This is a genomic window from Pseudoneobacillus rhizolycopersici (assembly GCF_054786815.1).
The window spans coordinates 1-57,671 of sequence record NZ_JBTOOE010000002.1; the positions used below are offsets into that span (position 1 = coordinate 1).

Consider the following 57,671-nt stretch of genomic DNA (forward strand, 5'->3'; position numbering starts at 1 on the left):
TGCCAATGCAAGGTCAACCGTTTATGGGCGGTGGAATGCCAATGCAAGGTCAACCGTTTATGGGCGGTGGAATGCCAATGCAAGGTCAACCATTTATGGGCGGTCAAATGCCAATGCATGGCCAACCATTTGTAGGCGGTCAAATGCCAATGCAAGGTCAACCGTTTATGGGCGGTCAAATGCCAATGCATGGCCAACCATTTGTAGGCGGTCAAATGCCATATCAGGCTCAGCCATACGGGTACGGTCAAATGCCTATGCCACCTTTTGGGCGCCAAGATCAGAGCATGTCAAAAAGCGATGAAAGTGAATTTGGTACTACAGACCAAACTGGTATGCAACAACTGCAGCAAATGGGACAAATGCCATACCAAGCTCAACCTGGAGGAACAGCACCTTTCATACAACAAGGTCAGCATATGCCGTATCCAACAGGGACGCAATTTCAAGTCATGCCTCAAGGACCAGGGACAATGATGGAATCATCGGATATAGTGGGAATGCCATACCAAGGATCAGGAATGGGAATGCCATACCAAGCACCTGTTATGAGCCAACCGTTCCATGCTCCGCATATGGCTCCAGGAAATATGAATTATGATAGTGGTCATGGTGGACCGAAAATGCAGCCAAAACCACCAATCAACCCATTTGGACAGGGGACTCCGGGTATTTATTCACCGCCATTTAATCCTCAAATGGGGCAACCACCATTAATGAACCCTTATGGATATGGGTCAACGGTTGATTCCAACAGAGGATTTGACGAAAGTAGTGAATTTTATTAAGAGAAGACAAGGAGACGGTGAGCAAAATCGTCTCCTTGCCGCTTTGCAACTACAATTTCCGTATAGAATCAATCATATTTTTCCAATTCGCTCACATGTTTTTAAAATTGATACAACCAAAGGAAGCTATATATTAAAGGGGTATTCATCCTATAGTCGATTAAAACTGCAAGAAACATTTACATCCAGTTTATTGATGGAAGGTTTCACAAAAACCTATCAATTTATTCAGTTTAATCAGGAGCCGATTATTTATAACAATCAATATTTTGGTTGCTTACCTTATATTCAACCTCATCACCAGCCATTTACCTTTGAAAATGAAAAGGATCGAATACAGGGGATTGATCTTTTAGAGGAATATCATCATGTTACAACCCGATCGATCAATCGCTATCAAACGATTTTACCTGAATTTGATTTAATTAATAAATGGACAGAGCGATATCATCAGTTTTCTGAAAACATCCAAGCCGTTGCTACCTATGTACCAAAAGTAATGATTCACGAATGGTTAAGGTGGGCAGAGTGGTCATTAGCTGGAATGAAGGCTAATTATATCAAGGAACGAGATGTTATCCTCCATGGTGATGTGGCCCATCACAATTTTTTAAGAAAAATGGATGGAGATATTATATTAATCGATTTCGACCTTATTAGTATTGGCTCAAGGAATATTGATTTATTACAGTATGCCAACCGAATATTGCCTTTTGTTGATTGGGACCAATCCGCTCTGTTTAGATATCTTGGACTAAGGGCATTAATCGCTAATCCCTTTTATCTGTATGCTTTGGTGTATCCAACTGATTTATTTCGTGAATGGAATCGGCTACTAAAGGATACAAATGGTTTCAGTCAGCAAAAACTTCATTTATTAAAACATCAAAGCTTTAATAAGCTTCATTTGCGAAGGCAGTTTAATGAAAAGATAATCACCCAACTTACTTAGTAAAATTGGTCTCAACTAACAGTTATGAAACACTCTTTTCTCACAAAAGCTAATTTAGAGCATTCTTTTGAAATGCTCTAGCCTTGTGAAGGGGGTTTTTCATTTGAATAAACGCTACTTAGTTCTTCCAATTACAGCCGCATTGACATTTGGTTTAGCTGGCTGCGCTAACAATGATCAAGGTGCTAATCATACTGGAAATAGTAGGAATGCACAGCCGATGGGATATTACTCAAATGAAAACCATAAAGGCAATGCAAGAATAATGGATGACAATGATGGACCTGTTACGGAAATAATGGATCATACGGTAGGTTATGAAAGAAATCAAAATAACAATTTGTTAAGCGTTCGAAATGGGAATGGGACGAATACAGCACTTCCAACAAATGACAATAATCGCCAGAACGGGGTTTTTAGACGTACCGATGTTAACTATCATGGACATCTAGATCGTAATAATAGCCCTGCAAAAAGCTCTTATTACACTGCCTATGAAGGAAATATGGCTGAAAAAATTAGCCATGCTGCTGCAGATGTAGCCAATGTCAATGATGTACGTTCCGTAACGTTTGGCAATGATGTCGTAATCGCAGTTGATATAGCCGATAACGCCAATAAAAATCAAACGAAACAGGCGATTAGAAATGCTGTTCGTCCCTATGTCAAAGGTCGTGACATTACTGTTGTGACTGATAAAGGGATGTTCGGTCGGATTCGTCAAATCGATAATGATTTGCGTAATGGCGGGCCAAGAACTGATCTTGATACCGATATGAGGAACATCTTGAGTAATATACGTAACAATTTCACTAACAATAATAATCGTTAACCAAAACAAGGTCCTCTCATCAAAGGGGACCTTGTTTATTATTAAAAAGCATAAACCATGTAAATTTTGGCTAAGCTATAAATAGTAGTTTAACCAAAAAAGGGGTGAATCCTTATGTTCCGTTTTGTTAGAATTGGGATATTAATCTCTTTCTTATTAGTAAATTTTGTAGTAGCCATCCCTCAATTAGCAGAGGCGGCCGAATCTGAAAAAAAACCAATCCTAGTGGAAGTGATTTTACAGAGGACGTATTTAGATGGTGAAATTAGTGAAGAAAAAGTCATTGAAACGATTTGGTCGATGGAGAATTTCTGGGCAAAATATGAACAATGGGAACTCATTAATACTTATCATAATGGGCTAGTTTTCAGACGACAAATGGATGATATCTCTCCATTATTAAAAGCGAACGGTTATTTTGGCATAACCGAGGATGGGACTTTATCTATTTTTAACGGGAGACCACATCAAACCAATATCATTCAATCCTTTTTTCAACTCAATATTGAAAAATTGGAAAGTCGTAAGCATTTGGAACTGAAGAAAGGGATTCCAATCAAGACGAAGGACCGCTATGTCAATGTTTTGGAAACCTTCAAGCCCTACTATATGCCACTCAAAACTGAACAGTAACCAAAAAGCTGACTATCGATTTTCGACAGTCAGCTTTTTTATTACTTTTTAATACCGTTTACGATATACTTATCATCTTGAAGTTCAACATTGTAAACAACATTTTCGCTAGTTGTGATCGTTGCTTTATTTGCATCACCTTCAATTGTTACATCTTCTAGAGTAGTTTCAATTAGTGATGGGGAGAAGAATGGATCCGCCTTAACAATAACTTGTCCTTCAGCTGTTTGTTCCCCTGTTGCATAATAGGTAAAAATCTCATTTGCTACATCTTCGCTATAGTATTTTGAAAGGAAAGCAACAGCTGCAGCTTCATCCGGAAAACTTGCATTTAAGATTGGAGTAGTTCCATCTGCTGCAACATCGTGATGAAATAAATCATTTACTTTTCCCTCAGCAACACGAGCAGCATTATACATTTTCGATTTTATTTGTGGGGTTAATTCCGCTTTATTTTCCGTAGTTTGATTCTCCTCTTTGTCTGTAGAACAGCCAACAATAGCAAACATAAAAGTAAAAATAGCTAATAAAGATAATAGTTTTTTCATGTTGTAGTGCCTCCTAATTGTTATAAAAACCTAAATCATTATACAGAAAGTTCTAAAGAAAATGCAACATTTTTCTTATTGTACTGTTAAAAAGACAATGTGGTACAATAGAAATTTGAAGCACCCTTCAATAAAGAAAATAAGGGGAGAATGACTGTGCTTGATTTTATCCATGGTAAAATAAACTTTGTCAGTCCGGAGTATGTTGTCATTGAAAATTCCGGGATTGGCTATCAAATTAATACCCCCAATCCATTCATTTATTCTGATAAGATTGGCAAGGAATCTCTTATTTATACATACCAGTATGTTCGTGAAGATATCATTGCCCTCTACGGGTTTACGAGTAGGGAAGAAAAGTTGTTATTTACTAGCTTATTAAACGTTTCCGGAATTGGGCCAAAAGGGGCGTTAGCCATCCTAGCATCAGGTGAACCACACCAAGTTGTTCAGGCGATTGAAAACGAAGATGAGCAATTCCTAGTTAAATTCCCTGGGGTAGGGAAAAAGACAGCACGTCAGATGATTCTAGATTTAAAAGGGAAACTCCATAAGGTTGTTCCAGATCTATTTCCGAATTTATTTTCACAGGGACATTTCGAAATGGAAAACGATCGTGGTACTCCATACGAGTTAGAGGAGGCAATTTTGGCATTAAAAGCATTAGGATATGCGGAAAAGGAAATTAAAAAAATAGCCCCGGAATTAAAAAAGCAACAGCTTTCGACCGATCAATATATACGCTTAGCCTTACAAAAGCTATTAAAATAGGGTGATGTTATGGATGAACGAATTATTTCAACAGAAGCTGACCTGCAAGAAATATCTTTCGAGCAAAGCCTCAGGCCACAAAATTTACAACAATATATTGGGCAAACTAAGGTTAAGGAAAATCTAAAAGTATTTATCGAGGCAGCAAAGCTTCGCCAGGAAACATTGGATCATGTTCTACTATATGGCCCACCTGGTCTTGGTAAAACAACACTAGCCGCCATCATTGCCAATGAAATGGGGGTCAATATTCGGACTACAGCTGGACCCGCGATAGAGCGTCCGGGTGATTTGGCCGCGATACTGACATCTCTAGAGCCTGGGGATGTACTGTTTATTGATGAGATTCATCGCCTGCCTCGAACGATTGAAGAAGTACTATATCCAGCGATGGAGGACTTTTGTATTGATATCGTAATCGGAAAAGGACCAACCGCACGTTCGGTACGGCTGGATTTACCGCCGTTCACACTTGTAGGTGCCACGACTAGGGCCGGTTCGCTTTCAGCTCCTTTGCGCGATCGTTTCGGTGTTTTGGCAAGACTTGAATACTATAATGAAGAGCAATTGACTGATATTGTGGTTCGAACGGCCGATATATTAGAAACAAAGATTGACGGGCGGGCGGCTGTAGAAATAGCCCGTAGATCGCGGGGAACTCCTAGGATTGCCAATCGATTGCTACGCCGTGTTCGCGATTTTGCCCAAGTGCGAGGAAATGGCGATATTGATTGGGACCTATCTGCAATGGCATTAGAATTACTACAGGTTGACCGTTTAGGATTGGATCATATTGACCATAAATTGCTTAAAGGGATTATTGAAAAATTCCGCGGTGGTCCGGTTGGATTAGAAACGATAGCCGCTTCCATTGGGGAGGAATCCCAAACAATTGAAGATGTATACGAGCCTTATTTACTCCAAATTGGTTATCTGCAACGTACGCCACGGGGCCGGGTCGTTACAGCTGCTGTTTATCAACATTTTCAAATGGAGGTTCCATCGGAATGACCGGTATGGCAAAATTAGTAATGGTCGTAGGTGCGATCATTTTTATCGTCGGTTTTTTGCTACAGTTTATTAATATTGGGAAGCTTCCAGGTGATATCGTCATTAAAAGGGGCAATACGACTTTTTATTTTCCAATCGTTACCTCTATATTAATTAGTGTAATTTTGTCCGCGATTTTTTATTTTCTCGGAAAATTCCGTTAAACTTATTCAGAAGGTGAAATGATGAAAGTAGATTTATTTGATTTTGAGTTACCTGAAGAATTGATTGCTCAAGTGCCATTAGAAAATCGGACTGCGAGTAGATTGATGGTTTTACATAAAGAAACAGGTGAATTGGAGCATACAACTTTCGCTAATATTAAGCAATTCCTTAAAAAAGGCGATTGCCTTGTTCTAAATGACACAAGAGTGCTCCCGGCTAGACTATATGGAATAAAGGAAGAGACAGGGGCAAAGGTTGAAGTTTTATTATTAAAACAAATTGCTGGTGACCGGTGGGAAACACTTGTCAAACCGGCTAAACGGGTGAAAGAAGGTACCGTTTTAACGTTTGGCGATGGGGTTTTAACCGCTACTTGTGTAGGTTCTTCCGAGCATGGTGGGAGAGCGTTAGAATTTCATTACGAAGGAATTTTTTATGAGGTTCTCGAATCACTTGGCGAAATGCCGCTCCCACCCTATATTAAGGAACAGTTGGATGACCAAGAACGATACCAAACGGTTTATGCGCGCGAACGTGGGTCTGCTGCAGCTCCGACTGCTGGGCTACATTTTACCGAAAACCTTTTAACCGAAATTCGGGATTTAGGGGTGCATATTGCTTTCATTACTTTACATGTAGGGTTGGGGACCTTCCGCCCGGTCAGTGTTGACGATATTAATGAGCATGAAATGCATTCCGAATTTTATCAAATGTCCGCTGAAACAGCGAGGTTATTAAATGAAGTTCGGTCCCAGGGTGGACGCATCATTTCTGTGGGGACAACTTCTACTCGTACATTGGAAACCATCGCAAGAGACCATGATGGAGAATTCAAAGAAGCAAGTGGATGGACCGATATTTTCATCTATCCTGGCCATGAGTGGAAGGCGATTAACGGGATGATTACCAATTTTCATTTGCCTAAATCAACTTTGATTATGCTTGTAAGCGCACTAGCCGGAAGAGAGAACGTATTGCATGCCTACGAAACGGCTGTAAAGGAAGGCTACCGCTTCTTTAGTTTTGGCGATGCCATGCTAATTGTTTAAGCTTTAGCCAATAGAAAGGAGAATTTATTTTTGGCAGCTATTACATACGAACTAATTAAAACATGTAAACAAACAGGTGCCCGTCTTGGGCGAGTTCATACCCCACATGGATCATTTGATACACCCGCGTTTATGCCGGTCGGCACACTCGCAACCGTCAAGACGATGTCGCCGGAGGAATTAAAGGAGATGGGTGCTGGAATCATTTTGAGTAACACCTATCATCTGTGGTTAAGACCGGGTCATGAAATCATTCGCGAAGCCGGCGGGCTTCATAAATTTATGAATTGGGATCGCGCTATTTTAACTGATTCCGGTGGATTCCAAGTATTTAGTTTAAGTGAATTCCGAAAAATTGAAGAAGAAGGGGTTCATTTCCGAAATCATTTGAATGGTGACAAATTATTTTTATCACCGGAAAAGGCAATGGAAATTCAAAATGCTTTAGGTTCCGACATTATGATGGCCTTTGATGAATGCCCGCCATATCCTGCTAGTTTTGAGTATATGAAGAATTCGGTGGAGCGGACTTCTAGATGGGCAGAGCGATGTTTAAATGCCCATCAACGACCTCATGATCAAGGATTATTTGGAATTGTTCAAGGTGGAGAATATGAGGAACTACGGAAATTAAGTGCCAAAGACCTCACTTCATTAGATTTCCCTGGTTATGCCGTTGGTGGTTTGTCGGTTGGCGAACCAAAGGATGTCATGAACAGAGTTCTTGAATTTACAACACCTCTATTACCAACGAATAAGCCGCGTTATCTAATGGGCGTTGGTTCACCTGATTCCTTGATTGATGGGGCGATTCGTGGGATTGATATGTTTGATTGCGTTTTACCTAGCCGAATAGCTCGTAATGGTACGTTGATGACTAGCCAAGGTCGCTTAGTTGTAAAAAATGCTAAATATGCGAATGATTTTGGACCAATTGATGAAAAATGTGACTGTTATACTTGCCGGAATTATTCTCGTGCCTATATCCGTCATTTAATTCGTTGTGACGAAACTTTCGGAATTCGACTTACGACTTATCATAACTTATATTTTCTGTTAAAATTAATGGAACAAGTCAGACAAGCGATTCAAGAGGATCGATTAGCTGACTTTAAAGAAGAATTTTTTGAGCAATACGGCTTTAATTTACCGAATGCGAAAAACTTCTAATTATACATTTGAAAGGAGGGAATATAAATGGAAGGTTTATTAGGGACTGTTGGACCATTAATATTAATGTTTGCGTTATTTTACTTTTTATTAATTCGTCCACAACAAAAGCGTCAAAAGGCCGTTCAACAAATGCAAACAGACTTGAAAAAAGGTGACCGCGTGGTGACAATTGGTGGTTTACATGGATTTGTTGATTCCATTGACGAAACTACAGTAGTTATCAAGTGTGGAGATGGAAGTCGTCTTACATACGATCGTTCTGCAATTAGAGAGGTTCATGCAGGATAATAAAAAAAGGAAGCAGCTTATGCTTCCTTTTTTTATATTCTAATTTTTTGAGGTAGTCATATTAACCCCTAAAATACCACCCATCATGGCTACTAACATATAGCAAGTATGGTAAATTACTTGTTCCATGTTAAATAAATTATCATGTCCTAAATATTGAAATAGGAAAATGACTATAGAGTACAGTAAGCCCGTTCCTCCACCTAAAAGCCAGCCTTTGGCTTTTCCTTTTCCTCCGGAGATAAAGCCTCCTATGAATAACGAAATAAATGAGACAGCCGTGATGGCAAATTGCAATGAAGCCTCATTTGTTGAAGTAAACCGCAAAAATAATGAAAAAATGAGACTACTAATTATAGCCACTAAAAAAATACTTAAAAGCCCATACAAAATGGAAAAACCCATATTTTTTGATTCGATGGTTATTCTCCCCCTTCTTTTTTCCATAAAAGCTTGTTCCTTAGTACGAGCATATGCAGTGACTTGTAAAAGTAGAATAAAAAATATTTTCTTACGGACAATATGGAGGAAGGCTATCGAAGGGAGAAATCGTATGGGAGATTTTATGATTATCCTATTTCGTACCATTATTCTATATGGGCTGCTCTTAATCATTTTTAGGTTGATGGGAAAAAGAGAAATAGGTGAATTAAGTATTTTAGATTTAGTGGTATTTATTATGATTGGTGAATTAGCTGTGGTTGCCATTGATGAACCAAAATTTCCTTTATCACATGCCATTTTTCCAATGATTCTATTGATGGCCATCCAAATTACATTTGCGTTTATCTCATTAAAAAGTAAGAAATTTCGTGACTTGATCGAGGGAAAACCGATTATTATTATTAATCGAGGGAAAATCGATGAACATGAGATGAAACGCCAACGCTATAATTTTGATGATTTGTTAATGCAATTACGAGAAAAGGATATTCGCAATATTGCCGATGTAGAATTTGCGATTCTTGAACCGTCTGGAAAACTGTCGGTTTTTGAAAAGGAAAATAAAAAGCCAGGTGATATCACGATACCATTAGTCCTCGATGGATCCGTTCAAGAAGTCAATTTAGCTCGGATAAACAAAACTAATTTATGGCTAAGACAGGAACTTAAGAAAAGAGGCTATACGAATTTTAAATTAATATCATTTTGCAGCTATGCCAACGGAGAATTTTATATTGATGAAAAAGATGAAAAAAAATAAACACGTCCTGCTTCTTACTTGGCATGACGTGTTTTTAAATAGGCTATTTAAATGCAAACTTAGCAAGTGTTGATCCAATCAACGGGATCCGTTGTAGTTCATCTCGACTGACCAGTCCTAAAATAATTAGTAAAGAAATGTAGGTCACGCTAATAACACCAGTAGTTGTTAGTACGGCTAAAAGTTTTGTGTAGGATGTTGGTAAATGGTTATAGAGCCAATAACCCATCCAACCCGATGCACCCATGACCAATAGCGTTTTTAAATAATCTCTTATATAAAAGGTGAAAGCAATTTTTTTTAACACTGTTGCGAAATGAAGCATTGTGACTAAAACAAATCCGGCAATAATACCTAATGCTGCCCCTTTTATCCCAAAGTCAGGCTGTGAAGCAAGGGCAAATATGACACCGATTTTTACAATATTGCCAATCAAACTATTAATCATCGCCGCTCTTGCTAAATTTAAAGCCTGCAAGGAGGCTTGCAATGGTCCTTGATAATAATAAAATAAAAAAAAGGGTGCCATTAAACGAATAAAATAGGAACCATCCGAGGAGCCATACATTAATTCCATTAAAGGGTCTGCTAAAATATACAAAATAACCACAGCTAGCCCTCCTGTTGCAAAAGCGAAACGAAGTGCTTGCTGCAGGCGGTATTCAATCAACCTAGCATCGTTTTTGGAATTTGCCTCACTAATTGCTGGTACTAAGGAAGTTGCCAGCGAATAGGTGACGAAAGAAGGTAGCAGCAATAATGGCATAGCGTAGCCAGTTAGCGCCCCGTATTGTTTTGTGGCGATATTGGCGGCTACACCTGCAATCGCTAAGCTATTGGCAACGACAATGGGTTCAAAGAACCAAGCGATAGAGCCAATCATTCGGCTACCTAATGTTGGTAAACCAACCTCCATTAATTGGCTGAATGTGTTTTTACCCGAGCTGATTTGTTTAAAAAAATGGTTCCGCAATTTAAAACGTTTTTTCAACTTAAAAGTCGTTATTAAATAGATTAACGAGATTAGTTCACCCGCTAATGAAGCGACCATTGCTGCGGCGGCGGCGTACTCAATTCCATAAGGTAAAAACGCCTTCGTCATGATAGCAATTAAAAATATTCGCACAACCTGTTCCAAAACTTGGGAAATGGCGGCTGGTTTCATATTTTGTCTACCTTGGAAGTAGCCTCTCAAAACCGAAGAAACGGCAACAACCGGTACGATAGGGGCCATGGCGACCAATGGATAGTAAATCCTGTTATCGGTAAATAAATTTTCAGATAAAATCGGCGCCAATAGAATAAGGGCAGGGGTGAAAATGAGCGATAAGCCCAAAGTTGTTGATAATGATACGACAAGTATTTTTTTGATTTTTTTGAGATCCCTTTGTGCTTCGGCCTCCGCGATATTTTTCGAAATGGCGACCGGTAGTCCTAGCTGGATAATTGTGACGACAAGGATTAAGGTGGGGTAAGCCATCATATATAAGCCAACGCCCTCCACACCAATATACCTAGCAATGACAATCCGATTGATAAACCCTAAAATTCTTGTCACTAGTCCGGCTAATAATAAAATGAGTGTTCCTTTTAAAAACTTTGACATCCGACTCACTGCCTTCTCAAAATAGGTGTTATCGTTTACAATTAACTATATGCAAGAAGGTGGACAAAGCATGACAAGTCTTTTTGAGAGAAGTCTTAAGTAGGAAGAGGGATTCTAATGAATGTGAACCATCCGTACGAACAATTTCGAATAACGGTAGAGCCTGCTTTACGCAGCAAATCGGAGGAATTAAGACTTTTGGGTTATGGAACCTACCAACAATCACAAATATGGGAATATTTCGTATTAAAGAAATGGAGGAAACCAAAGACAGAAATACATCTCTATGAAGTTGTTGATGATATTTTAACGCTTAAGCCTGGGGATTTTATGAGCTTTCAAACCATTGAGGCTTTAAAGTTTTCTCAGAATTCATTACCTTCAGCGGAAGATTGGAAGGAATTACTAAAATAATTTTTTGAATTTATAAAAATAGTGAAATTGACACATGATTCATTCTATTTCATAATAATACTATTGTTGTCGAAGTTTGTTTATACATAGGAGGCAAGTACGAAATGGTCAAACGAAGTAGAATCGTTGCGTTTCTTCTCATCATTATCTTAGTTTTTAGCGGGATGGGACTCACAACGAAAGGCATCTTAAGTAATATTAAACTTGGCTTGGACTTGCAGGGGGGATTTGAAGTATTGTACAAGGTAACCCCTGTTAATAAAGGCGAAAAAGTGAATGAGGCTATGTTAGCAAGTACCGCAAAAGCGCTTGATCGTCGGATTAACGTTCTGGGTGTGAGTGAGCCAAACATTCAAATCGAAGGGAAAGACCGAATTCGTGTTCAGCTTGCGGGAGTAAAGGATCAAAATAAAGCACGTGAGATTCTTTCGACGGAAGCAAATTTATCTTTCCGAGATTACAAAGATGAGAAAATGATGGATGGCAGTGATTTAGCCGAAGGTGGAGCGAAGCAAACTTTTGATGAAAATAATAAACCAAGTGTTTCATTAAAATTAAAGTCTGCTGAAAAATTCCGCCAAGTTACCGAAAAAATTGTTTCAATGGCGCCAAATAATCAATTAGTTATTTGGATGGATTTTGAGGAAGGTAAGGATTCCTTCCAAAAGGATTATGGAAAACCTGATTCCAATATTATTTCTGCTCCATCCGTAAGCCAAGTTTTTAATCAAGATACGGTTTCGATTGTAGGGAATTTTACGATTGAAGAGGCTTCAACTTTAGCTTCATTACTAAATGCTGGCGCATTACCTGTAAAATTGGATGAGGTTTATTCTACATCTGTCGGTGCTAAATTTGGTGAACAAGCAATGCAGACAACCGTTCTTGCAGGTATTCTTGGTGTCTTAGCCATTTTTATATTTATGATACTCTATTATCGTTTCCCAGGATTTATTGCAACGATTACGTTAACAATCTTTATTTTTATGACGGTATTAATATTTGATTGGATGAATGTGGTTTTAACACTTCCAGGTATCGCCGCATTAATTTTAGGTGTGGGGATGGCGGTTGACGCCAATATCATCACCTATGAACGGATTAGGGAAGAAATAAAAATTGGTAGGTCCATTAAATCTGCCTACCATGCTGGTAATGAAAGCTCATTAGCAACCATCACCGATGCAAACCTAACGACATTATTGGCAGGAGCAGTTTTGTTCTTCTATGGGACAAGCTCTGTTAAAGGATTTGCAACAAGTTTAATTATCGGAATTTTAGTCAGCTTCTTTACGAACGTTTACTTGTCAAGATGGTTATTAAAGCTTTGGGTAGATAGCGGTGTTTTTAGTAAAAAGCCAGAATGGTTTGGTGTAAAAAAGCGAGATATTAAAGACATTGCTGAGGGCTTGGATGCGCTCGATTTACCGACAAGATTTGACCGTTTTGATTTTGTGAAAAATCGAAAGAAATACTTTATTTTTTCAGGTACCTTATTTTTAATTGGTTTAATCTTACTTCTAGTATTCCGTTTAAATCTAGGAATTGATTTTACAAGTGGAACTCGTGTTGAAATTTTAGCAAAAGAAGCACTAACAGCTGAACAAGTTAAAGCAGATTTTAAAAAGCTTAACCTAGAGACGGATGATATTGTCATTTCTGGTGAAGGTAAAAATATCGGAGTAGCTCGTTTTGTGGGAGCTTTCAGTAAAGATGAAATTTCTGAATTAAAGTCTCAATTTCACAAGAAATATGGGGCAGAGCCAAATGTAAGCAGTGTTTCGCCTACCGTTGGAAAAGAGTTAGCGAAAAATGCTCTGGTTGCTCTTTTAATTTCGTCTGTTGGAATTGTCTTATATGTGACAATCCGATTTGAAATGGCAATGGCCGTTTCGGCACTTGTTGCACTTCTTTATGCGGCATTCTTTATCTTCCCAATTTTTAGCTTAACACGTATTGAAGTTGATTTAAATTTCATCGCCGCACTCTTAACGATTGTCGGATATGCCATTAACGATACGATTGTTACCTTTGACCGTATGCGTGAAAATTTGCAAAAGAAAAGGAAAATAAAAACAGAAGAGGATATTGCATATATTGTTAATTCAAGTCTCCGCCAGACGCTTACCCGTTCTGTTAATACAGTGTTAATGGTGACATTGACCGTCATTTCCTTATTAATTTTTGGTAGTGAGTCAATCCGTGGTTTTAGTATTGCTTTATTAGTCGGTCTTGTTGTTGGGGTTTACTCATCCATTTTCATTGCTGCTCAGCTTTGGGTTGAGCTGAAAAATAGAGAACTAAAGAAAAAAGGTGTCCTTATTACTTATAAGGAAAAGAAGGTATATTCAGACGAACCACAAGTATAATCTATTGGCTAGTACTTTTTAGTACTAGCCTTTTTCATGTCATCTATTTTTTCTGGGAAAGCTAATACCCTACAACGATATCGGATAACAATCTACATAAACACTTTAGTACTTTAAAGCAAGTGGGGACAGTCCCCACTTGCTTTAAAGTGCTAAAGTGTTTTGTATTTTTTCATTGAAACAGTTGCTTGTGTTCTGTATAATTAGTAAGTCTGAAGGGGTGAACGTATGTTAAAGTCGAAGATGAGATGGAAGGTTCATCAGCCTGATCAAATAATGGTTGAGACCTTGAAAAAGGAATTAAACATTACACCTCTTGTTGCTAGTTTACTTGTCAACCGCGGAATTGTTAGCGTGGAAGAAGCGCGGTATTTTTTATTTGGAGCAGAACAATTCCATGATCCCTATTTATTGAAGGGAATGGACATTGCGGTGGAGAGAATAAAAGAGGCGATTAATAAGCATGAACCCATTTTAATTTATGGGGATTATGATGCCGATGGTGTTAGCAGTACAACAGTAATGATGAAAACCCTAATGGATTTAGGGGCAAAAGTTGACTTTTACATCCCAAACCGGTTTACAGAAGGATATGGACCGAACGAAATAGCCTTCCGTCAGGCTCATGAAAAAGGAATTAAACTGATTATCACCGTTGATACAGGAATATCAGCTTTAAAGGAAGCAGAGCTGGCAAAAGAACTTGGTGTTGATCTGATTATTACGGACCATCACGAACCAGGTCCACAACTTCCAGACTGTTTAGCGATTATTCATCCCAAACTTGAGGATAGCGGATATCCTTTTAAAGAATTGGCTGGAGTCGGCGTTGCTTTTAAATTAGCCCATGCTTTATATGGACAAGTTCCTGAACATTTATTAGAAATTGCTGTGATTGGTACAATTGCCGATTTAGTCCCACTAAAAGATGAGAATCGTGCAATTGCGAAAGCAGGTATTAAAAGACTAAGTAACACAAACAATATTGGACTAAAAGCCTTATTTAAAATTTGTAGTATCGATACGAACTCGTTAACCGAAGAAACAATCGGTTTTTCAATTGGACCAAGAATAAATGCGGCCGGTAGACTTGGGGATGCTGACCCTGCTGTGGAACTATTACTTACCAATGACCCAGTTAGAGCCAATCAATTAGCAGAAGAAATTGACAATTTAAACCGAAAGCGTCAGACAATCGTCAATGAAATTACCGAAGAGGCAATTGGAATGGTTGAGAAATCATTTTCACCAGATCAAAAAGTAATTGTCATTGGCAAAGAAAATTGGAATCCCGGCGTTGTTGGAATTGTAGCTTCAAGATTGGTTGACAAATATTATAGGCCCACTATTATTCTCAACTATGATCAGGAAAAAGGCTTGTCCAAAGGCTCAGCACGGAGTATTGAAGGTTTTGACCTTTTTCAAAATTTATCATTATGCCGTGATATTCTCCCTCATTTTGGCGGACATACAGCCGCTGCAGGGATGACCTTAAAAATTGATGATGTAGATGAATTAAGAAATCGGTTAAACCAATTGGCTGAAAATATACTTACGGAAAAAATGTTGGTGCCTGTCACCCAACTAGATGGTGAGTTTGAACTGGCGGATCTACAATTAGATTCCGTAAAGGAAATGTTAATGCTCTCGCCATATGGGATGGATAATCCCAAGCCGAAGGTGCTGTTAAGAGAAGCGGATATTATGAATCTCCGTAAAATTGGCAGCTCGCAAAATCATTTAAAATTAACTATTGGAAAAAATGGCTATACATTAGATAGTATTGGCTTCGGGTTTGGAGAATTAGCTGATGAAATTTCACCATCTTCTAAAGTTTCCGTTATTGGTGAACTTTCCATTAATGAATGGAATAATATTCAAAAGCCCCAATTGTTCCTTCAGGACATAGCGGTGACTCACTGGCAATTATTTGATTGGCGTGGCATGAATCGAGCAGGTCTTCTGTTTAAAAATCTAGCACTCACAAATACTAAGTTTGTCATTTTTAATCAAGAGTATGCCAAAGTTTTTCTAAATTGGCTGCCGCAAGAAGGTTTGTCCCATATAACAAATGTCTTTGAAGCCAAATCATTAGATTTGCATGAAAAAAATGTGGTCATTCTTGATTTTCCACCGACAAAGGAAATCATCACTCAACTGTTGGCAGGAAAAAAACCGGCAAGACTTTATCCATATTTTTATAAACAAGACAGTACGTTCTTTAATACGATGCCAACACGTGAACATTTTAAATGGTATTATGCATTTCTTGCCAAAAAGGGCCCGTTTGACATGAAACGTTTCGGAGACGATCTCGCTAAGTATCGCGGTTGGTCAAAAGAAACGATTGAATTTATGTCACAGGTGTTTTTTGAATTAAATTTTGCTACAATAAACAATGGATTTATTTCTTTGGAAAAAAATGCACCAAAACGTGATCTAACAGATTCAATAACTTATCAACAAAGGCAAGCACAATTTACTCTTGAAAACGAGCTGCTTTATTCTTCTTACCAGCAATTGAAGGATTGGTTTGACAACATTTTTCAAGAGTCTGTGAAAAATAGGGAGGAACAAGAAGAATGGATTTAAAACAATATATTACAATTGTGGAAGACTGGCCAAAACCGGGAATAAAGTTTAAGGATATTACGACGTTAATGGACAATGGCGATGCCTATAAGTATGCAACAGATCAAATTGTCGAGTATGCGAAGGAAAAGAAAATTGACCTCGTTGTAGGACCGGAAGCACGCGGCTTTATCATTGGTTGCCCAGTTGCTTACTCCTTGGGTGTTGGTTTTGCACCTGTCAGAAAAGAAGGAAAATTACCTCGTGAGACGATTAAAGTTCAATATGGTCTAGAATACGGTAAGGATGTTTTAACAATACACAAGGATGCGATTAAACCAGGCCAACGTGTTTTGATCACCGATGATTTACTAGCTACTGGTGGTACAATCGGTGCCACTATTCAATTGGTTGAAGAACTAGGTGGCGTTGTAGCTGGTATTGCTTTCTTAATCGAATTATCTTACCTGGATGGACGTAAAAATCTTGAAGGATACGATATCTTAACATTAATGAAATATTAATTAATAAGGCCGATTTCTTATTTAAAAAAAGAGTACTTCCGAAGAAGTGCTCTCTTTTTATATTTTTATCCAATATTTTTCGACAAAAACCGAAAAAATTTAATGCTTTCCCTTTACTTTCATTGATTTTTTTTTGATAATAGATACAATCATTTATTATTCATCATTTAAATGAGTATTTTTTGGAAAAATGAACAATAGATTAATCGCTTGCATTTACTATAAAATAATTCGAGTTAAAGGTGATTTTATGGCTAACGATAACGTGTTGACCGCGGAACAAGTTATCGACTTAACAAAAAAATATTTGAACGATGAAAATGTTGAAATAGTTCGAAAGGCCTATGATTTTGCTCAACATGCACATCGTGAACAATTTCGAAAATCAGGGGAGCCTTATATTATCCATCCGATTCAAGTTGCTGGAATACTAGCGGACCTTGAAATGGACCCAGCTACAGTAGCTGCTGGTTTTCTCCATGACGTTGTCGAGGATACCCATGTCTCCCTTAAGGACATAAAGGAAGCCTTTAATGACGAAGTGGCAATGTTAGTCGATGGTGTAACAAAATTAGGAAAAATTAAATATAAATCTCATGAGGAACAACAAGCCGAAAATCATCGGAAAATGTTTGTTGCCATGGCTCAGGATATTCGTGTCATTTTGATAAAGCTTGCTGACAGACTCCACAATATGCGGACCTTAAAGCATTTACCTACTGAAAAACAGCGGCGCATTGCTAACGAAACGTTAGAAATATTTGCACCGCTAGCACATCGCCTCGGAATCTCAAAAATTAAATGGGAATTAGAGGATACAGCCTTACGGTATTTAAATCCACAGCAGTATTATCGAATTGTCAATTTAATGAAGAAAAAACGAGCAGAACGTGAAGAGTACTTAAACGATGTCATTGATGAAGTTCGTCTTCGTTTACAGGAAGTAAACATTAAGGCCGATATATCCGGAAGACCGAAGCATATATATAGTATTTATCGAAAAATGGTTTTGCAAAACAAACAGTTCAGTGAAATTTATGATCTATTAGCTGTTCGAATTGTCGTAAATAGTATTAAAGATTGCTATGCCATTCTTGGTATTATTCATACCTGCTGGAAACCGATGCCAGGAAGATTTAAGGATTATATTGCCATGCCTAAGCCCAATATGTATCAATCGCTCCACACAACGGTGATTGGTCCAAAGGGCGACCCGTTAGAGGTGCAAATTCGTACCTTTGATATGCACCGGATAGCTGAATTTGGGGTAGCAGCACACTGGGCATATAAAGAAGGTAAGGGCATTGATGAAGCCTCATCATTTGAGGAAAAATTAAGCTGGTTCCGTGAAATCCTTGAATTCCAAAATGACACCGCTAATGCGGAAGAATTTATGGAGTCGCTAAAAATAGACCTATTTTCTGATATGGTATTTGTGTTTACCCCAAAAGGCGATGTCATTGAACTTCCAAATGGCTCTGTCCCAATTGACTTTTCCTATCGGATTCACTCGGAAATTGGCAACAAAACGATTGGTGCTAAGGTTAATGGTAAAATGGTCACCCTGGATTACAAATTGAAAACGGGGGACATTGTTGAAATTTTAACATCCAAGCATTCTTATGGTCCAAGCCAAGATTGGTTAAAGCTAGCGCAAACCTCCCAAGCGAAAAATAAAATCCGCGCCTTCTTTAAAAAGCAACGTAAGGATGAAAATGTTGACAAAGGGAAAGAACTTGTTGAAAAAGAAATCAAGGCTATGGGCTTCGAGCTTAAAGAAATTCTTGCGGCCGATAATATTAAACGTGTAGCTGAAAAGTTTAACTTTGCCAATGAAGAAGATATGTATGCGGCTATTGGCTATAATGGAATTACCGCATTGCAAGTTGCAAATCGTCTGACTGAAAAGCATCGAAAGAAACGTGACCAAGAGCAAATTGCCACCATTTCCGATGCTGTTTCAGAGCTAAAGAGTTTTCCTAATACGAAAAAGCGCGAATCAGGTGTCCGGGTTTCTGGAATTGATAATTTATTAATTAGATTGTCTCGTTGTTGTAATCCTGTCCCTGGTGATGAGATTGCCGGCTTTATTACAAAGGGAAGAGGCGTTTCCGTTCACCGCGCCGATTGTCCCAATATTGAAACAGAAGAAGCCCAATCACGTCTTATTCCAGTTGAGTGGGACTCTACACTTAATGAACGCAAGGAATATAATGTGGATATTGAAATCAGTGGATACGACCGACGAGGTTTGCTAAATGAAGTTTTACAGGCAGTAAATGAAACGAAAACAAATATATCTGCCGTTTCTGGGCGTTCTGATCGTAATAAAATGGCGACGATTATCATGTCGATTGCGATTCATAACGTCAGCCACCTTCAAAAGGTTGTCGAACGTATTAAACAAATTCCTGATATATATGCCGTAAGACGTATAATGAATTAACCAGGGGAGTAAGCGATGCGAGTTGTTGTACAAAGGAGCAAAAATGCTAGTGTCACTGTAAACGGTGAGATTACCGGACAAATCACAAAGGGCCTCGTTGTCTTGGTCGGTGTAACTCATGATGATACACCCGAAGATGCTGAATTTTTAGCTGATAAAGTCGTAAATTTACGAATTTTTGAAGATGAAAATGAAAAAATGAATCATTCGCTACTTGATGTTGGTGGTGAAATTTTGTCCGTTTCCCAATTCACTCTTTACGGCGATTGTCGTAAAGGAAGACGGCCAAATTTCATGGAGGCTGCGAGACCTGAACACGCCAATGCCATATATGAGTTATTTAATTACGCTATTCGTCAAAAGGGCATTACCGTTGAGACCGGAGTATTCGGGGCTATGATGGATGTTTCACTCATTAATGACGGCCCTGTTACCTTAATTATCGAAAGTAAGAAATAAAGCTGACCCATTGCGGGTCAGCTGTTTTTGGTTACTCAGACTTAAAATATTTCGCCAATCCATTAAAGATTCCGGTCGCTGCCATTTCTTGAAAAGCCGGGGAAGTAACGGTAGCTTCTTCTGCAGGATTGCTTAAATATCCAAGCTCAATCAATACCGCTTTTTGGCTATTTTCCCGAATAACATGGTAATCGCCAAAACGAGCTCCTCGATCTTTTAGATTTGTTTGGCTAAGAGTTGCCCCATGTATTGCCTCGGCCAATGGACGTTGGAATCCGTGATAATAGTATGTTGTCATCCCTCTTACACTTCGATCAAGAATGCTATCATAATGGATACTCAAGAAGGCATCTGCTCGATGGTATTGTGCCGTACTTACTCGAGAACGTAACGAAAAATAAGTATCATTTGTCCTCGTCAAAATGACATTAGCCCCAGCTGCACGAAGCTTATCATATAAAAGTAAAGCAGTTCTCAATGTTAACTCTTTTTCAAGTGTTCCTCTGGCTCCGGTTGTGCCGTTATCGCCACCACCATGTCCTGGATCAAGGACAATAACCGAATTTTTCAAATAGGCCTCAGCTCCCGGTTTTTCTACTTGTGGAACTGCGCCATTTACGGAAACAATCCAACCAGCGATAAAACCGGTTGTTCCATCATTCAATTTTATTCCATACCATTCGCCCTTTAAGTTTATAACAGAAAATTGCTCCCCTTTATTTGCCCGGAGAATGACATCGTTTTCGACACTGGGACCACTGCGGATATTGGTACCATCATTGAGAACGGTAATCATACCTTCAATCGTACCTTGAACAGAAGGGGATTCCGTATTTGATTTGTTCATTTCTAGGTACCAACTATTAACCCAGCCAAATTTGTTTGGACTAAATTCGATTTTTATCCAGTTGTTCTTTTCCTCTAAAATAACAAATGAGTCTCCTTTTCCGACATTTCCGACAATATTTCCCGTTAAGTCACCAATACTGCGAACGTTAAGAGCATTTGCTGTCACTGTGCCAGTCAACCCGGGAGGTTTGGTAGGTGTTGGTTTATTCTCTGAATTTATTGGATTTGTGGTGGTAGCCTCTGTAGTAATATTGATAAATTCTGAACTGACCCAAGCCTTTTGTCCGCGATATTCAATTTGGATCCAATCTTGTTTTGTGGAAAGGATAAGGACTTTATCACCATTTTTCAGTTTCCCAATAATAGCAGATTCTAGAGAAGCTTCATTGCGAACATTTAACGAATCGGCGAATACAGTACCGTTTTTATTGGTTTCAGGACTTGGAGCTTGTCCATTTGAGCTTGTTACAAATTCATCTGAAATCCAACCGACCACGTTATTATGAAGCGATATCTTCATCCAATTTTCATTGCTTTCAAGTATTTGAACTTGATTGCCCTTATTTAAAGAGGCGATGGTTTGAAAATTTAGACCGGGACCATTGCGGACACGTAAACTATCTGCCGTGATTGTTCCAAGCTTTTGCACCGCTTTATTCGGACCGTCTTCCTTTTTGATTAGCCAATTGGCAACCCAACCATATTGATTATTAGATAGTTTGATTTGAATCCAATCCTTTTCCTCTTTCACCATCATAAAACGTTCGCCTTTTTTAACTTGTTTGACGACCCGATAGCTTAACCCCGGACCTTCTCTCACATTCAACGAGTCAATCGCAATTGTGACATTACTTTCGGCATGTGTGTAGTTTACTCCAAATGGTTTGCCTCCGAAAAAGAGGACTATTACAAGAACAACGATGAACTTTTTCAAAAGCAACTCCCCTCCAAAATTTGTCTACATCCCCATTTTAACGCAAATTTACCAAATTTTCATTTCCCAATGTCTAGTTTGACCAAATTTTTCTCGACTTTTAACAGATTAATGAAAAAAAAACAACAAACTGGAAACAATAGTATTGTAGATAGTTCGTAGAGGATGGTGAAAAAGATGAGAATGAGCAATAGAGGTTTCCAAGTGAATTCAGCAGAAAATCAAATTTTTGGAGTCGATTTCCATGACTTCATTCAACAGGAAGGAACTTCAACTTCCTACGAACTTGCTTCAGAATTTGGGTTAACTTTGGGCGATGTAAAAAAGTTGAAAAAGAGGCTTGAACGCTCTTGACAAGAGAGTGTCGGATACGTATCATAAGATAAATATTACATAACACTAAATCACCAATGATGGAGCATAGTAATTAAGTACCCGTCTGGAAAGAGAGGAAATGCCCCTAGGCTGAAAGCATTTCTACACGACAACTTAATGAATGAACACTCCGTAGGTTTCTTTCTGAACACTTTAAGTCACTAGGAAAGAACGTTAGCAGGCGTTAACTGTTTCGAGTGGAAGCTTGATTTCTAAGCTTCAATTAGGGTGGTACCACGGGAATTATAACTCTCGTCCCTTGTATTTATACAAGGCGGCGGGAGTTTTTTATTTTTCTAGACGATTTTTCGAAAAAGGGAGAGTTAGCTATGTCGATTAATATTCCAAGAGGGACTCAGGATATTTTGCCGGGGCAAGTTGAAAAATGGCAAGCGATTGAAAACAAAGCGCGGGAAATTTGTGATAAGTACTTATACCGTGAAATTCGGACACCTATTTTTGAACATACTGAATTATTTTTACGAAGTGTTGGTGAGACAACAGACATCGTCCAAAAGGAAATGTACACCTTCACTGACAGAGGTGAACGCAGCCTTACTTTAAGACCTGAAGGAACCGCATCGACAGTTCGCTCTTATGTAGAAAACAAAATGTACGGCGATGCCAACCAACCAGTAAAACTTTATTATATTGGGCCAATGTTTCGCTATGAACGTCCTCAAGCAGGGCGCTATCGTCAATTTGTTCAATTTGGGATTGAAGCCTTAGGTAGTGCAGATCCGGCCATCGATGCAGAAGTCATTTCCGTAGCGATGACACTTTACAAAGAAATGGGCTTGAAAAAATTAAAGCTCATTATCAATAGTTTGGGTGATAAAGATAGCCGCAATGCTCACAGAGAGGCGCTCGTCAATCATTTTAAACCGAGAATCGGCGAGTTTTGCTCCGACTGTCAAAACCGTCTGGAGAAAAATCCACTGCGCATTCTCGATTGTAAGCAGGACCGAAATCATGAATTAATGGCGTCAGCACCAGCGATTATAGATTACTTAAATGACTATTCTCGCAATTATTTTACAAAGCTACAAAATTATTTAACCGCGATGGATATTCCATTTGAGGTCGATGCCAACCTTGTACGTGGCTTAGACTATTACAATCACACTGCCTTTGAGATTATGAGTAATGCAGAAGGATTTGGGGCAATCACGACGCTATGTGGTGGCGGTCGGTATAACGGGCTAGTCGAAGAAATCGGTGGCCCTGAGACTCCAGGAATTGGTTTAGCATTAAGTATCGAGCGTTTGATAGCAGCTCTTGAAGCAGAGAAAGTAGAACTTAATCTTTATGATCATATCGATTGCTATCTTGTCGCTCTTGGCGACGTCGCTAAAGACTATACAGTCAAGCTTTTACATGAATTACGCTCTAATGGATTGAAAGCTGAACGCGATTATCTAGATCGAAAGCTAAAGGCGCAATTTAAAGCTGCAGACCGTTTAAAGGCTAAGTATGTTGCTGTTTTAGGTGAAGATGAATTGGCTAACGGTGTGATCAATTTAAAAGACCAAACTACGGGTGAGCAAAAAGAAGTTAAGCTGGCAGATTTTATTAAGACCTTAAAAGGATTAACAAACTAGAGGGGGAAGCGAAATGTTTGGTAGAACATATTTTTGCGGTGAAGTAACAGAATCCGCAATTGGTGAAAAAGTGGTTTTAAAAGGGTGGGTTGGAAAACGCCGTGACTTAGGTGGTCTAATTTTCATCGATTTACGAGACAGAACTGGACTCGTTCAAGTTGTCTTCCATCCAGATGTGTCGAAGGATGCCCTGGAGACCGCTGAAAAAATTCGTAACGAATACGTTTTAGATATTGAAGGAACGGTGATTGCTCGTAGTGAGGGGACGATTAATGAAAACCTGAAAACGGGGCGGATTGAAGTTCAAGCGGAAAAAGTAACAATCATCAATGAGGCGAAAACCGTACCATTTGTAATTGCCGATAAAACAGACGTGTCCGAGGACGTTCGTCTAAATTACCGATACTTAGATTTAAGACGCCCTGTCATGTTTGAAACGTTTAAAATGAGACATCAAGTGACGAAAACGATTCGTGATTTTCTTGACAGTGAAGGCTTTCTCGATGTCGAAACGCCAATTTTAACGAAAAGTACTCCGGAAGGTGCCCGTGACTATTTAGTCCCTAGCCGGGTTCATCCAGGAGAATTTTACGCGTTGCCGCAATCACCACAAATCTTTAAACAGCTTTTAATGGTAGGTGGCTTTGAACGCTATTACCAAATTGCTCGCTGTTTTCGTGACGAAGACTTACGAGCGGATCGCCAGCCAGAATTTACCCAAATCGATATTGAAACAAGTTTCTTGAGCCAAGACGATATCATTGCGATGATGGAAAGAATGATGGCGAAACTAATGAAAGATGTGAAGGGGTTAGAGGTCTCCACTCCTTTCCCACGAATGTCCTATAATGAAGCGATGTCTCGCTACGGTTCGGATAAGCCAGATACCCGTTTTGGTTTAGAATTAGTCGATGTTAGCGAATTTGCGCAGAGTTCAGGCTTCAAAGTATTTGCAGCTGCAGTCGAAAACGGTGGCCAGGTAAAAGGAATCAATGTGAAGGGTTCTGCTGATAAATATTCACGTAAAGATATCGATGGATTAACAGAATTTGTTTCTGTCTATGGGGCAAAAGGATTGGCTTGGTTAAAAGTAGAAGAAGACGGTTTAAAAGGTCCAATTGCAAAATTCTTTGGTGAAGAGGATCAACGAGCGCTGAAGCAGCTTTTTAACACTACGGTTGGTGACTTGTTATTATTCGTTGCTGATAAAGCGAATGTTGTCGCGGATGCACTAGGTGCTCTACGTTTGAAACTTGGTAAAGAATTGAATCTAATTGACAACAGTCTATTTAACTTCCTTTGGGTGACTGATTGGCCATTATTAGAGTACGATGAAGATGCTGGCAGATATTTCGCAGCACATCATCCATTTACGATGCCTGTTCGCAGCGATCTTGAAATGTTAGATTCAGATCCAAGCAAGGTTCGTGCACAAGCCTATGACCTTGTCTTAAATGGTTATGAATTAGGTGGGGGATCTTTACGTATTTTTGAACGTTCCATTCAAGAAAAAATGTTCGAGGTACTTGGATTTTCGAAGGAAGAAGCTCAAGCACAGTTTGGTTTCCTTCTTGAAGCATTTGAATATGGTACTCCTCCGCATGGCGGAATTGCGATTGGATTGGACCGTTTAGTCATGCTATTAGCTGGAAGAACGAATTTACGTGACACAATTGCCTTCCCAAAAACGGCGAGTGCAAGCGACTTGTTAATGGAAGCACCTAGCGTAGTAAGTAGAGACCAGCTTCGTGACTTACATTTAGCTTTAGACTTACAGAAAAACTAATTTTACCATTTGTGGTTTTATTGAAAATTAGTTCGAAAAATGATATGATATTTTCAAGAAGTAAGAGTCCTGAAGTGTACGTTGTTCTACCTTTTGTTTTGACCAACATTTTTCCTACGGGAGTCCGGAGTTTTCAGACAGCGTAAATGCCCCGCACCATAATGGGGACTTACAAAAGCTGAAACAGAACACCCACCTGCTGTGTGCGGGTTCAAAACGAAGGAAAACCACTCGACGGCACCATTGGGACTCTTTTATATTTGCTTATTATAACCTATGGGAGACATAGGTTTTTTATTTTTGTTTTCATTAATTATAATAATTCCCATCTGCATACTTGTTTTTAACGCTCGGTATGGTATATTCATTACGGGAAAAACTAAAAACAAGATTTTGTTTTATGGAGTTGAGGAGAATGTTACATCAGTTTTCTAGAAATGAGCTTGCGATTGGGCAAGAAGGTTTAGATAAATTAAAAGATAGTACCGTTGCTGTCCTTGGTATTGGAGGAGTAGGATCATTTGCCGCTGAAGCACTTGCCCGATCCGGTGTCGGTCGTCTGGTACTTGTTGATAAAGACGATGTTGATATAACGAATGTAAATCGTCAATTGATTGCGCTTTTGTCGACTGTTGGCCGCCCAAAGGTGGAGCTAATGGAAGAACGAATTAGGGACATAAATCCTGAGTGCGAAGTTATTTCCCTTAAAATGTTTTATACAGAAGAAACCTATGAACAATTTTTTAACTATGGCTTAGATTTTGTCGTTGATGCTTCTGATACGATCATGTATAAAATTCACCTGATGAAAGAATGCTTAACACGCAAAATTCCAATAATCTCGAGCATGGGAGCGGCGAACAAAATGGATCCAACTCGCTTTCAAATTGCCGATATTTCTAAGACCCATACTGACCCTATTGCCAAAGTGATTCGTACGAAACTCCGTAAAGAGGGTATCCGAAAAGGGATTCCGGTGGTTTTCTCGGATGAGAGTCCGATTGTCATTCGTGAGGATGTTCGAAAAACAGTTGGAAACGAGAACTCTCCAATTCGAAAAGGGCAGATGCCTCCATCTTCAAATGCTTTCGTCCCATCCGTCGCAGGATTAGTCATGGCAAGCTATGTTGTGCGCGAGATTTTATCTGATATTAAAATTCAACGTGTGAATGACGAGAAATAATAAGCTGAGCAGATTTTTTCTGCTCAGCTCGTTTTTTGAAGAAAATGATAAAAAGTGTTTAGCTTTGACATTTTTAAATGAAAATTTGTTCTATTTGTGCCGTAAAATGTTTCCATTTGGAAGATTTTGATAAACCACATTATTCTGGAAAGTCATCTTAACCGCATCAATCGCTCATAAATCGCTGCCATTGCCTGTTCAAATTTTCCAGTTTTCTTGGGCTCATAGTATGTCTTGTTTTTAATCGGATTCGGCAAGTATTGCTGTTTCACCCAGCCATTTTCATAATCATGCGGATATAAATACTCCACTCCGCGCCCAAGGTTTGCAGCCCCCTGGTAATGGGCATCACGCAAATGATCAGGCACCTCACCAGTTATTCCCTTACGTAAATCAGCTAACGCTGAATCAATAGCGGCAATCGCCGAATTGGACTTTGGCGACAAACACAGTTCGATGACAGCATTCGCCAAAGGAATCCTTGCTTCAGGAAAACCGACTCGCTCAGCAACCTCAATGGCCGCCAATGTCCGTGCACCAGCCTGTGGATTGGCCAACCCAATGTCTTCATAAGCAATCACCAACAAACGACGACTAATACTTACTAAATCCCCCGCTTCAATTAATCGAGCTAAATAATGAAGAGCGGCATTTACGTCCGAACCACGAATTGACTTTTGAAATGCTGACAATACGTCATAATGGCCATCACCATCTTTATCATGAACAAATGCTTTTTTCTGAAGACACTCTTCCGCATCCTCAAGTGAAATTTCGACACCGCCATCCTCCGCTTTTTTAGCGGATAAAACAGCCAACTCCAAGGCATTTAGGGCACTACGGACATCCCCACCTGATGCTTGTGAAAAATGTTCCAATGCCTCATCCGTGACCGTAACTTGAAACTCTCCCAACCCGCGCTCTGAATCATGAAGTGCTGTTAGAAGCGCCTTCTTAATCTCAAGAGGGGACAATGGTTTTAATTCAAATATTTGACAACGACTACGAATCGCCGGGTTTATCGCATGATACGGATTACTTGTCGTTGCCCCAATTAGGACAATCAAGCCATTCTCCAAATGTGGTAGGAGAAAATCCTGTTTTGCCTTATCGAGGCGATGAACCTCATCCAATAAGAGGATGACTTTACCAGACATTTTCGCTTCCGCCACAACAATTTCCATATCTTTTTTATTATTCGAAACCGCATTTAACATGCGAAAGGCGTAACGGGTGCTACCTGCAATCGCGCTTGCAATCGAAGTTTTTCCTACTCCGGGAGGACCATATAAAATCATCGACGTTAGCTGTTTGGCTTCGACCATACGTTGTATGATTTTTCCATTGCCTATTAAATGCTGTTGGCCGATAATTTCCTCTATTTTTCTTGGTCTCATTCGGTATGCGAGCGGTTTATCCACCATCATAAAATCACCTAATCATATAAAGTCTTATCTTTAACATATCATGAAGAATCATGTAATGCATATTTTACGCTAAAATTGTGCTATAATGGCTAAAGCCTACCTTCCTACTAAGGAATTGGGCTTTTTCGAAATGTCGGTGGGGGGAATCGTAGATGAAATCAGTTGAAAATCAACAACTAATTCCCAGGTTTTTTATCTATTTTTTAGGACTTTTAATCATGTCCCTTGGTTTTGTTTTATTGCTTAAGGCCAATTTAGGCGCGACCCCATGGGATGTATTTCATGTCGGGCTTTACTATCAGTTTGGGTTAACCATTGGCACTTGGTCAATTATTGTTGGTTTAGTAATCTTAGCTGTATCCGCTCTCCTTTTAAAAAAACTTCCTCAAATTGGGGCATTTTTAAATATGCTTTGCGTTGGAATTTTTATTGATATGTATTTATTTCTTCCGTTCATGCAAACTCCAGTGACCATATTGGGTAAATTACTGATGTTTCTTATCGGTCTTGTTTTAACCTGCTATGGGATGGGGATCTATATTTCTGCGAATCTTGGCGCGGGTCCAAGAGATAGCTTAATGCTCGCTTTAACGAATTTAACTGGATGGAAGGTTAGAAATATCCGTGGAACCATGGAGATCATAGTCTTAACAATTGGTTGGCTTTTAGGTGGACCTGTTTCCTGGGGGACCTTCTTAATCAGTCTATTGATTGGACCCATCTTCGGTATTGCAATGCCGCAATGCCAAGCGATGACAAAAAAATTATTGGAAAAAATATATCTTCGCAATAAGATAAAAAATAATGTTAACCGAGGTGTAAGAATGTGAAAATTTCTACAAAAGGCCGCTATGGCTTAACAATCATGATTGAATTAGCGAAAAATCATGGCGAAGGACCGATATCTTTAAAAACAATCGCTCAGACAAATGAACTTTCTGAGCATTACTTAGAACAGCTTATTGCACCATTACGAAATGCTGGACTTGTTAAAAGCATTCGCGGCGCTTATGGTGGATATATTTTAGGAGATGAACCTTCAAAAATATCTGCAGGGGACATTATTCGCGTCCTTGAGGGACCGATAAGTCCTGTCGAAGGCATCGAGGATGAAGAGCCGGCAAAACGTGAACTTTGGATTCGTATTCGCGACGCGGTTAAAGATGTGTTGGATAACACGACTTTAGAAGATCTAGCTAGCCATACCGACGATGGCAATACTGATGCCTATATGTTTTATATTTAATTAGAAAGGAATATAGGAATGGAAAAAATCTATGTAGACCATGCGGCTACTTCACCGATGCATCCTCAAGTTGCTGAAACGATGCTCGAGATTATGCAAAATACATTCGGAAATCCTTCCAGCATCCACTCATTTGGTCGGGAAGCCCGTCGAACCATTGATGAAGCACGTGAAATATTTGCCAAAAGCATTGATGCAAAACCAAATGAAATAATCATCACAAGTGGAGGTACGGAAAGCGATAATTACGCGCTTGTCGGAATGGCTGAATCGTATCAACATAAAGGAAAACATATTATTACAACAGCTATCGAGCATCATGCTGTTCTTCATACATGTCAGCAACTTGAAAAACGCGGATTTGAGGTAACTTATTTACAAGTTGACTCAAACGGACAAATCTCACTTGAAGAATTACGACAAACATTAAGAGAAGATACAATTCTCGTATCTGTTATGTATGGTAATAATGAAGTTGGATCGCTTCAGCCGATTAAAGAAATTGGTGACATTCTTCGCGGTTCGCAGGCTCTTTTCCATACAGATGCGGTACAGGCTTATGGGATTATTCCGATTAATGTGAAGGAGATGGGCATTGATCTTTTGTCTGTGTCGGCACATAAATTAAACGGTCCAAAGGGAATTGGCTTTTTATATGTAAAAGAAGGCATTTCACTAGCACCACGATTATTCGGCGGGGAGCAAGAGCGCAAGCGTCGCCCAGGAACGGAAAATGTCGCTGCAATTGCTGGATTTAGTAAGGCTGTACAAATTGCCCAATCAGATCTAACAGAAAAGCAAAAACAATATTTTTCTTATAAAAAACTTTTAATGAGCCAGCTGGAAAACTTGGGGGTTATCTTTGAGCTAAACGGTTCTCTTGAACAATCATTACCTCATGTATTAAACTTAAGCTTTCCAGGCACCGATGTCGAGGCAATGCTTGTCAATCTCGATTTAGCCGGAATCGCAGCTTCTAGTGGTTCGGCGTGCACTGCAGGCTCAATTGATCCTTCACATGTATTAGTAGCGATGTTTGATAAAAATTCGGAACGTGTTCGAAATTCAATTCGTTTCAGCTTTGGTCTATATAATACAGAGGAACAAATTCAATATATAGCGAAGGAAACAGCTAAAATTGTGAAACGTCTAACAAATATGTAACTGAAAAAGAGGTGAGAGGATGAAAAAAGATCCAAAAGATATAAGAGTAGTAGTGGGTATGTCTGGAGGGGTCGACTCTTCCGTCGCGGCCCTTCTTTTAAAGGAACAAGGCTATGATGTCATCGGAATCTTTATGAAAAACTGGGATGATACTGATGAAAATGGTGTCTGTACGGCGACAGAAGACTATGAAGATGTGATTCGTGTTTGTAATCAAATCGGGATTCCTTATTATGCCGTTAATTTTGAAAAGCAATATTGGGACAAGGTCTTTACCTACTTTTTAGATGAATACCGTGCAGGGAGAACGCCAAATCCGGATGTGATGTGTAATAAAGAAATCAAGTTTAAGGCTTTTCTAGAACATGCTGTTAATCTTGGTGCGGATTACTTGGCAACTGGACATTATGCACAGGTGGCAATCCGTGATGGCGAGGTAAAAATGCTGCGCGGCCATGATGAAAATAAGGACCAAACTTATTTTCTTAACCAATTAACCCAACCCCAACTTGAAAAAGTCATGTTCCCGATTGGCCATTTAGAGAAGTCAAGGGTTCGTGAGATTGCTAAGGAAGCTGATCTTGCAACTGCCTCCAAAAAAGATAGTACAGGAATTTGTTTTATCGGGGAACGAAATTTCAAAGAATTTCTTTCCCAATACTTACCTGCACAACCAGGTAATATGGAGACCTTCGATGGAGAAGTGAAAGGAAAACATGATGGGTTAATGTATTACACAATTGGCCAACGTCATGGTCTTGGGATTGGTGGTTCTGGGGAACCTTGGTTTTCACTTGGAAAAGATTTAAAACGCAATGTGTTATATGTTGGCCAAGGATTCCATAATGACAAACTATATTCTGATTCGATTACCGCTACAAATGTAAGCTGGGTATCAAATTCACCAAAGGAACAGACATTTGAATGCACAGCGAAGTTTCGTTACCGTCAGGAAGATCACAAAGTAACCGTTCATTTGCTTGACAATAATGAAGTTAGAGTTGTCTTTGCTGAGCCAATTCGGGCGGTTACTCCTGGGCAAGCAGCCGTTTTTTACAATGGAGATGAATGCCTTGGCGGAGGTACGATTGACAAGGTGTTTAAAAACAATAAAATGTTAACATATGTCGGCTAACCTCGGATGAATCCGAGGTTTTTTGCTTGTCTAAATATGATATAATTTTGAACTGAATGGAGTGAATTTATGGATAAAAATCAATTAGGTATCGAATATATGCAAGCAGGAAAATGGGAGGAAGCAGCGAAGTTTTTTAATGAGGCGATTGAAGAAAATCCGACAGACCCGATTGCCTATATCAATTTTGGTAATTTGTTAGCAGCACTCAATGAAAACGAAAAAGCTCATCAATTTTTTAAAAAAGCCATCGAGCTCGATGAGTCTGCAGGGGCAGCCTATTATAGTGCAGGAAATTTATATTTTACTGAAGAAAATTTTCTAAAAGCAAAGGACATGTTTGAATTAGCTCTGAAAAGAGGATTACAAACAAATGATAACTATTATATGTTAGGCTTATCGCTGATTAATTTGGAACAAACTCGCTTGGCCTTACCCTATTTACAACGAAGTGTTGAGCTAAATGAAAAAGATGCCGAAGCAAGGTTTCAATATGGATTATGTTTAGCTCAAGAAAACTTTATTGAGGAATCAATTGAGCAATTTTTACAATGTGTGAAAACTGACCCGTTTCACGCTGATGCTTACTATAATTTAGGTGTGGCTTATGGCTTTAAGGAGGACGGTGAGAAGGCTCTAGCGTATTTTAACAAGGCATTAGAGATACAACCGGACCATATTCTAGCAGGATACGGTAAAAAATTAATCGAAAAAAATTAAATGGCATTTTAAATAGGGAGAGGAGGGGAAATTAGTTTGGATCAGCAGGAATCCTTAGAATTATTTTCGGAAAATCGTAAATTTATGAAAGGAAAACATCTTGTTACGATTTTTCATAATGAACAAAATTTATACACTGTACTACGGATTCGTTTGGAGGAAACAAACGAAGAGTACGAAGATAAAGAAGCTGTCATTACCGGATATTTTCCAAAGATTCTTGAACAGGATACATACATTTTTTACGGTGAATTAAAGGATCATCCTAAGTTTGGCGTTCAGTTTCAGGCCAATCATTTTCGTAGGGACATTCCGCAGACGAAACAAGGGGTTGTTAACTATCTTTCCAGCGAATTGTTTAAAGGAATTGGGAAAAAGACCGCAGAAAGTATTGTCCAAACCTTAGGAGAAAATGCCATATCCAAAATCCTAAACAGCCCTTCTCTACTAGATTCTATTCCAAAATTACCACCAGAAAAAGCCAAGCAGCTTTATGATACGTTAATGGAGCATCAAGGGCTTGAGAGAGTGATGATTGGCTTAAACCAGTACGGGTTTGGTCCACAGCTTTCGATGAAAATCTATCAGATGTATAAAGAGCAAACCTTAGATATCATCCAACAAAATCCGTATCGTTTAGTCGAGGATATTGAGGGGATTGGATTTGGTCGTGCCGATGAACTGGGGTTTCAGTTAGGAATCTCCGGAAATCATCCTGATCGAATCAAGGCTGCTTGTTTGTATACATTAGAAGTTGATTGCAATCAAAATGGTCATGTTTTTGTTGATGCAGAAGACCTGCTTCGTAAGGTAAAGGGTCTTTTGGAAGAAAATAAACGTGACCAAATTGAATTTCGTGATATCTCTGCTGAAGTGATAAAGCTTTCTGAAGAAGGGAAAATTATTGGTGAAGAGCGCAGGGTCTATCTGCCCTCGCTTTATTTTTCCGAAAAAGGTTTAGTTACTAATATTAAGCGAATTTTGGACCAAAAAGAATACGCTGATGCATTCCCAGAAGCTGAGTTTCTTTTGGCGCTAGGAAGATTAGAGGAACGACTAGGTGTCGAATATGCACCTAGTCAAAGGGATGCCATTCAAACGGCCTTAATGTCGCCGATGATTATTTTAACAGGTGGACCTGGTACAGGAAAAACGACGGTCATTAAAGGGATTGTTGAGCTTTATGCAGATTTACATGGCTGTTCTTTAAATCCGAAGGACTATAAAAAGGATGAATCATTCCCGTTTTTGTTGGCGGCGCCAACGGGGAGAGCGGCTAAGCGGATGACCGAGTCAACCGGATTACCAGCTGTGACGATCCATCGCTTACTTGGGTGGAACGGAACGGAAGGCTTTGACCGTACTGAGCACGAACCACTTGAAGGAAAAATCTTGATTGTGGATGAAACGTCAATGGTTGATATTTGGATCGCCCACCAATTATTTAAGGCTTTGCCTGAGCATATTCAGGTGATATTAGTGGGGGATGAGGATCAGCTACCATCAGTGGGACCTGGTCAAGTATTAAAAGATTTATTAGCTTCGCAATGTATCCCTACTGTTAGACTTACCGATATTTACCGGCAAGCAGAAGGGTCCTCGATTATTGAGTTAGCCCATGAAATGAAAAAAGGGAGACTGCCAGCTAATATTACTCAACAGCAAAAGGACCGCTCTTTTTTTGCCTGTCAGACCAATCAAATTGCTGAAGTCATTGAAAAGGTTGTCTCAAATGCAAAGAAAAAAGGTTACACGGCAAAAGATGTTCAAGTGTTAGCCCCAATGTATAAAGGACCTGCTGGAATCGACCGATTAAATGTCCTATTGCAGGAAATTTTTAACCCGAACGTTGGTAATACAAAAAAAGAACTTGTCTTTGGGGAAGTGAAGTACCGAATTGGCGATAAGGTTTTACAATTGGTCAATCAACCTGAAAACCATGTATTTAATGGCGATATGGGTGAGATCATTTCGATTTTCTCGGCAAAGGAAAATACCGAGAAACAGGATATGCTGCTTGCTTCCTTTGATGGCAATGAGGTTACTTACACCAGACAGGACCTGAATCAAATCACTCATGCATTTTGCTGCTCGGTTCATAAGTCTCAAGGCAGTGAATTTCCAATTGTCATATTGCCGGTTACAAGAAGCTATTATCGGATGCTACGTCGTAATTTAATTTACACAGCCATTACTCGTAGTAAACAATTTCTGATTTTATGTGGTGAAGTCGATGCTCTACGATTAGGGGTCGAACGGACGGATGAACAGAATCGCAATACTACCCTATGTGAAAAGATAAAGGCACAATTTACAACTGAGCAGACTCATGTTGAAACGTTGGATGATGAAACTTTATTATTTGAACAACGTTTATTCGAAGTTGACCCAATGATTGGTATGGAAAACGTTTCACCTTATGATTTTCTCGAGGATGGCTCAAACTAAAAATGTTCGAAAAGGGTGGGATGCTTTTTGCGAACATTTTCTTTACTAAAAGGTCTACCGATTTACGAAATGAAAAAAGGAAAAAGGATAGGCGAGGTTTGTGATCTTTATATTTCTAACGACGGATTAGTCAAAGGGCTAATTGTCAAAAAGGGCGGTTTTTTTAATAAAAATCAGGTCATTGATATCGAGAAAGTCGCTTCTTTTGGTGCGGATGGGGTTATGATTGCCGATGACCAAAAATTAAAGGCTTTGGATGAGCCTCTAAATTATACACTGGAGCATAAGAATCCCCTACAAGGTAAAGTAGTCATCACCACTGAAGGTGCGAAGCTTGGGATTCTTCATGATGTATATTTTATGGAGGAAGTGGGCACGATTATAGGGTATGAGATATCGGATGGCTTCTTTTCGGATATCACCGAAGGTAAGCAAGTCGTAAAGACATCTGAATCGCCCGCGATCGGAGAAGATGCCATCATCGTCAAGGTTAAATAACGTGAGGTGTCTTTCTTATGATGAAGTGTCCAAATTGCCAAAGCAAAGATATTGGAAAAATCGGGATCAATCAGTACTATTGCTGGAGCTGCTTTATCGAGCTTTCTTTGGCAAAAGGTATCATTTACACCCACCAAGTGGAAGAAGATGGTAGTTTAAGCTCGTTAGATGACCTTTTTGATGAAGAGGACCGTCGTTACAGCGTGTAAAACTAACTTGGAAGAGGTGGAACGATTATGAATAGAATGGTAACCTCTGCAATTGCCATTGGTGCTGGCATGGTTGCATACAACTACGCGAAAAAAAATAATTTAATGTCAAACCGCCAAATGCGCAAAATGGCTAAACGTGTAGCGAGAATGTTTTAATAATAACTGACTCAGGATATTACATCTTGAGTCAGTTTTTTTATGAATATTTCCCCTCCTATGTTAAAAACTATACGAGTAAAGGGGGGATGAGTATTGGATATACGGTTAAAGTGGTTTTATCGCTTAGGTTTTCTCCTTTTATTGTTTGTGGTAATTTATTTTTTTCTGAAAATCAACATCGTCTGGCAGCCGATTTTAATGCTAATTTTTACAGTCATTTTTCCTTTCCTTGTGGCATCTTTAATAACTTATTTACTTCACCCACTCGTTGAAAAAATTCATCATATGGGCATTCATCGTGGCTTAGCGGTAGTGATTATTTATGCACTTTTTTTTGGTGGGGTAGGGCTGGCTCTCTATAAAGGGATTCCAGCCTTTATTCACCAAACAAAAGACCTTGCTGAAAACCTGCCGGGATTCACGAATCAATATCGTTTTTGGCTTGAGGAAATCCAACAAAAAACCTCCCAATGGCCCATGGGGATTCATGAAAAAATTGAAAATGGTATTGTTAGTTTTGAAAAGAGAATTGAAACTATCCTATCAAGTGTACTAAACAGTACAATGAATGTACTTAATTCGCTATTCATCATCATGATTATCCCATTTATTGCCTTTTATATGTTGAAGGATATAAATGTAATAAAAAAATCAGCTTGGTACTTAACTCCTCGGAAATGGCGCCAGCCAGGAATTCATTTCTTACGAGCTGTTAATGAATCACTTGGTAACTATATCCGAGGTCAATTAATCGTCTGCTTAATAGTAGGAACTTCATCGGCATTGCTATTTTGGATTATTGATATGAAATATCCGCTATTGCTAGGATTTATCATCGGAGTTACGAATGTCATACCTTATTTCGGTCCGATTATTGGAGCAATTCCTGCAGTTATCATCGCTGCAACTGTCTCGGTTAAAATGGTCATTTTTATTGTTATCATCGTCTTTGGCCTACAATTTCTAGAAGGTAACATTTTATCACCGATCATAGTCGGAAAAAGTCTTCATATGCACCCGTTAATGATCATGTTGGCCTTAATCGCGGGTGGCGAAGTGGGAGGAGTCGTGGGCATGATATTGGCGGTTCCAATATTAGCTGTAATAAAAATAGCTATACTGCAAATAAGAAATCATTTTATCAAAAAGAATGAACTAGTTGACACGAATGAACGTTGACAAAGGTTTTTTCTATCGCTATAATTCGGCTATAAAGATTGAATTAATGAACATGTTGATGGAACAAGTATGTTATAGACCATTTCGTAGAGAGGGACTCCCAAGGCTGAAAGGGTTCTAAATGAAGGATAACAGAAAGCTAGTCCGGAATGCAGCTAATCCCTGCCGTCATCCGCGTTAAGGAGCTTGAGAGATGAATGAGCTATTTTCATTCATAATCAGGGTGGTACCACGGAGCTCTGGCCTTCGTCCCTGTTTTGGGGATGAAGGCTTTTTTGCGTCTATTTATTTAAAGGAGGATATTAGAATGAAACAATTAACCGGTTCTCAAATCCGCAGCTTGTTTTTAGAATTTTTCAAAGAAAAAGGCCATCAAGTTGAACCTAGCGCACCTTTAGTTCCACATGATGATCCATCCCTATTATGGATCAATAGTGGTGTGGCGACCTTGAAAAAATATTTTGACGGTCGTGTCATCCCGGATAACCCACGGATTACAAATGCCCAAAAATCTATTCGTACCAATGATATTGAAAATGTAGGAAAAACAGCGCGTCACCACACGTTTTTTGAAATGTTAGGAAATTTCTCGATCGGAGAGTACTTCAAGGTCGAAGCGATTGATTGGGCATGGGAATTTTTAACGGACCCGAAATGGATTGGATTCGAGAAGGAAAAATTATCGGTAACGATTCATCCGGAAGATAATGAAGCGTTTGATATTTGGAAAAATAAAATTGGCATCCCTGAAGAGAGAATTATTCGCCTCGAAGGAAACTTCTGGGATATCGGTGAAGGACCAAGTGGACCAAACACGGAAATTTTCTATGACCGTGGAGAAGAATATGGTAATGATATAAATGACCCTGAGCTTTACCCAGGTGGAGAAAATGAGCGTTACCTCGAAGTATGGAACCTAGTGTTCTCGCAATTTAACCATAATCCTGACGGAACCTATACACCACTTCCAAAGAAAAATATTGATACGGGTATGGGGCTAGAGCGGATGGCTTCGGTTGTACAAAATGTTCCAACAAATTTTGATACCGACCTATTTATGCCAATTATTAATGCAACAGAAGAAATTTCTGGTGAAAAATATCGTACGAACAAAGAAAAGGATGTAGCCTTTAAGGTTATTGCTGACCATATCCGTACGGTTGCTTTTGCTGTTGGAGATGGAGCGCTTCCATCAAACGAGGGCCGCGGCTATGTGTTACGTCGATTATTACGTCGTGCTGTTCGCTATGCTAAGCAAATTAACATCAATCGTCCTTTTATGTTTGAATTAGTTCCGGTTGTCGGCGAAATTATGCAGGATTTCTATCCGCAAGTAACAGATAAAACCGAGTTCATTCAAAAGGTTATTAAAAACGAGGAAGAACGTTTCCACGAAACACTACATGATGGGTTAGCGATTCTATCATCGGTAATTAAGAAGGAAAAAGAAAAAGGAAGCGATACAATTCCGGGTGTAGATGTATTCCGCTTGTACGATACCTACGGATTCCCAGTCGAACTAACCGAAGAATATGCCGAAGAAGAAGGAATGAAGGTTGACCATAAAGGCTTTGAAACAGAAATGGAGCTTCAGCGCGAACGTGCTCGTGCTGCACGTCAAGATGTTGATTCCATGCAGGTTCAAGGAGGGGTATTAGGAGACATCACGGTAGAAAGTAAGTTTGTTGGGTATGACCAACCGCAAGCAAACTCTAAAGTCATTGTTCTATTAAAAAATGGTCAGCCGGTTGAAGAAGCAGCGACTGGTGACGAGATTCAATTTATCCTTGATGTGACACCGTTCTATGCTGAAAGTGGTGGTCAGATTGCCGATCGAGGAACGATCGAAGCGGCTAATCTTAAAGTTTTTGTTAAGGATGTTCAAAAAGCACCAAATGGTCAAAACCTACATTCTGCAACAGTGATGGAAGGAATTTTAACCGTAAACCAAGAGGTTGTTTCAACAGTAGATGTTGATAATCGTGGAAAAATTATTAAAAATCATACCGCTACTCACCTTTTGCACAGAGCACTAAAAGACGTACTTGGAGAGCATGTAAACCAGGCGGGCTCATTAGTAGAACCAGATCGCTTACGATTCGACTTCTCTCATTTCGGGCAAATTACCGGAGAGGAATTAGAGCGCATTGAAAAAATGGTCAATGAACAGATTTGGAAGAGCATTTCTGTGGAAATTGACAACATGCCGATTGCTGAGGCAAAAAGTATGGGAGCAATGGCCTTATTCGGAGAGAAGTACGGAGATATTGTTCGAGTTGTTCGAGTAGCCGATTACAGTATTGAGCTTTGCGGTGGCTGCCATGTGCCGAACACATCTGTTATTGGCATGTTTAAAATTGCCTCAGAAGGAGGAATCGGTGCAGGTACCCGAAGAATTGAAGCGGTAACAGGTGAAGAAGCTTATAAGCTGTTAAATTCTCAAATTGGTTTACTAAAAGAGACTGCTGAAAAATTAAAGTCGAATCTGAAAGACGTTCCAAGCCGAGTTGAGTCGCTTTTAGTCGAAATGAAGCAACTACAAAAGGAAAATGAATCACTAGCAGCAAGATTAGGTAATATTGAAGCAGGGAACCTTGTTTCAAAGGTGAAAGAAATTAATGGTGTTAAGCTATTAGCGGCAAAGGTTCAAGCAAGCGATATGAATAATTTACGCAACATGGCTGACGAATTAAAGCAGAAGCTCCAATCAGCGGTTATCGTTTTAGGAAGCGTTACGGATGGTAAGGTTCAGTTAATCGCAGCAGTTACAAGTGATCTCAATGCAAAAGGCTATCATGCGGGTAAAATTATTAAAGAAGTGGCCGTTCGTTGTGATGGCAGCGGTGGTGGTCGTCCCGATATGGCACAGGCTGGCGGGAAGGACCCGATCAAGCTTGATAGCGCCTTAAACTTTGTAGAAGAATTTTTACTAACGGTTTAAGTTTTACATTGGGACAAACTAGTGTAGAATGAAGATAACCAATAACAATTGTATCGCTATGATTCAATTAAGCGAGGTGCGAAAGTCATGAGCTCATTTGATAAAACGATGAGATTTAGTTTTCCTGAAGAACCGTATGAACATGATGTAAATGAGGTATTATGGAAAGTATACGAGGCGCTTCACGAAAAAGGGTACAATCCAATTAATCAAATTGTCGGTTATTTGCTTTCAGGGGATCCAGCATACATCCCGAGACACCAGGATGCGAGAAGTATCATCCGCAAGCTTGAAAGAGACGAAATCATTGAGGAATTGGTTAAGTCTTATTTAAAGAAACATCGTGAGGGGTAATTATGCGTGTAATGGGTCTTGACGTCGGCTCGAAAACAGTCGGCGTAGCGATTAGTGACGAACTTGGCTGGACAGCTCAAGGGCTTGAAACGCTAAAAATTGATGAAGAGCAAAATTCATTTGGCTTTGATCAGCTAGGCAAACTCATTCAAGATTATCAAATTGACAAAGTCGTCGTGGGCCTTCCGAAAAATATGAACGGAACGATTGGTCCACGCGGCGAGGCAAGTCAGCGGTTTGCCAAAGGCCTTGAGGAAAGGTTTGGGGTAAACGTCATTCTATGGGATGAACGTTTAACCACAATGGCTGCAGAACGGGTTTTACTAGAAGCCGATGTAAGTCGAAAAAAACGAAAAAAAGTCATTGATAAAATGGCGGCTGTCATGATCCTGCAAGGGTATCTTGACAGTAAAAATTAATGAGGTGAAAAACATGAACAACGGCGAAAAAAACATTACAGTCATTGATGAGAATGGAAATGAAACACTTTGTGAAATCCTTCTTACGTTTGACTCAGAAGAATTTGGCAAATCATATGTCCTATACACTCCTGTAGGAACTGGTGATGATGAGGAAGAAGAAATGGAAATTCATGCATATTCCTACACACCAGGTGAAGGCGAAGAGGGCGGCGAACTAATGCCAATCGAAACCGAAGCAGAGTGGGATATGATCGAAGAAATGGTTAATACCTTCTTTGATGAGCAAGAAGAGGATGAAGAATAAGAAAAATTAGTAAGCTGGCCCATCGGCCAGCTTTTTTGTATAAAATCAATCAATTTACTGGAAAAACCTACATTTTTCGAATATATACCTAATATTTCTACAAAATTAGCTAGAAAATATAGTATAATGTTCGAGAAACTTTAAGTAGGGGAAATGACAATTTATCCCTGTTTATGTAGGGGGAAGAAATGCCATGGACAACAAAAAAGATAAAAAAGAAAATGCTCGTGAAAAATTACTCGAGCATCACAAGGAAGCAAAAATTGCTCGGAAAATCGTTTTTATCATTACGACAATCATATTTTTGATTGTAGGAAGTGTTTTAGTTGGTGGGTATTTATATATATCTTCGGCTTTAAAACCAGTTAATCCAGAAAGTACATCTCAAAAGAATATTGATATTCCAATTGGTTCATCGGTAACAGGTATATCTCAAATACTTGAAAATAATGGGATTATTAAAAATGCAAAGGTTTTTAAATATTATGTCAAATTTAAAAACGAATCCGGTTTTATGGCAGGTGAATATCAACTTAGTCCATCTATGGAAATTCCAACGATTATTGAAAAGCTGAAAACCGGAAAGGTCAATAAAGAAGTTGCTTTTAAAATAACACTTCCAGAAGGGTTACAACTTACACAAATTGCCGAAATCATTGCCAATAAAACGGATCGAGAACAAAAGGACATCATAGCAACTTTAAATGACCCAAAATTTATTAAAGAGTTAATGAAGAAATATCCTGATTTGTTGACCGACGAAATATTAGCAAAAGACATCAAATATCCGTTAGAAGGCTATTTATACCCAGCAACTTATTCCTTTCATCAGAAGGATCCCAGTATTGAAGAAATCATTTCCGATATGCTAGAAAAAACGGCAGAAGTATTAAGTCAATATTCTGTCGAAATGGAGGAGCAAAAATATACTCCACATAAGTTGTTGACACTGGCATCACTAATTGAAGAAGAAGCTACAGAACAAGTTGATCGTCATTTAATTGCCAGCGTGTTTTTCAATCGCCTCAAGATTGGAATGCCTTTGCAAACAGATCCGACCGTCCTCTATGCACATGGAAAACATAAGGCTAGGGTATTATATAAGGATTTAGAAATTGATTCTCCATATAATACCTACAAAGTATCAGGATTACCGCCTAGCCCGATTGCAAATGCCGGAACAATGTCGATTGAAGCATTACTATTCCCTCAGGAAACAGACTATTTATACTTTTTAGCCACATCTGAAGGGGATGTTTTATTCTCGAAAACCTTAAATGAACATAATCAAAAAAAGGCTCAATTTATTACTAATAATTAATTTTGAAAATTAGGAATGCAGAATTATTAGCATTCCTAATTTTTTTGTGATAAAATAATTCAAGTGTTTTAATACATGTTTCGGTTAGCGTTAACTGCAGCTGTGTGAGTTCGAAGTTATTCGTATATCCACCTGTGAACGCTTTTTTTCATGTCTAAATAACTAGAGGTGATGCAGCTTGATCGATGAAAAGTTGCAAACATATATTGAAAAAAAAATAAAGCCAAGAAATGATTTATTAGCGGAAATGGAAAGGTATGCCAAAATTGAGAAAGTGCCGATAATGGAACTAATCGGAGTTGAAACACTTTTACAAATCCTTCGCATTCACAAACCCAAGACCATTCTGGAGGTCGGAACAGCCATTGGTTACTCAGCTCTAAGAATGTCTTATGTTTTACCCGATGCGAAAATTATCACGATTGAACGTGATGTAGAGCGGGCTGACCTAGCTCAAAGCTATATAACTCGGGCCGGAAAAACCGCTGATATTATAATTGTTAAAGGCGATGCTCTTGAAGTAGAAGAAGTAATTCAATCCTATGCTCCGTTTGATGCTATTTTTATCGATGCGGCTAAAGGCCAATATCATCGGTTCTTTGAATTATATTCAAAGTTTTTGAGTGAACACGGGCTTGTGATTACTGATAACATTTTATTTAAAGGTTTAGTATCCGAGGAGCAAATTGAAAATAAGCGTATTCGTAGCTTAGTAAAAAAAATTGATGGCTATAATGATTGGTTAATGAATCATCCTAATTTTGAAACGGCAATCCTCCCAGTTGGTGATGGAATTGCGATTAGTACAAAGAGGTGAAAGAGATGGGAAAACCCGAATTGTTAGTAACTCCAATAAATGTTGAAAATCTTCGTTCTTTAATTGAAGCGGGAGCAGATGCTTTTGTCATTGGGGAACAGCGATATGGCTTAAGACTTGCAGGTGAATTTAGCCGTGAGGAAGTAAAGGAAGCCATTGAAGTAGCTCATGCTCATGGTAAAAAAGTTTATGTCTCTATGAATGCTATTTTTCATAACGAAAAAGTGGACGAGCTTAGCGATTATTTGCAGTTTTTAAAGGAAGTAAAGGCTGATGCCGCCATTTTTGGTGATCCTGCTGTCTTAATGGCACAGAGGGAATTTGCACCGGATTTACCGTTGCATTGGAATACCGAAACGACAGCAACGAACTGGTTTACCTGTAATTATTGGGGAAAACGCGGTGCGAAGCGTGCAGTATTAGCTCGTGAAATCAATATGGATGCTATTATTGAAATAAAAGAAAATGCTGAGGCTGAAATTGAAATCCAAGTTCACGGGATGTCTGCGATGTTCCAATCAAAGCGTTCTTTACTTGGTCATTACTTCCAATACCAAGGCAAGACGATGGAAATTGAAAAAGGCAAGCAACAAAAAAATTTGTTCCTTCATGATAAGGAGCGTTCCAATAAATACCCGATTTTTGAGGATGAAAATGGAACCCATATCATGAGTCCAAACGATATTTGCATTATCGATGAGCTAGGCGAATTATTAGAAGCAGGAATTGATTCTTTTAAAATTGATGGAATTCTCCATTCTCCGGAATATATCGTTGAAGTGACAAGACTATATCGTGAAGCGATTGATTTATTTTTTGAAGATCAAGACCTTTACGAGGATAAAAAGGCTGATCTTCTAGCAAAAATTGAAGAGATTCAACCGGAAAATCGTCCTTTGGACACAGGATTTTTCTTTAAAGAAACTGTTTATTAATATAAGGAGGAAGTAAACAATGGTGATGACGAAACAACCGATTTCAGAAATCGTTAACGGAAAACGTGTAATTGTGAAAAAGCCTGAATTACTTGCTCCAGCTGGTAATTTAGAAAAGCTTAAGATTGCGGTTCAATACGGAGCTGATGCAGTATTTATCGGCGGACAAGAATATGGTCTCCGTTCCAATGCTGATAATTTCACCTTCGAAGAAATGAAGGAAGGCGTTGAATTTGCGAAAAAATATAACGCACGAATTTATGTAACGACAAATATTTTTGCTCATAATGAAAATATTGATGGAATAGATGAGTATTTAGAAGGTTTACAAGAGGCTGGAGTAGCAGGGATCATCGTTGCCGATCCACTCATTATTGAAACTTGTAAAAGAGTAGCTCCAAAGCTTGAAATCCATTTAAGTACACAACAATCGCTTTCTAACTGGAAGGCAGTCCAATATTGGAAAGAAGAAGGATTAGAGCGAGTCGTATTGGCGCGGGAAACTTCTGCTGAAGAAATACAATTAATGAAAGAGAAGGTTGATATTGAAATTGAAACCTTTATTCATGGGGCGATGTGTATCGCTTATTCTGGACGTTGTACGTTAAGTAATCATATGACTGCCCGTGACTCCAATCGTGGCGGCTGCTGTCAATCCTGTCGTTGGGACTATGATTTATATGAACTGACAACTGAAGAGGAAAAGGCGCTCTTTAAGGATGACGATGCTCCATTTGCGATGAGCCCGAAAGATCTGAAGTTAATTGAATCGATTCCACGCATGATTGAATTGGGAATTGATAGTTTAAAAATTGAAGGACGGATGAAATCGATTCATTATATTGCAACAGTTGTAAGTGTGTATCGTAAAGTAATTGATGCTTACTGTGCAGATCCGGATAATTTTAAAATTCAAAAAGAGTGGCTGGAAGAACTTGATAAGTGTGCAAATCGTGATACCGCTACTGCATTCTTTGAAGGGGTTCCTGGGTATAAAGAGCAAATGTTTGGAAATCATAGCAAAAAGACAACCTTTGATTTTGTTGGATTAGTGCTTGATTATAATCCTGAAACACAAATGGTAACACTTCAGCAACGTAATCATTTTAAGCCTGGTAGTGAAGTGGAATTCTTTGGACCGGAAATTGAGAATTTTACGATGGTTATTGAAAAGATTTGGGATGAAGATGGGAATGAGCTTGATGCAGCACGTCACCCACTACAAATTGTTCAATTTAAGGTTGACCAACCGGTATACCCTAACAACATGATGCGAAAGGAGATTTAATTAGAATGAAACGCAAACCTGTTGTTATCGGTGTAACTGGTGGATCTGGCTCCGGAAAAACTAGCGTTACAAAAGCCATTTATGAATCGTTTAAAGATCATTCTATTTTGATGTTGGAGCAAGATTATTATTATAAAGATCAAAGTCATCTTCCTTTTGAAGAACGATTGAAGACAAATTATGACCATCCCCTTGCTTTTGACAATGACTTACTAATCGAGCATATTGGTAAATTGTTAAACTTTGAATCGATTGAAAAGCCAGTCTATGATTATGCTCTTCATACAAGATCAGATCAAGTTATCCATGTAGAGCCTAGAGATGTAATCATTCTCGAAGGTATTTTAGTGCTCGAAGACGAGCGCCTTCGTAATTTAATGGATATAAAATTATTTGTTGATACGGATGCTGACCTCCGAATCATTAGACGTCTGCAAAGGGATATCCAAGAGAGAGGTCGTTCGATGGATTCCGTTATAAACCAGTATATCGATGTGGTGAGACCAATGCATAATCAGTTTATTGAACCTACCAAGCGATATGCTGATGTGATTATCCCGGAAGGCGGACATAACCATGTGGCAATTGATTTAATGGTAACAAAAATTCAAACAATTCTTGAACAAAAGTCATTTTTATGAAACAATAGCATAGATAATCAATAAACTCTGTTCTTTTTATATAAAAGAAAGTATAATCTTATCATCTGTAACAGAGCATCGCGCACAATTTGTGCGCGAATTATTTACATATAAATGTAAGCGCAATCTATCGGGGGATTGTGAAAACTAGAAGGAGTGAATATTGTTGACAGAAAAAGTATTTCCAATGACCCTAGCAGGGAAAGAAAAATTAGAGCAAGAGCTTGAATATTTAAAATCGGTCAAACGAAAAGAAGTTGTGGAGCGTATTAAAATTGCCCGCAGTTTTGGGGACTTATCCGAGAATTCTGAGTATGATTCCGCAAAGGAAGAACAGGCATTTGTGGAAGGCAGAATCACGACAATTGAAAATATGATTCGCAATGCTAAAATTATCAATGATTCTGAAGTTACAGATTCGGTTACTTTAGGAAGCTCAGTTACATTTGTTGAACTTCCTGATGGGGAGGAAGAAACCTATATTATCGTAGGTAGTGCAGAAGCTGATCCGTTTGAAGGGAAAATTTCAAACGATTCTCCAATTGCGAAAAGTCTAATGGGCAAAAAAGTTGGTGAGGAAGTGACCGTTCAAACTCCTGGTGGAGATATGGTCGTAAGAATCACTGAAATTAAATAATTTTTTAAAGGGACTTATCTTTTTAGGATAGTCCTTTTTTTTCACATCCAAATAGTTTGAATTTTGCATTTTTCGTCAACACTTTTGACGAGGTGTTAAAAAATGATTTGGAAGAAACGAGCAATTATATCTCTTTGTTTTTGGCTATTTGGCATTTCATTTTTAATAGGAAGATTAGTACAGATTCAGTTAGTTTTAACAGATGATTTTACCAAGCACCATATAAATTTAATAGAGGCAAGTGTAGATCAACGATCACAAGAAATGATTGTTGACCATGGAAGAGGAATTTTTATCGACCGAAATGGAGCTTTGTTAACCCAGGAAAAGCTTCCAGTGTTAATACTATTTCCGTTTCTACAGAAAATGGCATGGGATATTGAAAAAGTTGCAAGTATCTTGGGTGTTTCAAGCTCTGTATTAAAACAAGAGATTGAAAGGAATCAGAAACCCTTTGCTTTTGGGGAACGAAAACCAATCCTCTTATCAAAAGACCAGATGGATAAAATTAATGCACTGAAAATTCCTGGAGTTTTTGCCGTTCAGAAAAAATACAATTTAGCCTCTTACCCGGCAGAGCAATTAATCGGGATTGTTCGTGAGAATCCGTCTGAATTAAAAAGACGTTACCCCGAAAAAGAATTGTCCAATCAAACTTTAATCGGCGTTTCAGGGATGGAAAAAAGTTTCGATGAATTTTTATTACCGGAAGGCAAATCAAAGCTTGTCTATCATGTTGACGGAGATGGAGCGCCATTATTTGGGATCAATGTAAAATATGTTGACCCCGCTAATCCATTTTATCCAGTCAATATTAAAACAACCATTGATCGAGATTTTCAGAAGTTGGCAGAGGAGTTGGTTGACCAATCTGGGATAAAAAAGGGTGGCTTGGTTTTATTAGACATCCAAACTAATTCTGTACTTGCTTCGGTTTCCAGGCCGAATATCAATCATAAAGATCCATACGATGGTTTAGGGATGCATAATATGATGGTCGAACCGCAAATAGTCGGCTCGATTTTTAAAACAGTCGTTGCTGCTGCTGCGATTGATTATGATTTGGATAATCCGAGTCGTCTATTTGATTGCAATGTGATTAACGGGAAACCAGATTTACAACATCAATATGGAAATTTAAACTTTAGCAATAGTTTTGCTAGAAGTTGTAATAATACCTTTGGAACATTAGCGAGAGAACTGCGTGATATTGACCCCAATATAGTAGAGGATTACGCCTCACGCTTAGGCTTAACTGAAAAGGTTGGCTGGACTGGTGATGTCTATCATTTGGAAGCATTTCAGCAATTAAAGGATGAAGTGAAAGGTCGAGTCTTCACCTCTGATGAGGAGAAAAAGGATAAAAACTTTGTATATTATTCTGGTATTGGCCAGCATGAAGTGAGATCAACCCCGTTAGCAATTGCCAACATGATGGCAACCATTGCCCGTGGTGGAAAAAAAGAAATGGTTCGAGTTGCCACAAAAATTGAATATAAAGATAGAACGACCATGCTTGAGTTTGAAAAAAAGAGTCTACCAGGGAAAACAATCGAACCATATACAGCAATGAAACTGCAAAAACTACTGCGGGAAGTTGTTACGAATGAAAATGGAACAGGTAGATGGTTTGTTGACTTGCCTTATGAAGTAGCCGGAAAATCAGGAACGGCACAAACCGGTGTCGTCGATGAAACCAATCAAGAGCTCCATAATAAGTGGTTTGCCGGCTATTTCCCTTACAGAAACCCTCACTATGCCCTTGTAACTGTCAATTTAGCTGTTCCTGCAGATAAAGGTGGGGTAAATCCTTTGTTTGCTAATATGGTTAAAGCGATATATGAAAAGGAACAGGAGGGGTTTTAATCTCCTTTTTAGCTTATTTCTTCATGTTCAAGCAAAAAAATGATAAAATAAAAACCATCGTGTGATAAATAGTTAGAAAGCAAGGGAGAGAGGAAAGTGAAACATAAACAGTTTGAGTTCAATGGCGCTTCTCGATCAACCCAAAGGGCGAAACGAAGAAAAACAAATCTAATTCTAAATAGTTTAATTGTTATTGTTCTGCTTCTAATCGTCATCGTTTCTTACTCCATTTTCTTTGGCGGTGACGATAAAGCTTCCAATCCAGTAGGTGGTCAAAATACGGAAACAACTGATAAAAATAATCATGACAAAGCTAAAGAAGAGGATAGTAATAAACAAGTAGATAAAGGCTCTAATGAAAATATGCCAGTTGAAGATGGTGAGGAAACGAACTCTGAATCAACTACAGATAGAGAAGATTCTAGCTCTGATAGTATGACACCCGTCGAGCCTGAAACTAATGATGTAGTTCAAGAAGGTGGAACCGATTCAAATGTGAAATCAACGATCACGAATCCAAATTGGCAGCCAGTGGGTACTGTACAAACAGGGGAACACGTAACCGTTTATGATAATAGTTCCGTTGATTGGCAAGAAATGTTGACAGCGATTTCCTACGGTACCGGACTCGACCCTTCCAACATGACTGTCTGGTTTCTTGGGAGAGACAAACAAGGTGGGGCTAACCAATCCGTAGCAACCGTCTCTTCGAAAGACAACTCCATCAACTATCGTGTTTATATCCAATGGATTGATAGCCAAGGTTGGAAACCTACCAAAATTGAAGAGCTACACGTGAACGACAAAAGATAACGAAATGCAAAGTCTGATCTTCAGTGGAAGATCAGGCTTTTTTTAATTGATTGTTTTTTATGTTTGTGGTAAATTGGGAACAGGTTTTATTTTAATTCATAGTATATCTATAGGAATTGTTATATATATAATATTGGAGAGTGGAGAGTATGGGTCGTGAATTTTTGGATTTATTTGAGCAGTGGGCAAATTATTACGATGATACGGTTTTTGGACGTGATGAAGAATATAAAGAGGTATTCTTACATTACGATCACATCTTAAATGAAGTCACAAAACGCTCATTTGGTCATGTGGTTGAATTTGGAGTAGGTACAGGTAATCTCACTTCAAAACTCCTTGGCCAAGGCTTGGTGGTAACAGGGATCGAACCGTCACCGGCAATGCGTAAGCTTGCCAGTGAAAAGCTAGGAGAGCGCGCTCAAGTTTTAGATGGTGATTTTCTCGACTTTCCGGAGCTTAACACAATAAATACTTTCGTTTCTACCTATGCCTTCCACCACTTGACTGACCTAGAAAAAGAACAAGCAATAGAGAAATATGGTAAGTTATTAGCTTCTGGTGGTAAAATAGTCTTTGCGGATACGATGTATGAGTCTGAGGAAGCTTATAAAAGAGCAATTGAAGACGCGTCATCAAAGGGCTTTATGAATCTGGCAACAGATCTTAAAACGGAATACTACACGACAATCCCCATTCTAAGAGCCATACTCGAAAAGCATGGATTTCAAGTCCGTTTTAATAGATGCAATGATTTTGTCTGGATTTTAGAGGCTGAAAAAATGTAAATGAAAGAGGTATTGGAAGTAATGAAAATAGCCATCATTGGAGCAATGGAAGAAGAAGTAACCCTACTACGAGATCATATTGATAATAAGCAGCAATCAACTGTTGCTGGATATGAGTTTACAGCCGGAATTATGGATGGTGCAAATGTTGTCTTACTAAAATCGGGAATCGGCAAAGTAAACGCGGCTATGTCGTCAACGATTTTATTAGAAAAATTTCAACCTGATGTCGTTATTAACACTGGTTCAGCCGGTGGGTTTCACCCAGATTTGAACGTAGGGGACGTTGTTATTTCATCTGAGGTTCGTCATCATGATGTCGATGTTACAGCGTTCGGTTACGAATATGGTCAGGTACCACAGCTTCCTGCGGCATTTACTGCCGATGAGAAGCTTGTTCAAATTGCCGAAGAGGCTGCCAATGAAATTAACGATATTCAAGTAGTAAAAGGAGTCATTGCAACAGGAGATACATTTATGCATGATCCAGTACGCGTAGAATTTGTGCGCGGAAAGTTTAATGATCTTCAGGCGGTTGAAATGGAAGCAGCGGCCATTGCTCAAGTAGCTTATCAATTTGGCATCCCATTTGTTATTATCCGTTCATTATCGGATATTGCTGGCAAAGAATCAGATGTATCGTTTGAACAATATCTAGAAAAGGCAGCCGTTAATTCAGCAAACCTTGTTATGAAAATTGTCAAGGAGATACATGAGCAACAATAATTAGTTAATAAAGGAATGACATCACACGTGAAGGTTTTTCAGAATGTTCATCAATTAATTGGTCATACTCCTGTAGTGGCTATCAACCAATTCCCTCTCCCAAAAGGAGTTCGCCTATATGCAAAGCTGGAATTTATGAATCCAGGTGGAAGTGTCAAAGATCGCCTTGGCTTGGAACTATTAAAAGAGGCGGTAGAAAGTGGCAAGCTTCAAACAGGGGGAACCCTAATTGAACCAACAGCAGGAAACACCGGCATTGGTCTTGCGTTGGCTGCCTTAAACTCAGGCTATCAAGTCATCCTATGTGTTCCTGAGAAATTTAGTATCGAGAAACAAGAGCTAATGAAGGCTCTAGGGGCAAAAATAATCCATACTCCAACATCGGAGGGGATGACAGGAGCAATTACCAAAACGAAAGAGCTTTTAAAGGAGATTCCAAACTCGTATAGTCCACAGCAATTTGGAAACCCAGCAAATCCTGAAACGTATTACAAAACATTAGGCCCAGAATTATGGGAACAGCTTGATGGCCAAATTGATATCTTTGTTGCCGGTGCTGGTACTGGCGGCACTTTTATGGGAACAGCCAAATTTTTAAAAGAAAAAAACCCTAAGGTTAAAACCGTCATTGTTGAACCAGAAGGATCGATATTGAACGGTGGCGAGTCCGGTCCGCATAAAACAGAAGGAATCGGTATGGAGTTCTTACCAGATTATATGGATCGAAGTTATTTTAATGCGATTCATACCGTTTCCGACGTGGATGCCTTCCAACTTGTGAAAGAAGTGGCATTAAAAGAAGGATTGCTAGTAGGTAGTTCTTCTGGTGCGGCATTATTTGCGGCATTGCAAGAGGCGAAAGAAGCACCATCAGGTACTAATATCGTGGTTATATTTCCAGATGGTAGTGAAAGATACTTAAGTAAAAAGATTTATGAAGGTGGGATTTAAACATGCGGCAAAAAACAAAGCTTATTCACGGTGGAATTAGCAGTGATCCTCATACGGGAGCGGTATCGGTTCCAATTTACCAAGTAAGTACTTATAAACAAGAGGGTGTGGGTGGTCACAAAGGATTTGAATACTCTCGTACTGGTAACCCTACTCGCCATGCACTTGAAGAGCTCATTAAGGACCTTGAAGGCGGGAAAAGAGGTTTCGCTTTCGGATCTGGAATGGCGGCCATCACGGCTGTGATGATGCTTTTTAATAGCGGTGACCATGTCATTTTAACCGATGATGTGTATGGTGGAACATTCCGGGTCATGACAAAGGTGTTAAATCGTTTTGGTATCGATTCGACTTTTGTAGATACTAGCAACTTAGAAAATATCACAGCTAATATCAAACCTAACACAAAAGCAATCTACCTTGAGACACCGACTAACCCTCTATTAAAAATTACGGACATCGAAGCAGCAGCAAAATTAGCGAAGCAGCATAATCTTTTAACGATTGTGGATAATACATTCTCTACTCCATATTGGCAAACACCGATTGCACAGGGCGCAGATATCGTCCTTCACAGTGCGACAAAATATATTGGCGGACATAGTGATGTCGTAGCTGGCTTAGTGGTAGTGAATGATGAAAAGTTAGGAGAAGACATGCACTTTGTTCAAAACTCCACAGGTGGGGTTCTGGGGCCACAGGATTCATGGTTATTAATCCGTGGAATTAAAACACTAGGCGTACGCATGGAAGAAACGGAAGCAAATACAAAAGCGATTGTTCGATTCCTTCAAGAGCATCCTACTGTGAAAAAGATTTATTATCCTGGCTTGGAGGAACATCCAAATCATGATATAGCCCAAAAACAGGCAAAAGGCTTTGGGGGAATGCTATCCTTCGATGTCGGCAGCGCCGAAGCAGCCGATAAGCTATTAGCAAAGTTAAAATACTTCACTTTGGCTGAAAGCCTAGGAGCAGTGGAAAGTCTGATATCTGTACCAGCGAGAATGACCCATGCCTCTATTCCGACAGAACGTCGGGCAGAACTTGGCATTACTGAGGGATTGGTACGGATTTCTGTTGGAATTGAGGACGTTGAAGATTTAATCGAAGACCTACAACAAGCATTGGGAGAATGATGCTTTACTAGACCATCTAAATTAGATGGTCTTTTTTATAAATAAAAACTGCTAACATTTACAAAGTCCATTCCCTTATCACCTGTGGTAAAGTAGATTCGTAATGTAATAATTTCATAGGGTGATGAAGAATGAAAAATATATACGAAAAAATGGCCGATTACTACCGATTTGCCAGCATACTGTTAGCAATGGGAGTGTTCTTTTATTTTGGCATGATTATTCCAGCAGAGGAATTGACAACGACAAGCCAATTACTTAGTGCCGGGGGCTCAATAATCTCCCTAGTGTTCTCAATCCTGTTTTTCTATTTGTCAAAAAAATATCGAAAGGTATTAGAGGAATCAGAAGAAGGACAAGAATATTTGATGAAAAAATAGCGCTATCCATCTGCGTTATTTTTTTTTTGTTTAAAAAAGGCAAAAAAAGGGTTTACAACTTATAGGTTTGTGGTTATAATTACCAAGGTAAGCAAAAATTTCTTATTGAGGAGGTTGAATGATGAAAAACTTATCTTTATTACTTAATGAACTTCATATGAACGACACACATTCGACCTATGGGAATGTTATTGCTTAACGTCTATTAATGAACGATTATGCTAACTTATGCCGCAGGGAGAGTTGTGCCCAGCGGTATTTTTGTGCCTAATTTTACCGCAGGGGTATCTTCCTGCGGTTTTTTGTGTGCAAAAAATCTTTATAAAGCTTTTAAAGGAGGTGAGACTTGTTATGATATTAAATATTTTGTTTTTCACCATTAAGATTAATAAACGTCAATGGACCGTTTCAGAAGTTCAACAATATGAAATGCTGAAACAGTTTGAAGAAGAAAACAGAAACCGTCAAGCCACGGTCATTCGGATGTATTAGTAATTAGTTAAAAAAATTTCAAAGGTGGTGAGAAGAATGACCCTAAATATTTTGTTTTTTACGATTACAATCGGTAAACGTGTGTTGAGTAATGAGGAATTTTTACAATACGAAATGATGAAAAAGATTGAAGAAGACAATCGGAATCGTCTAGCCTATTTTCCACGAATGTTTTAATTTGGAATGATACAGCATTTAATAATTGAAGAAAGGTGGTAATAAAAATGATCTTAGTGAAATCAATTTCCAAAAAATGCTTATGGGTGATGAAAGATACTACCTAGTTGTTTATTTTCCAGATATTTTATTCTTGATATAGGATAAACTCTAAGAAATATGTTATGATAATCTAAAAATGGCTGTTTTAAAAATTTACGAAATGAGCCTTTAAAAAGGGGTGGCATAACATGTTTATGATGGTTCTTGGACTAATTATCACCGGTGTAATCGGTTGTGTAATTGCAGCAGAAGTGAGTGTTGATTAGTATTATGTTTTTAAAAGCATTGGCCATGATGGTCGATGCTTTTTTTATTTCTTTTTTACGAACCACAAAACCAATAGTGGTGAGATTTTCCATGCAAAAATATTGTTAAGGACAGACACAATCCTACCTTGGCTTACATAGGAATTAGTTATAGGCAAAAGTCCTTTTAGTGGAGGTGTTAAAATGTCCGGCATCTTAACAGCACTAGGCTTTTTAGTGAAAGAAATAATTTTCCTAGTCTCGTTTGTGAAAAATAATGCTTTTCCTCAGCCATTGTCAGCAGCGGATGAGCGCGAGGCATTAAAAAAGATGGCAAACGGTGACCCAGATGCAAGAAATAAGTTAATTGAACATAATTTACGGCTTGTTGCGCATATTGTCAAAAAGTTTGAAAACACAGGAGAAGATTCTGAGGATTTAATTTCGATTGGGACAATAGGGTTAATCAAAGCGATTGAGTCCTATTCGGAAGGTAAGGGTACAAAGCTTGCTACCTATGCGGCCCGCTGTATAGAAAATGAAATACTTATGCACTTAAGAGCCTTGAAAAAAACCAAAAAGGATGTTTCCCTACATGACCCTATCGGTCAAGATAAGGAAGGAAATGAAATTTCTTTAATTGATGTATTAAAATCAGAATCCGAAGATGTAATTGATACAATTCAACTTAATATGGAGTTGGAAAAAATAAAGGAATATATCGACGTTCTTGATGAAAGAGAAAAAGAAGTCATTGTCGGTCGATTTGGCCTAGATCTGCAAAAAGAAAAAACACAGCGAGAAATTGCGAAAGAGCTAGGCATATCAAGGAGTTATGTATCTAGAATTGAAAAAAGAGCACTGATGAAAATGTTCCATGAATTTTACCGAGCTGAAAAAGAGAAACGAAAAAAACGGTAACCATTAGGGGGAAGCTTAGGCTTCTCTTTTTTTTGTTTAGCATAGCCCAAACCAAGGCGAAAGCCTTGTCATATCCTATATTAATAGGGGAGAAGGAGGGAAAATAGATGCCTTATGGTTACCCAAGTTTTTATGGATATCCAGCTCCATACCCATACTCATATCCACCCCCATACTGTGCGGGCGGCGGGGCCTGGTTTGCATTCTGGATTATCATTATCATTTTAGTAGCCATCTTTTTTGGTTGGTGGTATTTCAGTCAATGTTTTAGTTGTTGTGAATAAACATATCAAAGAAAAAAAACTTATACTTTTTTGAGTATAAGCTTCAGACTGTAGACAAACTCAGAGAGTTTCGAGTGTGCTACAGTCTTTTTCTATTAAAATAAATTTATACGCTTAAGAATCGTTGATTTCCGCGAAGGGCGAACGCTTTCCGCGGGGTGTGCCTTGAGCCTCCTCAGTCGCTATGCTCCCTGCGGGGTCTCAAGGCGCACACTAGTCCCGCAGGAGTCGTCACCCTTCGCTCCAATCAACTAGTTTCCTGATAAAAACTATGTGGTGACCTACCCCATGATGATAAAATACTAATCCATTAAACGTGATCAATTAGAAATGTTGACTAACGAAAAATTAGTTCCAGAAGGCTCATTCAACGTCATATCTCTGAATTCTATTGAGGAAGAGGCAGAACATCTACTCCACAACTAACGAGATAATACAGCTATGAATTTAAAGAAATTAGCGAATTGGACATGGAAAGTCGCTTAAAGTGGACTCATTAGCAGGTTTTTGAGTCATTATTAGCAGTACACTAAGTTGATTGGAGCGGAAGGCGCTTGACTCCTGGGGGATTAGCGGTTCAGGCGAGACCCCGCAGGAGCGATAGCGACGAGGAGGCTCGGCGAACGCCCCCCGGAAAGCAAGCGCCTGGAGCGGAAATCAACGATTTCACCTGAAATTTCAATTAAAAATGACAAAAAGACATCGAGAGTGTGTATTCTCAATGCCTTTTGTCAACAGTCTGAGCTTATACTTTTTGAGTATAAGCTTTTTTATAGAGAAAAATTTATTTCGTATTTCGTAATATAGAAATGGAAATTTTCCGAAAATATTATTATAATAATATTGTTATCTACATAAAGGAGGATAAGAATGACAACGACTACATATTCTGCTGTTTGGGATTTAGATGTATTTTTTGAAGGTGGAAGTAGTTCCCCCGAGTTCCAAGCACATATTGAAGAAACAAGAAGAAAATTAAGTGTATTTGAAGAAAAGGTAAAGGCATGGGACAGCACTTTTCTTGAAGAAAATAAAAACACCTTACATGAATTATTAGAAGAGTTCCAATTAATAACGAAGGCTTTACGCCAAGAAGGTGCGTTTGTTAGCTGCCTGCAGGCACAAAATATGGCTGACAGAAAAGCGGCAGAACTTCAATCTAGTGTGACTGGATTAAGTGCAGCTTTTCAATCTAGTTTAACGATATTTGATGAAAAATTAGTTTCCTTCTCTCGTGAAGATTGGACCTCTATCTTAGAGGATGAGCGAATTGCTGAGCTAAGGTTTGTTCTTTCTGAGCGTCGTGAACGGGCGACACAAAAATTATCGAAGGAAGAGGAAACGCTTATCAATGCATTAGGAGTCGATGGCTACCATGCATGGGGACAAATGTATGATTTAATCGTTGGAACCGTCCAAATTCCATTTAAAGAAAATGACGAAGTTAAGTACCTATCAGTAGGGCAGGCTGCCAATAAGTTTTCAAGCTCTGATCGTCAAATAAGACAAACCGTTTTTGAAAATTGGGAAAAGGCTTGGGGCGAAAAAGCGGACATTTTAGCGAAAACCCTGAATCATTTGGCAGGCTTCCGCTTAAATGTGTATAAGAAACGAGGATGGGAGGATGTCCTCAAAGAACCGCTTGATATCAACAGAATGAGTAGGAAAACCCTTGATACGATGTGGGAAGTCATTTCTGACTACAAGCAACCGCTTGTTGAATATTTACAGAAGAAAGCTAGCCTTTTAGGTATCGAGAAAGTTAGCTGGTATGATCAGGATGCCCCAATTGGCAATAGTGAAACAAAGCTTTCTTACCAAGAAGGTGCTGAATTTATTCTTGAACATTTTGCTCAGTTTGGCGAAGAAAAAACAAAGTTTGCCAAAATGGCTTTTGAAGAACGTTGGATTGAGGCTGAGGATCGTCCTGGAAAGAGACCAGGTGGGTTCCATACCTATTTCCCAGAGACAGGTAAATCACGAATTTTCATGACGTACTCAGGAACACCATCTAATATTTCTACTCTAGCTCATGAATTAGGACATGGCTTCCATACCTATGCGATGAGAGATTTACATCCATTAAATCGTAATTATGCAATGAATGTAGCGGAAACCGCTTCAACGTTTGCGGAAATGATTTTAGCAGATGCATCTGTTAAAAACGCTTCTACCAAAGAAGAAAAGATTGCACTATTAGACGATAAGGTTCAGCGTTCAGTGGCATTATTAATGAATATCCATGCACGCTTCCTCTTTGAAACAAGATTTTACGAAGAAAGAAAATCTGGAATGGTCAGCGCTGAAAGATTAAATGAGCTAATGGTGCAGGCGCAAAAAGAGGCTTATGGAGATGGATTAGACCAATATCATCCATTGTTCTGGGCTTCTAAGTTGCACTTCTTTAACACAGGGGTTCCATTCTATAA

Annotated in this window: 56 protein-coding genes, 1 other RNA gene, 1 pseudogene and 1 other annotated feature (1 of these 59 running past the window's edge); of the genes and pseudogenes, 53 read left to right on the forward strand and 5 right to left on the reverse strand. The window is 38.9% G+C overall.

Translation table 11 applies throughout. The annotated features are described in order from the left end of the window. From ACX9YW_RS02550 to ACX9YW_RS02565, 4 genes and pseudogenes are all read left to right on the forward strand, one after another. Positions 1-788, forward strand: a pseudogene (locus tag ACX9YW_RS02550) (hypothetical protein); the annotation flags it as partial. Beyond that, positions 745-1,740, forward strand: coding sequence for a phosphotransferase (locus ACX9YW_RS02555; RefSeq protein ID WP_460341313.1), 996 nt, complete (start codon positions 745-747; stop codon positions 1,738-1,740). The pseudogene ACX9YW_RS02550 and the gene ACX9YW_RS02555, both read left to right, overlap by 44 nt. Positions 1,741-1,843: 103 nt before the next feature. Further along, positions 1,844-2,572: a YhcN/YlaJ family sporulation lipoprotein gene (locus ACX9YW_RS02560; protein WP_460341315.1), complete on the forward strand. Its 729-nt coding sequence runs from the start codon at positions 1,844-1,846 to the stop codon at positions 2,570-2,572. A 114-nt stretch (positions 2,573-2,686) separates the two neighbouring features. Then, positions 2,687-3,205 (forward strand): BofC C-terminal domain-containing protein, encoded by a 519-nt coding sequence (locus ACX9YW_RS02565; RefSeq protein WP_460341317.1) that lies wholly within the window; start codon positions 2,687-2,689, stop codon positions 3,203-3,205. Positions 3,206-3,246: 41 nt separating this feature from the next. Here the strand turns inward: ACX9YW_RS02565 and ACX9YW_RS02570 are convergent, their stop codons facing one another. Next, positions 3,247-3,753, reverse strand: a complete 507-nt coding sequence (locus ACX9YW_RS02570) for an endonuclease (RefSeq protein ID WP_460341319.1) — start codon at positions 3,751-3,753, stop codon at positions 3,247-3,249. 156 nt (positions 3,754-3,909) lie between these two features. On the opposite strand from ACX9YW_RS02570, the gene ruvA reads away from it, so the two are divergent. From ruvA to yajC, 6 genes are read left to right on the forward strand one after another with little or no spacing between them, the layout of a single operon-like run. After that, positions 3,910-4,524, forward strand: coding sequence for a Holliday junction branch migration protein RuvA (gene ruvA / locus ACX9YW_RS02575; RefSeq protein WP_460341322.1), 615 nt, complete (start codon positions 3,910-3,912; stop codon positions 4,522-4,524). 9 nt (positions 4,525-4,533) lie between these two features. After that, positions 4,534-5,535, forward strand: coding sequence for a Holliday junction branch migration DNA helicase RuvB (gene ruvB, locus ACX9YW_RS02580; protein WP_460341325.1), 1,002 nt, complete (start codon positions 4,534-4,536; stop codon positions 5,533-5,535). Further along, on the forward strand, positions 5,532-5,738 hold the full coding sequence (locus ACX9YW_RS02585) for a DUF2905 domain-containing protein (RefSeq protein WP_460341328.1): 207 nt from the start codon (positions 5,532-5,534) through the stop codon (positions 5,736-5,738). Before ruvB ends, ACX9YW_RS02585 begins: the two co-directional genes overlap by 4 nt. A gap of 21 nt (positions 5,739-5,759) precedes the next feature. Continuing rightward, positions 5,760-6,788 (forward strand): tRNA preQ1(34) S-adenosylmethionine ribosyltransferase-isomerase QueA, encoded by a 1,029-nt coding sequence (queA, locus tag ACX9YW_RS02590; RefSeq protein WP_460342300.1) that lies wholly within the window; start codon positions 5,760-5,762, stop codon positions 6,786-6,788. A 30-nt stretch (positions 6,789-6,818) separates the two neighbouring features. Continuing rightward, positions 6,819-7,958 carry a tRNA guanosine(34) transglycosylase Tgt gene (gene tgt / locus ACX9YW_RS02595; RefSeq protein ID WP_460341331.1) on the forward strand — a complete coding sequence of 380 codons (1,140 nt, stop codon included), beginning with the start codon at positions 6,819-6,821 and terminating at the stop codon, positions 7,956-7,958. A gap of 27 nt (positions 7,959-7,985) precedes the next feature. Beyond that, the gene (gene yajC / locus ACX9YW_RS02600; RefSeq protein ID WP_460341334.1) at positions 7,986-8,249 is read left to right on the forward strand and encodes a preprotein translocase subunit YajC; all 264 of its coding nucleotides are present in this window, start codon (positions 7,986-7,988) and stop codon (positions 8,247-8,249) included. A gap of 39 nt (positions 8,250-8,288) precedes the next feature. Here yajC and ACX9YW_RS02605 read toward each other — a convergent pair whose 3' ends face one another. Then, positions 8,289-8,696 carry a TIGR04086 family membrane protein gene (locus ACX9YW_RS02605; protein WP_460341337.1) on the reverse strand — a complete coding sequence of 136 codons (408 nt, stop codon included), beginning with the start codon at positions 8,694-8,696 and terminating at the stop codon, positions 8,289-8,291. 106 nt (positions 8,697-8,802) lie between these two features. Here ACX9YW_RS02605 and ACX9YW_RS02610 point away from each other — a divergent pair, with 106 nt between their 5' ends. Continuing rightward, positions 8,803-9,453 (forward strand): DUF421 domain-containing protein, encoded by a 651-nt coding sequence (locus tag ACX9YW_RS02610; RefSeq protein ID WP_460341340.1) that lies wholly within the window; start codon positions 8,803-8,805, stop codon positions 9,451-9,453. Positions 9,454-9,496: 43 nt separating this feature from the next. Here ACX9YW_RS02610 and spoVB read toward each other — a convergent pair whose 3' ends face one another. Further along, complete coding sequence (spoVB, locus tag ACX9YW_RS02615) at positions 9,497-11,059, reverse strand: stage V sporulation protein B (RefSeq protein WP_460341343.1); 1,563 nt, start codon at positions 11,057-11,059, stop codon at positions 9,497-9,499. 117 nt (positions 11,060-11,176) lie between these two features. Here spoVB and ACX9YW_RS02620 point away from each other — a divergent pair, with 117 nt between their 5' ends. From ACX9YW_RS02620 to dtd, 6 genes are all read left to right on the forward strand, one after another. Next, positions 11,177-11,473 carry a post-transcriptional regulator gene (locus ACX9YW_RS02620; protein WP_460341345.1) on the forward strand — a complete coding sequence of 99 codons (297 nt, stop codon included), beginning with the start codon at positions 11,177-11,179 and terminating at the stop codon, positions 11,471-11,473. A gap of 104 nt (positions 11,474-11,577) precedes the next feature. Continuing rightward, positions 11,578-13,842 carry a protein translocase subunit SecDF gene (secDF, locus tag ACX9YW_RS02625; RefSeq protein ID WP_460341347.1) on the forward strand — a complete coding sequence of 755 codons (2,265 nt, stop codon included), beginning with the start codon at positions 11,578-11,580 and terminating at the stop codon, positions 13,840-13,842. Positions 13,843-14,070: 228 nt separating this feature from the next. Further along, positions 14,071-16,434 carry a single-stranded-DNA-specific exonuclease RecJ gene (recJ, locus tag ACX9YW_RS02630; protein WP_460341350.1) on the forward strand — a complete coding sequence of 788 codons (2,364 nt, stop codon included), beginning with the start codon at positions 14,071-14,073 and terminating at the stop codon, positions 16,432-16,434. Then, entirely contained in the window at positions 16,425-16,937 is a 513-nt protein-coding gene (locus ACX9YW_RS02635) for an adenine phosphoribosyltransferase (RefSeq protein WP_460341353.1), read from the forward strand. The genes recJ and ACX9YW_RS02635 overlap by 10 nt, the downstream gene beginning before the upstream one ends. A gap of 250 nt (positions 16,938-17,187) precedes the next feature. Next, complete coding sequence (locus ACX9YW_RS02640; protein ID WP_460341356.1) at positions 17,188-19,383, forward strand: RelA/SpoT family protein; 2,196 nt, start codon at positions 17,188-17,190, stop codon at positions 19,381-19,383. 15 nt (positions 19,384-19,398) lie between these two features. Continuing rightward, positions 19,399-19,842, forward strand: a complete 444-nt coding sequence (gene dtd / locus ACX9YW_RS02645; protein WP_460341359.1) for a D-aminoacyl-tRNA deacylase — start codon at positions 19,399-19,401, stop codon at positions 19,840-19,842. Positions 19,843-19,873: 31 nt separating this feature from the next. Here dtd and ACX9YW_RS02650 read toward each other — a convergent pair whose 3' ends face one another. Further along, positions 19,874-21,625, reverse strand: coding sequence for an N-acetylmuramoyl-L-alanine amidase family protein (locus ACX9YW_RS02650; protein WP_460341362.1), 1,752 nt, complete (start codon positions 21,623-21,625; stop codon positions 19,874-19,876). A 177-nt stretch (positions 21,626-21,802) separates the two neighbouring features. Here ACX9YW_RS02650 and ACX9YW_RS02655 point away from each other — a divergent pair, with 177 nt between their 5' ends. The 5 genes from ACX9YW_RS02655 to ACX9YW_RS02675 all read left to right on the forward strand — a co-directional run bounded on the left by ACX9YW_RS02655 (position 21,803) and on the right by ACX9YW_RS02675 (position 26,570). Next, positions 21,803-21,979 (forward strand): hypothetical protein, encoded by a 177-nt coding sequence (locus ACX9YW_RS02655; protein WP_460341365.1) that lies wholly within the window; start codon positions 21,803-21,805, stop codon positions 21,977-21,979. Between the two features lie 47 nt (positions 21,980-22,026). Further along, positions 22,027-22,263, forward strand: a binding site (T-box leader). Between the two features lie 66 nt (positions 22,264-22,329). Then, positions 22,330-23,601 carry a histidine--tRNA ligase gene (hisS, locus tag ACX9YW_RS02660; RefSeq protein ID WP_460341367.1) on the forward strand — a complete coding sequence of 424 codons (1,272 nt, stop codon included), beginning with the start codon at positions 22,330-22,332 and terminating at the stop codon, positions 23,599-23,601. 13 nt (positions 23,602-23,614) lie between these two features. Beyond that, complete coding sequence (gene aspS, locus ACX9YW_RS02665) at positions 23,615-25,387, forward strand: aspartate--tRNA ligase (protein ID WP_460341370.1); 1,773 nt, start codon at positions 23,615-23,617, stop codon at positions 25,385-25,387. Positions 25,388-25,450: 63 nt separating this feature from the next. Continuing rightward, positions 25,451-25,641: non-coding RNA, 6S RNA (ssrS, locus tag ACX9YW_RS02670), on the forward strand. A gap of 161 nt (positions 25,642-25,802) precedes the next feature. After that, positions 25,803-26,570 carry a tRNA threonylcarbamoyladenosine dehydratase gene (locus ACX9YW_RS02675; protein ID WP_460341373.1) on the forward strand — a complete coding sequence of 256 codons (768 nt, stop codon included), beginning with the start codon at positions 25,803-25,805 and terminating at the stop codon, positions 26,568-26,570. A gap of 152 nt (positions 26,571-26,722) precedes the next feature. On the opposite strand, the gene ACX9YW_RS02680 is transcribed toward ACX9YW_RS02675, so the two are convergent. After that, complete coding sequence (locus ACX9YW_RS02680; RefSeq protein WP_460342303.1) at positions 26,723-27,994, reverse strand: replication-associated recombination protein A; 1,272 nt, start codon at positions 27,992-27,994, stop codon at positions 26,723-26,725. A gap of 155 nt (positions 27,995-28,149) precedes the next feature. Between ACX9YW_RS02680 and ACX9YW_RS02685 the strand changes: the two genes are divergently transcribed. The 31 genes from ACX9YW_RS02685 to ACX9YW_RS02835 form a co-directional block, all read left to right on the forward strand. Next, positions 28,150-28,827 (forward strand): YczE/YyaS/YitT family protein, encoded by a 678-nt coding sequence (locus ACX9YW_RS02685; RefSeq protein WP_460341375.1) that lies wholly within the window; start codon positions 28,150-28,152, stop codon positions 28,825-28,827. Then, positions 28,824-29,243, forward strand: coding sequence for a cysteine metabolism transcriptional regulator CymR (cymR, locus tag ACX9YW_RS02690; RefSeq protein ID WP_460341378.1), 420 nt, complete (start codon positions 28,824-28,826; stop codon positions 29,241-29,243). The genes ACX9YW_RS02685 and cymR overlap by 4 nt, the downstream gene beginning before the upstream one ends. Positions 29,244-29,261: 18 nt before the next feature. Beyond that, the gene (locus ACX9YW_RS02695; protein WP_460341381.1) at positions 29,262-30,407 is read left to right on the forward strand and encodes a cysteine desulfurase family protein; all 1,146 of its coding nucleotides are present in this window, start codon (positions 29,262-29,264) and stop codon (positions 30,405-30,407) included. Positions 30,408-30,426: 19 nt separating this feature from the next. After that, complete coding sequence (gene mnmA / locus ACX9YW_RS02700; protein WP_460341384.1) at positions 30,427-31,542, forward strand: tRNA 2-thiouridine(34) synthase MnmA; 1,116 nt, start codon at positions 30,427-30,429, stop codon at positions 31,540-31,542. Positions 31,543-31,611: 69 nt separating this feature from the next. Beyond that, the gene (locus ACX9YW_RS02705; RefSeq protein ID WP_460341387.1) at positions 31,612-32,262 is read left to right on the forward strand and encodes a tetratricopeptide repeat protein; all 651 of its coding nucleotides are present in this window, start codon (positions 31,612-31,614) and stop codon (positions 32,260-32,262) included. Positions 32,263-32,298: 36 nt separating this feature from the next. Next, positions 32,299-34,710 (forward strand): SF1B family DNA helicase RecD2, encoded by a 2,412-nt coding sequence (gene recD2, locus ACX9YW_RS02710; RefSeq protein WP_460341390.1) that lies wholly within the window; start codon positions 32,299-32,301, stop codon positions 34,708-34,710. A 27-nt stretch (positions 34,711-34,737) separates the two neighbouring features. After that, on the forward strand, positions 34,738-35,208 hold the full coding sequence (locus tag ACX9YW_RS02715) for a PRC-barrel domain-containing protein (RefSeq protein ID WP_460341393.1): 471 nt from the start codon (positions 34,738-34,740) through the stop codon (positions 35,206-35,208). A 17-nt stretch (positions 35,209-35,225) separates the two neighbouring features. Further along, entirely contained in the window at positions 35,226-35,417 is a 192-nt protein-coding gene (locus tag ACX9YW_RS02720; RefSeq protein WP_460341396.1) for a YrzR-like zinc ribbon domain, read from the forward strand. A 27-nt stretch (positions 35,418-35,444) separates the two neighbouring features. Next, complete coding sequence (locus ACX9YW_RS02725) at positions 35,445-35,576, forward strand: YrzQ family protein (protein WP_460341399.1); 132 nt, start codon at positions 35,445-35,447, stop codon at positions 35,574-35,576. A gap of 96 nt (positions 35,577-35,672) precedes the next feature. Continuing rightward, the gene (locus ACX9YW_RS02730; protein ID WP_460341402.1) at positions 35,673-36,758 is read left to right on the forward strand and encodes an AI-2E family transporter; all 1,086 of its coding nucleotides are present in this window, start codon (positions 35,673-35,675) and stop codon (positions 36,756-36,758) included. A gap of 307 nt (positions 36,759-37,065) precedes the next feature. Continuing rightward, positions 37,066-39,699: an alanine--tRNA ligase gene (gene alaS / locus ACX9YW_RS02735; protein WP_460341405.1), complete on the forward strand. Its 2,634-nt coding sequence runs from the start codon at positions 37,066-37,068 to the stop codon at positions 39,697-39,699. An 87-nt stretch (positions 39,700-39,786) separates the two neighbouring features. Next, positions 39,787-40,053: an IreB family regulatory phosphoprotein gene (locus tag ACX9YW_RS02740; RefSeq protein WP_460341408.1), complete on the forward strand. Its 267-nt coding sequence runs from the start codon at positions 39,787-39,789 to the stop codon at positions 40,051-40,053. Between the two features lie 2 nt (positions 40,054-40,055). Then, a complete protein-coding gene (gene ruvX / locus ACX9YW_RS02745; protein ID WP_460341411.1) occupies positions 40,056-40,472 on the forward strand; it encodes a Holliday junction resolvase RuvX in 417 nt (138 codons plus the stop codon). Between the two features lie 13 nt (positions 40,473-40,485). Beyond that, entirely contained in the window at positions 40,486-40,779 is a 294-nt protein-coding gene (locus ACX9YW_RS02750) for a DUF1292 domain-containing protein (protein WP_460341414.1), read from the forward strand. Between the two features lie 193 nt (positions 40,780-40,972). Next, positions 40,973-42,100, forward strand: coding sequence for an endolytic transglycosylase MltG (gene mltG, locus ACX9YW_RS02755; protein WP_460341417.1), 1,128 nt, complete (start codon positions 40,973-40,975; stop codon positions 42,098-42,100). A 178-nt stretch (positions 42,101-42,278) separates the two neighbouring features. Then, positions 42,279-42,917: an O-methyltransferase gene (locus ACX9YW_RS02760; RefSeq protein ID WP_460341420.1), complete on the forward strand. Its 639-nt coding sequence runs from the start codon at positions 42,279-42,281 to the stop codon at positions 42,915-42,917. A gap of 5 nt (positions 42,918-42,922) precedes the next feature. Beyond that, on the forward strand, positions 42,923-43,852 hold the full coding sequence (locus tag ACX9YW_RS02765; RefSeq protein WP_460341423.1) for a peptidase U32 family protein: 930 nt from the start codon (positions 42,923-42,925) through the stop codon (positions 43,850-43,852). Between the two features lie 19 nt (positions 43,853-43,871). Next, positions 43,872-45,140: a peptidase U32 family protein gene (locus tag ACX9YW_RS02770; RefSeq protein WP_460341426.1), complete on the forward strand. Its 1,269-nt coding sequence runs from the start codon at positions 43,872-43,874 to the stop codon at positions 45,138-45,140. 5 nt (positions 45,141-45,145) lie between these two features. Then, entirely contained in the window at positions 45,146-45,781 is a 636-nt protein-coding gene (gene udk, locus ACX9YW_RS02775) for a uridine kinase (protein ID WP_460341429.1), read from the forward strand. Positions 45,782-45,944: 163 nt separating this feature from the next. Next, positions 45,945-46,418 (forward strand): transcription elongation factor GreA, encoded by a 474-nt coding sequence (greA, locus tag ACX9YW_RS02780; RefSeq protein ID WP_460341432.1) that lies wholly within the window; start codon positions 45,945-45,947, stop codon positions 46,416-46,418. Between the two features lie 105 nt (positions 46,419-46,523). Next, complete coding sequence (locus ACX9YW_RS02785) at positions 46,524-48,284, forward strand: peptidoglycan D,D-transpeptidase FtsI family protein (protein WP_460342306.1); 1,761 nt, start codon at positions 46,524-46,526, stop codon at positions 48,282-48,284. 96 nt (positions 48,285-48,380) lie between these two features. Next, positions 48,381-49,097: a YrrS family protein gene (locus ACX9YW_RS02790; protein ID WP_460341435.1), complete on the forward strand. Its 717-nt coding sequence runs from the start codon at positions 48,381-48,383 to the stop codon at positions 49,095-49,097. Positions 49,098-49,246: 149 nt separating this feature from the next. Continuing rightward, complete coding sequence (locus ACX9YW_RS02795; RefSeq protein WP_460341438.1) at positions 49,247-49,885, forward strand: class I SAM-dependent DNA methyltransferase; 639 nt, start codon at positions 49,247-49,249, stop codon at positions 49,883-49,885. 21 nt (positions 49,886-49,906) lie between these two features. Continuing rightward, a complete protein-coding gene (gene mtnN, locus ACX9YW_RS02800) occupies positions 49,907-50,611 on the forward strand; it encodes a 5'-methylthioadenosine/S-adenosylhomocysteine nucleosidase (protein ID WP_460342309.1) in 705 nt (234 codons plus the stop codon). A gap of 27 nt (positions 50,612-50,638) precedes the next feature. Continuing rightward, on the forward strand, positions 50,639-51,562 hold the full coding sequence (locus ACX9YW_RS02805; RefSeq protein WP_460341441.1) for a PLP-dependent cysteine synthase family protein: 924 nt from the start codon (positions 50,639-50,641) through the stop codon (positions 51,560-51,562). Between the two features lie 2 nt (positions 51,563-51,564). After that, complete coding sequence (locus ACX9YW_RS02810; protein ID WP_460341443.1) at positions 51,565-52,701, forward strand: bifunctional cystathionine gamma-lyase/homocysteine desulfhydrase; 1,137 nt, start codon at positions 51,565-51,567, stop codon at positions 52,699-52,701. Between the two features lie 131 nt (positions 52,702-52,832). Continuing rightward, positions 52,833-53,081 carry a YrhC family protein gene (locus ACX9YW_RS02815; RefSeq protein ID WP_460341446.1) on the forward strand — a complete coding sequence of 83 codons (249 nt, stop codon included), beginning with the start codon at positions 52,833-52,835 and terminating at the stop codon, positions 53,079-53,081. 351 nt (positions 53,082-53,432) lie between these two features. Then, positions 53,433-53,573, forward strand: a complete 141-nt coding sequence (locus ACX9YW_RS02820) for a YrzI family small protein (protein ID WP_460341449.1) — start codon at positions 53,433-53,435, stop codon at positions 53,571-53,573. A 36-nt stretch (positions 53,574-53,609) separates the two neighbouring features. Continuing rightward, positions 53,610-53,750 (forward strand): YrzI family small protein, encoded by a 141-nt coding sequence (locus tag ACX9YW_RS02825; protein ID WP_460341452.1) that lies wholly within the window; start codon positions 53,610-53,612, stop codon positions 53,748-53,750. Positions 53,751-54,241: 491 nt separating this feature from the next. Beyond that, positions 54,242-54,958 (forward strand): RNA polymerase sporulation sigma factor SigK, encoded by a 717-nt coding sequence (gene sigK, locus ACX9YW_RS02830; protein ID WP_460341455.1) that lies wholly within the window; start codon positions 54,242-54,244, stop codon positions 54,956-54,958. A 1,154-nt stretch (positions 54,959-56,112) separates the two neighbouring features. Then, a protein-coding gene (locus ACX9YW_RS02835) for a M3 family oligoendopeptidase (RefSeq protein ID WP_460341457.1) crosses the window boundary here: on the forward strand, positions 56,113-57,671 show its 5' portion. 235 nt of this gene lie beyond the right edge of the window; 1,559 of the gene's 1,794 nt are visible here — the first part of the coding sequence; it begins with the start codon at positions 56,113-56,115; the stop codon falls past the right edge of the window.

Bases quoted from the DNA above. Each gene is read 5' to 3' on its own strand.
- ACX9YW_RS02620 (WP_460341345.1), top strand. From the start codon at position 11,177: ATGAATGTGAACCATCCGTACGAACAATTTCGAATAACGGTAGAGCCT.
- secDF (WP_460341347.1), top strand. From the start codon at position 11,578: ATGGTCAAACGAAGTAGAATCGTTGCGTTTCTTCTCATCATTATCTTA.
- sigK (WP_460341455.1), top strand. From the start codon at position 54,242: ATGTCCGGCATCTTAACAGCACTAGGCTTTTTAGTGAAAGAAATAATT.
- ACX9YW_RS02680 (WP_460342303.1), bottom strand. From the start codon at position 27,994: ATGGTGGATAAACCGCTCGCATACCGAATGAGACCAAGAAAAATAGAG.
- ACX9YW_RS02820 (WP_460341449.1), top strand. From the start codon at position 53,433: ATGATATTAAATATTTTGTTTTTCACCATTAAGATTAATAAACGTCAA.
- ACX9YW_RS02605 (WP_460341337.1), bottom strand. From the start codon at position 8,696: ATGGAAAAAAGAAGGGGGAGAATAACCATCGAATCAAAAAATATGGGT.
- recJ (WP_460341350.1), top strand. From the start codon at position 14,071: ATGTTAAAGTCGAAGATGAGATGGAAGGTTCATCAGCCTGATCAAATA.
- ACX9YW_RS02675 (WP_460341373.1), top strand. From the start codon at position 25,803: ATGTTACATCAGTTTTCTAGAAATGAGCTTGCGATTGGGCAAGAAGGT.
- ACX9YW_RS02815 (WP_460341446.1), top strand. From the start codon at position 52,833: ATGAAAAATATATACGAAAAAATGGCCGATTACTACCGATTTGCCAGC.
- ACX9YW_RS02565 (WP_460341317.1), top strand. From the start codon at position 2,687: ATGTTCCGTTTTGTTAGAATTGGGATATTAATCTCTTTCTTATTAGTA.
- ACX9YW_RS02720 (WP_460341396.1), top strand. From the start codon at position 35,226: ATGATGAAGTGTCCAAATTGCCAAAGCAAAGATATTGGAAAAATCGGG.
- ruvB (WP_460341325.1), top strand. From the start codon at position 4,534: ATGGATGAACGAATTATTTCAACAGAAGCTGACCTGCAAGAAATATCT.
- ACX9YW_RS02685 (WP_460341375.1), top strand. From the start codon at position 28,150: ATGAAATCAGTTGAAAATCAACAACTAATTCCCAGGTTTTTTATCTAT.
- ACX9YW_RS02740 (WP_460341408.1), top strand. From the start codon at position 39,787: ATGAGCTCATTTGATAAAACGATGAGATTTAGTTTTCCTGAAGAACCG.
- ACX9YW_RS02640 (WP_460341356.1), top strand. From the start codon at position 17,188: ATGGCTAACGATAACGTGTTGACCGCGGAACAAGTTATCGACTTAACA.
- mtnN (WP_460342309.1), top strand. From the start codon at position 49,907: ATGAAAATAGCCATCATTGGAGCAATGGAAGAAGAAGTAACCCTACTA.
- ACX9YW_RS02585 (WP_460341328.1), top strand. From the start codon at position 5,532: ATGACCGGTATGGCAAAATTAGTAATGGTCGTAGGTGCGATCATTTTT.
- aspS (WP_460341370.1), top strand. From the start codon at position 23,615: ATGTTTGGTAGAACATATTTTTGCGGTGAAGTAACAGAATCCGCAATT.
- udk (WP_460341429.1), top strand. From the start codon at position 45,146: ATGAAACGCAAACCTGTTGTTATCGGTGTAACTGGTGGATCTGGCTCC.
- ACX9YW_RS02655 (WP_460341365.1), top strand. From the start codon at position 21,803: ATGAGAATGAGCAATAGAGGTTTCCAAGTGAATTCAGCAGAAAATCAA.
- ACX9YW_RS02695 (WP_460341381.1), top strand. From the start codon at position 29,262: ATGGAAAAAATCTATGTAGACCATGCGGCTACTTCACCGATGCATCCT.
- ruvX (WP_460341411.1), top strand. From the start codon at position 40,056: ATGCGTGTAATGGGTCTTGACGTCGGCTCGAAAACAGTCGGCGTAGCG.
- ACX9YW_RS02705 (WP_460341387.1), top strand. From the start codon at position 31,612: ATGGATAAAAATCAATTAGGTATCGAATATATGCAAGCAGGAAAATGG.
- yajC (WP_460341334.1), top strand. From the start codon at position 7,986: ATGGAAGGTTTATTAGGGACTGTTGGACCATTAATATTAATGTTTGCG.
- ACX9YW_RS02635 (WP_460341353.1), top strand. From the start codon at position 16,425: ATGGATTTAAAACAATATATTACAATTGTGGAAGACTGGCCAAAACCG.
- alaS (WP_460341405.1), top strand. From the start codon at position 37,066: ATGAAACAATTAACCGGTTCTCAAATCCGCAGCTTGTTTTTAGAATTT.
- ACX9YW_RS02825 (WP_460341452.1), top strand. From the start codon at position 53,610: ATGACCCTAAATATTTTGTTTTTTACGATTACAATCGGTAAACGTGTG.
- mnmA (WP_460341384.1), top strand. From the start codon at position 30,427: ATGAAAAAAGATCCAAAAGATATAAGAGTAGTAGTGGGTATGTCTGGA.
- dtd (WP_460341359.1), top strand. From the start codon at position 19,399: ATGCGAGTTGTTGTACAAAGGAGCAAAAATGCTAGTGTCACTGTAAAC.
- ACX9YW_RS02770 (WP_460341426.1), top strand. From the start codon at position 43,872: ATGGTGATGACGAAACAACCGATTTCAGAAATCGTTAACGGAAAACGT.
- ACX9YW_RS02795 (WP_460341438.1), top strand. From the start codon at position 49,247: ATGGGTCGTGAATTTTTGGATTTATTTGAGCAGTGGGCAAATTATTAC.
- hisS (WP_460341367.1), top strand. From the start codon at position 22,330: ATGTCGATTAATATTCCAAGAGGGACTCAGGATATTTTGCCGGGGCAA.
- ACX9YW_RS02765 (WP_460341423.1), top strand. From the start codon at position 42,923: ATGGGAAAACCCGAATTGTTAGTAACTCCAATAAATGTTGAAAATCTT.
- mltG (WP_460341417.1), top strand. From the start codon at position 40,973: ATGGACAACAAAAAAGATAAAAAAGAAAATGCTCGTGAAAAATTACTC.
- spoVB (WP_460341343.1), bottom strand. From the start codon at position 11,059: ATGTCAAAGTTTTTAAAAGGAACACTCATTTTATTATTAGCCGGACTA.
- queA (WP_460342300.1), top strand. From the start codon at position 5,760: ATGAAAGTAGATTTATTTGATTTTGAGTTACCTGAAGAATTGATTGCT.
- ACX9YW_RS02725 (WP_460341399.1), top strand. From the start codon at position 35,445: ATGAATAGAATGGTAACCTCTGCAATTGCCATTGGTGCTGGCATGGTT.
- ACX9YW_RS02570 (WP_460341319.1), bottom strand. From the start codon at position 3,753: ATGAAAAAACTATTATCTTTATTAGCTATTTTTACTTTTATGTTTGCT.
- ACX9YW_RS02810 (WP_460341443.1), top strand. From the start codon at position 51,565: ATGCGGCAAAAAACAAAGCTTATTCACGGTGGAATTAGCAGTGATCCT.
- ACX9YW_RS02750 (WP_460341414.1), top strand. From the start codon at position 40,486: ATGAACAACGGCGAAAAAAACATTACAGTCATTGATGAGAATGGAAAT.
- ACX9YW_RS02610 (WP_460341340.1), top strand. From the start codon at position 8,803: ATGGGAGATTTTATGATTATCCTATTTCGTACCATTATTCTATATGGG.